This is a genomic window from Desnuesiella massiliensis (assembly GCF_001403615.1).
Taxonomy (GTDB): Bacteria; Bacillota; Clostridia; order Clostridiales; family Clostridiaceae; genus Desnuesiella; species Desnuesiella massiliensis.
Genome location: NZ_LN879452.1, coordinates 57672 through 115342 on the forward strand (window position 1 = coordinate 57672; position 57671 = coordinate 115342).

The 57671-nt window shown below is 31.5% G+C and carries 51 protein-coding genes, 2 tRNA genes and 1 pseudogene (1 of these 54 only partly in view); 38 read left to right on the plus strand and 16 right to left on the minus strand.

The window, feature by feature from the left end; translation table 11 throughout:
• The 4 genes from BN2665_RS01925 to BN2665_RS01940 form a co-directional block, all read left to right on the plus strand.
• Positions 1–373, plus strand: the 3' portion of a protein-coding gene (locus BN2665_RS01925; RefSeq protein ID WP_055665431.1) for a hypothetical protein. The gene continues 266 nt to the left of window position 1, outside the view; 373 of the gene's 639 nt are visible here — the last part of the coding sequence; its start codon lies beyond the left edge, outside the window; the stop codon is at positions 371–373.
• 917 nt (positions 374–1290) lie between these two features.
• Entirely contained in the window at positions 1291–1659 is a 369-nt protein-coding gene (locus BN2665_RS01930) for an ArsR/SmtB family transcription factor (RefSeq protein ID WP_055665432.1), read from the plus strand.
• Positions 1660–1682: 23 nt separating this feature from the next.
• Positions 1683–4187 carry a heavy metal translocating P-type ATPase gene (locus tag BN2665_RS01935; RefSeq protein ID WP_055665433.1) on the plus strand — a complete coding sequence of 835 codons (2505 nt, stop codon included), beginning with the start codon at positions 1683–1685 and terminating at the stop codon, positions 4185–4187.
• 146 nt (positions 4188–4333) lie between these two features.
• On the plus strand, positions 4334–4795 hold the full coding sequence (locus tag BN2665_RS01940; RefSeq protein WP_055665434.1) for a hypothetical protein: 462 nt from the start codon (positions 4334–4336) through the stop codon (positions 4793–4795).
• A gap of 80 nt (positions 4796–4875) precedes the next feature.
• Here the strand turns inward: BN2665_RS01940 and BN2665_RS01945 are convergent, their stop codons facing one another.
• The 6 genes from BN2665_RS01945 to nagZ all read right to left on the minus strand — a co-directional run bounded on the left by BN2665_RS01945 (position 4876) and on the right by nagZ (position 9982).
• Positions 4876–5811, minus strand: coding sequence for a sensor domain-containing diguanylate cyclase (locus tag BN2665_RS01945; protein WP_055665435.1), 936 nt, complete (start codon positions 5809–5811; stop codon positions 4876–4878).
• Entirely contained in the window at positions 5804–6439 is a 636-nt protein-coding gene (locus BN2665_RS01950; protein ID WP_055665556.1) for a chemotaxis protein CheC, read from the minus strand. Before BN2665_RS01950 ends, BN2665_RS01945 begins: the two co-directional genes overlap by 8 nt.
• Complete coding sequence (locus BN2665_RS01955) at positions 6432–6806, minus strand: response regulator (RefSeq protein ID WP_055665436.1); 375 nt, start codon at positions 6804–6806, stop codon at positions 6432–6434. Before BN2665_RS01955 ends, BN2665_RS01950 begins: the two co-directional genes overlap by 8 nt.
• A 317-nt stretch (positions 6807–7123) precedes the next feature.
• Entirely contained in the window at positions 7124–8080 is a 957-nt protein-coding gene (locus BN2665_RS01960) for an anti sigma factor C-terminal domain-containing protein (protein WP_055665437.1), read from the minus strand.
• The gene (locus tag BN2665_RS01965; RefSeq protein ID WP_055665438.1) at positions 8067–8579 is read right to left on the minus strand and encodes an RNA polymerase sigma factor; all 513 of its coding nucleotides are present in this window, start codon (positions 8577–8579) and stop codon (positions 8067–8069) included. Before BN2665_RS01965 ends, BN2665_RS01960 begins: the two co-directional genes overlap by 14 nt.
• A gap of 161 nt (positions 8580–8740) precedes the next feature.
• Positions 8741–9982 carry a beta-N-acetylhexosaminidase gene (gene nagZ, locus BN2665_RS01970; protein WP_242865883.1) on the minus strand — a complete coding sequence of 414 codons (1242 nt, stop codon included), beginning with the start codon at positions 9980–9982 and terminating at the stop codon, positions 8741–8743.
• 231 nt (positions 9983–10213) lie between these two features.
• Here nagZ and BN2665_RS01975 point away from each other — a divergent pair, with 231 nt between their 5' ends.
• From BN2665_RS01975 to BN2665_RS01995, 5 genes are read left to right on the plus strand one after another with little or no spacing between them, the layout of a single operon-like run.
• Positions 10214–11158 (plus strand): CobW family GTP-binding protein, encoded by a 945-nt coding sequence (locus BN2665_RS01975; RefSeq protein WP_055665439.1) that lies wholly within the window; start codon positions 10214–10216, stop codon positions 11156–11158.
• 14 nt (positions 11159–11172) lie between these two features.
• Positions 11173–11793 (plus strand): GTP-binding protein, encoded by a 621-nt coding sequence (locus tag BN2665_RS26820; protein ID WP_055665440.1) that lies wholly within the window; start codon positions 11173–11175, stop codon positions 11791–11793.
• Between the two features lie 2 nt (positions 11794–11795).
• Entirely contained in the window at positions 11796–12716 is a 921-nt protein-coding gene (locus BN2665_RS01985; protein ID WP_055665441.1) for a permease, read from the plus strand.
• The gene (locus tag BN2665_RS01990) at positions 12713–13450 is read left to right on the plus strand and encodes a TIGR03943 family putative permease subunit (protein WP_055665442.1); all 738 of its coding nucleotides are present in this window, start codon (positions 12713–12715) and stop codon (positions 13448–13450) included. The genes BN2665_RS01985 and BN2665_RS01990 overlap by 4 nt, the downstream gene beginning before the upstream one ends.
• Before the next feature lie 42 nt (positions 13451–13492).
• Positions 13493–13870: a zinc-ribbon domain-containing protein gene (locus tag BN2665_RS01995; protein WP_055665443.1), complete on the plus strand. Its 378-nt coding sequence runs from the start codon at positions 13493–13495 to the stop codon at positions 13868–13870.
• A 62-nt stretch (positions 13871–13932) separates the two neighbouring features.
• Here the strand turns inward: BN2665_RS01995 and BN2665_RS02000 are convergent, their stop codons facing one another.
• Positions 13933–15273: a metallophosphoesterase gene (locus BN2665_RS02000; RefSeq protein WP_055665444.1), complete on the minus strand. Its 1341-nt coding sequence runs from the start codon at positions 15271–15273 to the stop codon at positions 13933–13935.
• Positions 15274–15302: 29 nt separating this feature from the next.
• Complete coding sequence (locus BN2665_RS02005) at positions 15303–16190, minus strand: phosphatidylserine decarboxylase (RefSeq protein ID WP_055665445.1); 888 nt, start codon at positions 16188–16190, stop codon at positions 15303–15305.
• A 235-nt stretch (positions 16191–16425) separates the two neighbouring features.
• Here BN2665_RS02005 and BN2665_RS02010 point away from each other — a divergent pair, with 235 nt between their 5' ends.
• A complete protein-coding gene (locus BN2665_RS02010; RefSeq protein WP_055665446.1) occupies positions 16426–16995 on the plus strand; it encodes a TetR/AcrR family transcriptional regulator in 570 nt (189 codons plus the stop codon).
• 25 nt (positions 16996–17020) lie between these two features.
• Here the strand turns inward: BN2665_RS02010 and BN2665_RS02015 are convergent, their stop codons facing one another.
• On the minus strand, positions 17021–17734 hold the full coding sequence (locus BN2665_RS02015; RefSeq protein ID WP_055665447.1) for a lysophospholipid acyltransferase family protein: 714 nt from the start codon (positions 17732–17734) through the stop codon (positions 17021–17023).
• A gap of 210 nt (positions 17735–17944) precedes the next feature.
• On the opposite strand from BN2665_RS02015, the gene BN2665_RS02020 reads away from it, so the two are divergent.
• The gene (locus tag BN2665_RS02020; protein ID WP_055665448.1) at positions 17945–20992 is read left to right on the plus strand and encodes a YhgE/Pip family protein; all 3048 of its coding nucleotides are present in this window, start codon (positions 17945–17947) and stop codon (positions 20990–20992) included.
• A gap of 541 nt (positions 20993–21533) precedes the next feature.
• Entirely contained in the window at positions 21534–22553 is a 1020-nt protein-coding gene (locus BN2665_RS02025) for a LacI family DNA-binding transcriptional regulator (protein WP_055665449.1), read from the plus strand.
• Positions 22554–22881: 328 nt separating this feature from the next.
• Here BN2665_RS02025 and BN2665_RS02030 read toward each other — a convergent pair.
• Positions 22882–24165 (minus strand): annotated as a pseudogene (locus tag BN2665_RS02030) (IS110 family RNA-guided transposase).
• A gap of 452 nt (positions 24166–24617) precedes the next feature.
• Between BN2665_RS02030 and deoC the strand changes: the two are divergent.
• From deoC to BN2665_RS02075, 9 genes are all read left to right on the plus strand, one after another.
• Positions 24618–25286, plus strand: a complete 669-nt coding sequence (gene deoC / locus BN2665_RS02035) for a deoxyribose-phosphate aldolase (protein ID WP_055665450.1) — start codon at positions 24618–24620, stop codon at positions 25284–25286.
• A gap of 27 nt (positions 25287–25313) precedes the next feature.
• Positions 25314–26486 (plus strand): phosphopentomutase, encoded by a 1173-nt coding sequence (locus BN2665_RS02040; RefSeq protein WP_055665451.1) that lies wholly within the window; start codon positions 25314–25316, stop codon positions 26484–26486.
• Between the two features lie 25 nt (positions 26487–26511).
• Positions 26512–27330 carry a purine-nucleoside phosphorylase gene (locus BN2665_RS02045; RefSeq protein WP_055665452.1) on the plus strand — a complete coding sequence of 273 codons (819 nt, stop codon included), beginning with the start codon at positions 26512–26514 and terminating at the stop codon, positions 27328–27330.
• An 11-nt stretch (positions 27331–27341) separates the two neighbouring features.
• Positions 27342–28667, plus strand: a complete 1326-nt coding sequence (locus BN2665_RS02050) for a pyrimidine-nucleoside phosphorylase (RefSeq protein ID WP_055665453.1) — start codon at positions 27342–27344, stop codon at positions 28665–28667.
• A gap of 27 nt (positions 28668–28694) precedes the next feature.
• Positions 28695–29789: a BMP family lipoprotein gene (locus BN2665_RS02055; RefSeq protein ID WP_055665454.1), complete on the plus strand. Its 1095-nt coding sequence runs from the start codon at positions 28695–28697 to the stop codon at positions 29787–29789.
• Positions 29790–29924: 135 nt separating this feature from the next.
• Entirely contained in the window at positions 29925–31466 is a 1542-nt protein-coding gene (locus tag BN2665_RS02060; protein WP_055665455.1) for an ABC transporter ATP-binding protein, read from the plus strand.
• A complete protein-coding gene (locus BN2665_RS02065; protein ID WP_055665456.1) occupies positions 31459–32544 on the plus strand; it encodes an ABC transporter permease in 1086 nt (361 codons plus the stop codon). Before BN2665_RS02060 ends, BN2665_RS02065 begins: the two co-directional genes overlap by 8 nt.
• Positions 32537–33466 (plus strand): ABC transporter permease, encoded by a 930-nt coding sequence (locus BN2665_RS02070; protein WP_055665457.1) that lies wholly within the window; start codon positions 32537–32539, stop codon positions 33464–33466. Before BN2665_RS02065 ends, BN2665_RS02070 begins: the two co-directional genes overlap by 8 nt.
• Before the next feature lie 218 nt (positions 33467–33684).
• Positions 33685–34182, plus strand: a complete 498-nt coding sequence (locus tag BN2665_RS02075; protein WP_055665458.1) for a DUF1097 domain-containing protein — start codon at positions 33685–33687, stop codon at positions 34180–34182.
• Positions 34183–34243: 61 nt separating this feature from the next.
• On the opposite strand, the gene BN2665_RS02080 is transcribed toward BN2665_RS02075, so the two are convergent.
• Complete coding sequence (locus tag BN2665_RS02080) at positions 34244–35839, minus strand: ABC1 kinase family protein (RefSeq protein ID WP_055665459.1); 1596 nt, start codon at positions 35837–35839, stop codon at positions 34244–34246.
• Between the two features lie 59 nt (positions 35840–35898).
• Positions 35899–36219, minus strand: coding sequence for a phasin family protein (locus BN2665_RS02085; protein ID WP_055665460.1), 321 nt, complete (start codon positions 36217–36219; stop codon positions 35899–35901).
• Positions 36220–36481: 262 nt separating this feature from the next.
• On the opposite strand from BN2665_RS02085, the gene BN2665_RS02090 reads away from it, so the two are divergent.
• Complete coding sequence (locus BN2665_RS02090) at positions 36482–37339, plus strand: MurR/RpiR family transcriptional regulator (protein ID WP_055665461.1); 858 nt, start codon at positions 36482–36484, stop codon at positions 37337–37339.
• 65 nt (positions 37340–37404) lie between these two features.
• Here BN2665_RS02090 and BN2665_RS02095 read toward each other — a convergent pair whose 3' ends face one another.
• From BN2665_RS02095 to BN2665_RS02110, 4 genes are all read right to left on the minus strand, one after another.
• Positions 37405–39183: an aminopeptidase P family protein gene (locus BN2665_RS02095; protein WP_055665462.1), complete on the minus strand. Its 1779-nt coding sequence runs from the start codon at positions 39181–39183 to the stop codon at positions 37405–37407.
• Positions 39184–39271: 88 nt separating this feature from the next.
• Entirely contained in the window at positions 39272–40660 is a 1389-nt protein-coding gene (locus BN2665_RS02100; RefSeq protein WP_055665463.1) for a pyruvate carboxylase subunit B, read from the minus strand.
• Positions 40661–40787: 127 nt separating this feature from the next.
• On the minus strand, positions 40788–41180 hold the full coding sequence (locus BN2665_RS02105) for a DUF2721 domain-containing protein (RefSeq protein ID WP_055665464.1): 393 nt from the start codon (positions 41178–41180) through the stop codon (positions 40788–40790).
• Between the two features lie 102 nt (positions 41181–41282).
• Positions 41283–41474, minus strand: a complete 192-nt coding sequence (locus BN2665_RS02110; protein ID WP_055665465.1) for a hypothetical protein — start codon at positions 41472–41474, stop codon at positions 41283–41285.
• A 337-nt stretch (positions 41475–41811) separates the two neighbouring features.
• Here BN2665_RS02110 and BN2665_RS02115 point away from each other — a divergent pair, with 337 nt between their 5' ends.
• The 16 genes from BN2665_RS02115 to BN2665_RS02195 all read left to right on the plus strand — a co-directional run bounded on the left by BN2665_RS02115 (position 41812) and on the right by BN2665_RS02195 (position 57292).
• Positions 41812–42996: a pyridoxal phosphate-dependent aminotransferase gene (locus tag BN2665_RS02115; protein WP_055665466.1), complete on the plus strand. Its 1185-nt coding sequence runs from the start codon at positions 41812–41814 to the stop codon at positions 42994–42996.
• 267 nt (positions 42997–43263) lie between these two features.
• Positions 43264–43338, plus strand: a tRNA-Arg gene (locus tag BN2665_RS02120).
• A gap of 240 nt (positions 43339–43578) precedes the next feature.
• Complete coding sequence (locus BN2665_RS02125) at positions 43579–43857, plus strand: ArsR/SmtB family transcription factor (protein WP_055665558.1); 279 nt, start codon at positions 43579–43581, stop codon at positions 43855–43857.
• A 375-nt stretch (positions 43858–44232) separates the two neighbouring features.
• Complete coding sequence (locus BN2665_RS02130) at positions 44233–44817, plus strand: NAD(P)H oxidoreductase (RefSeq protein ID WP_055665467.1); 585 nt, start codon at positions 44233–44235, stop codon at positions 44815–44817.
• Positions 44818–45280: 463 nt separating this feature from the next.
• Positions 45281–46129: a hypothetical protein gene (locus BN2665_RS02140; RefSeq protein WP_055665468.1), complete on the plus strand. Its 849-nt coding sequence runs from the start codon at positions 45281–45283 to the stop codon at positions 46127–46129.
• A gap of 37 nt (positions 46130–46166) precedes the next feature.
• The gene (locus BN2665_RS02145; protein ID WP_055665469.1) at positions 46167–47246 is read left to right on the plus strand and encodes an ArsR/SmtB family transcription factor; all 1080 of its coding nucleotides are present in this window, start codon (positions 46167–46169) and stop codon (positions 47244–47246) included.
• Positions 47247–47420: 174 nt separating this feature from the next.
• On the plus strand, positions 47421–49133 hold the full coding sequence (locus BN2665_RS02150) for an ABC transporter ATP-binding protein (RefSeq protein WP_055665470.1): 1713 nt from the start codon (positions 47421–47423) through the stop codon (positions 49131–49133).
• A gap of 212 nt (positions 49134–49345) precedes the next feature.
• Positions 49346–50359 carry a phosphodiester glycosidase family protein gene (locus tag BN2665_RS02155; protein ID WP_074042200.1) on the plus strand — a complete coding sequence of 338 codons (1014 nt, stop codon included), beginning with the start codon at positions 49346–49348 and terminating at the stop codon, positions 50357–50359.
• A 180-nt stretch (positions 50360–50539) separates the two neighbouring features.
• Positions 50540–51784, plus strand: coding sequence for an HlyC/CorC family transporter (locus BN2665_RS02160; protein ID WP_055665471.1), 1245 nt, complete (start codon positions 50540–50542; stop codon positions 51782–51784).
• An 88-nt stretch (positions 51785–51872) separates the two neighbouring features.
• Complete coding sequence (locus tag BN2665_RS02165) at positions 51873–52310, plus strand: nucleoside deaminase (protein ID WP_055665472.1); 438 nt, start codon at positions 51873–51875, stop codon at positions 52308–52310.
• A gap of 56 nt (positions 52311–52366) precedes the next feature.
• A tRNA-Ser gene (locus BN2665_RS02170) sits at positions 52367–52459 on the plus strand.
• Between the two features lie 59 nt (positions 52460–52518).
• A complete protein-coding gene (locus tag BN2665_RS02175) occupies positions 52519–53133 on the plus strand; it encodes a class I SAM-dependent methyltransferase (RefSeq protein WP_055665473.1) in 615 nt (204 codons plus the stop codon).
• A 195-nt stretch (positions 53134–53328) separates the two neighbouring features.
• On the plus strand, positions 53329–54687 hold the full coding sequence (locus BN2665_RS02180) for a hypothetical protein (protein WP_055665474.1): 1359 nt from the start codon (positions 53329–53331) through the stop codon (positions 54685–54687).
• Positions 54688–54763: 76 nt separating this feature from the next.
• The gene (locus BN2665_RS02185) at positions 54764–55447 is read left to right on the plus strand and encodes a response regulator transcription factor (protein WP_055665475.1); all 684 of its coding nucleotides are present in this window, start codon (positions 54764–54766) and stop codon (positions 55445–55447) included.
• A 4-nt stretch (positions 55448–55451) separates the two neighbouring features.
• A complete protein-coding gene (locus BN2665_RS02190; protein ID WP_055665476.1) occupies positions 55452–56903 on the plus strand; it encodes a sensor histidine kinase in 1452 nt (483 codons plus the stop codon).
• 134 nt (positions 56904–57037) lie between these two features.
• Positions 57038–57292 carry a hypothetical protein gene (locus BN2665_RS02195; protein ID WP_055665477.1) on the plus strand — a complete coding sequence of 85 codons (255 nt, stop codon included), beginning with the start codon at positions 57038–57040 and terminating at the stop codon, positions 57290–57292.
• Positions 57293–57671 lie beyond the last annotated feature (379 nt).

Below are 57671 nucleotides of genomic sequence, written 5' to 3' on the forward strand. Positions count from 1 at the left end.
TTTAACTGGAGTAATTGAAACTAAAGGAAAAAAGGAATATAAGCAATATTGCAGAGAAAAAAATAAACCTAATAATATTAATACAATGAAACTTTACATAGAAGAATATTCTAATATTAAATTTAATACCAAGATTTTCAGTGAAATTTTAGCATTAAAGACTATTAGAAATACATTTATTCACAATGGTAATGAACTTGATAAATATTATTATAAGTATTTAAGTCAAATTAAGAAGTTTTCGATTATAGATGATAGTTTGGAAGTAGTTATATATTTAACATCTGATCTAACTTATATTGATAAGATTCTTGCATTAATAAGATTATTTTTTGATGATATTATGAAACAAGGTTTAGTTATTAAAAATTAGTAAATCAATCATATTGTTTACGAAAAATCATAAAAATATTTTTGCAAGAAATGAAGCGTAATGAAATAATAGAATTAACTTATACCTGGCTTAAGAAATTTAATTATATGAAAGAGCAAATAAAATGGACATTATGGACAGGTATGGACATATCAGTTTTTATTTGTCCATATTTTTATACGCATTGATATTACTAGCTTTGGACTTTATGGACATACTGGATATATATTTTCGCAAAAACTCATGTTGCTATTATTTTTTATATTGCACACTTGCACGTTGCATAAAATCTTTTACACCGTTGTTCATCAAAAATTTATTATGAATTATTCTTATAAATATGAGAAATACTAATTTTGATATATCTTATATAGGTATGTTTTCAAAGTTATTTTACACCGTTTTTTACACCGTATAGCCTAAAATAAATAGGTGTGGACAGGTATAATTTAAAAAGTGAAACAAGTGTTTAAGCGGCTTTGAGGATGATATAAAATTATTTAAAAGCGTATATTGCGACCCAGTTGGTCGGGGGTTCGAATCCTCTCCGCCGCACCAGAAAACCTAGAAGTTATAAGGCTTCTAGGTTTTTTATTTTTTGATGAATATCACGTATAAAATTAAGCAAGCTAAATTTATTTTAATAGATTTACCTATATAAGTGAATTAAAGTCCCTAATACTTTTTAGGTATAGAAAATTCTAATAATTACATACTAAATTATGAAGTTCTTTTAAACATTACATGATATATGCAATATTTTAAAAGGCATAAAGATTGATAATTTTCACATGCTTGAAGGAGTATAAGGGTTTTTTCTAGGAAAAATTTCATATTTTATTGACAAAACAAATAGGTTTGCATATAATGAACATATGAACAAATATTCAAATATTCAGATGAAAAGGAATGATACTATGGGAGAAAGAACAAACATTGAAAGTTGTAGTTGCTCAATTATACATGAAGATGTAGTTAATAAAGTCAAAGAAAATATACCAAAGGAAGAAACACTTTATGATTTAGCTGACTTATTCAAAGTGCTTGGAGATTCAACCAGGATAAAGATACTTTGTGCTTTGTTTCAGGCTGAAATGTGCGTATGCGATATAGCGGCACTTTTAGGTATGACTCAATCAGCCATTTCACATCAATTAAGAGTATTGAAACAAGCAAGAATTGTAAAGTACAGAAAAGATGGAAAAGTAGTTTATTATTCACTAGATGATGAACATGTTAAAGGTATATTTGACCAAGGCTTAACTCATATATCTGAAAAACAATAAATTTTGTCAGGGGGGAGATTTTTATGAGTAAAGAAATTAAGAAGCCTACTAAAAGTGATTTTAAATTATCAGCTAAAAATATTCACAAACATGATGTTAGTGAAAAAAATCAGAAATTTATCAGCAATACTATAAAAAAAGAACTTATCTTAGATGGGTTAGATTGCGCTAACTGTGCAGCTAAAATTGAAGATAAGGTTTCTAAGATTGATGGAATTAATGGAGCTAATGTAAACTTTATAACTAAGACTCTAACTGTTGAAATAGGAGAAATAAATAGAACAAAAGAATTAATAGCAGCAACCACTGAGATGGTTCAAAAAATAGAGTCTCATGTAAAAGTGAGAGAAAAGAATGCAGAAAAGTTACTAAAGAAAGAAATATTATTAGAAGGTCTATGCTGTGGCAACTGTGCTGCAAAAATTGAAAGAGAAGCTAATAATATAGATGGTGTTAAATCTGCTGTTGTAGATTTTGTAGCAACAAAACTTATTATGGAGATAGACAATCCCTCTAAGATCAATACAATTGTAGAAAAAGTAAAAGAAATAGTTAGCAGAATTGAACCAGATGTGAAAGTTATTGAAATTGAAAATAAAAATAAGGTATCAAAATATAAAGATCATGACCACGACCATGAACATGAAGATGAGCATGAACACGATCATGAACATGGAGAAGGCAGTAAAAAAGAAATAATCAGATTTGCTGTTGGTGCAGCGATTTTTGGATTAGCAACTGCTATGAAGTTTTCTAATATTGTAGAATTAATACTTTATATAATAAGTTATGTGATTGTAGGTGGAGAAGTAGTCTTAAGAGCATTGAAAAATATAAGAAGAGGTCAAGTTTTTGATGAAAACTTCCTTATGAGTATAGCAACTATTGGTGCATTTACTATAGGTAATTATCCTGAAGGTGTTGCAGTTATGCTCTTCTATCAGGTAGGAGAGATATTTCAAGGGATAGCTGTTAATCGTTCAAGAAAGTCTATTACAGCTCTTATGGATATAAGACCTGATTTTGCTAATTTAAAGATAGGTGATGAAATTAGGAAAGTTGATCCAGAAGAAGTTAGTATAGGAGATATTATAGTAGTAAAACCAGGAGAGAAAGTTCCGCTAGATGGTAAGGTAATTGAAGGCAGCTCTATGATAGATACTTCTGCATTAACTGGAGAGTCAGTTCCTAGAGAAGTAGCTGCAGGAGACAATGTTTTAAGTGGAGTAATTAACAAGAATGGTCTTCTAACAATTGAGGTAGAAAAGGAATTTGGGGATTCTACTGTTGCTAAGATACTTGATTTGGTTCAAAATGCCAGCAGCAAGAAAGCTCCTACAGAGAACTTTATAACTAAGTTTGCAAGATACTATACTCCAATTGTTGTTTTCTCAGCATTAGCTATGGCTGTTATACCGCCCTTTGTTATAGAAGGGGCTACTTTTTCAGAATGGTTGTATAGAGCGTTATCATTTTTAGTAGTATCTTGTCCTTGTGCTTTAGTAGTATCTATACCACTTGGATTCTTTGGAGGCATAGGTGGGGCTTCAAAGAACGGAATACTTGTTAAAGGAGGTAACTATCTCGAAGCTTTAAACAATGTAGAGGTGGTTGTATTTGATAAAACAGGAACGCTTACAAAAGGGGTATTTAAGGTAACAGAAGTAAAACCACAAAATAATATTACAAATGACGAACTTATTGCTTATGCTGCTTATGCTGAAAGCTACTCAAACCATCCAATAGCTATTTCTATATTAAATGCCTATGGTAAAGAGATAATAAAAGAAACTATTGAAAACTATGAAGAAATATCAGGCCATGGTGTTAAAGTAATTGTTGAAGGCAGAGAAGTGTTAGCAGGTAACTATAAATTAATGGATAAGGAAAAAATAGCTTATGAACAGATTGAAGCTATAGGCACAGTAGTTCATGTTGCAGTAGATAAACAATATGCTGGATATATAGTAATATCTGATGAGGTTAAAGAGGATTCAGCAAAGGCCATAAAAGCTTTAAAGGCTATCGGTATTAAGAAAACTGTTATGCTAACTGGTGACAATAAAGCAGTTGGTACCAAGGTTGCTAAGGAGCTAGGGCTTGATGAAGTTCATGCTGAACTTCTACCAGACCAAAAGGTTGAAAAGGTAGAGCTTCTTGATAAAGAGAAATCTTCTAAAGGCAAGCTGATATTTGTGGGTGATGGAATAAATGATGCGCCAGTGCTAGCAAGAGCAGATATTGGTATAGCAATGGGCGGCGTTGGTTCGGATGCTGCAATAGAGGCTGCGGATGTTGTTATTATGACTGATGAACCTTCAAAGATTGCTACTGCAATAAAGATAGCAAAGAAAACAAGAACTATTGTGATGCAAAATATAATTTTTGCTTTGGGAGTTAAGGCTGTTTTATTAGTACTTGTAGCCTTAGGCCTAGGTACTATGTGGGAAGCTGTGTTTGGTGATGTTGGAGTAACGCTTCTAGCAGTTTTAAATTCAATGAGAGCTATGAAAACAGAAAATATATAATTATTATCATCTTTAGTGCAGTCATTTTCATTCTGACTGCACTTTTTGTTATCTAAAATTAATGATATTGGATACCACAAAATCATTGCAACTTAATTAGAAATCATTTACAATTATTTTAAATATTTGTTGTGGATGGTGAATAAATGAATAAAGATGTCTTTAGATACGAAGTTATAAACTTAACATATAGCAAAATAAGTGAGGAGAGTATCGTCAGAAAAAGTGCAATATTCTATAAGATTCATTCGTTAATTTTAGCGTCATTTGCCATATTAATATGTATAAAATATATATATATAAGGTCAGAGTTAATGGCTATTCCGTATATAAGTGTTCTATTAATTGGTTCAATTGTATATTTTTATAAAAGTAAACTACTTAAGTCTTGTATATGCATAGACAAATATGGTTTTAGATTTTTATTTTCTAAATTAAAATGGTCTGATATAACTAAAATTGAATTAACTGATGATTCAATAGCTTTTCAAACTAAACTTGAATATTATATTTTTAAGTTTGTATATGAAAGTGATAAAGAAAAATTGGAGAAAATACTAAGGTCTAATTTATTTGATTTGGAAAAAAATATTTCAATAAAAATTTAAACGAAGCTCAAATTAAATAAAGATATCTCAAAATCCATATATATGCATTTTGAGATATCTTTTTTAGTTTAGCTATAAATTTAATCATCACAACGATAGACATTATTTCCGCCTTTATTTTTTGCCACATACATTGCTTTATCAGCTTTAAATATAATTTCATCAATAGTTTCACCATCATTAGGGTAGAAGCTGACTCCTATACTTAAGGAGAGTTTTATTTGAATACCATCAAAATTTAAAATTTTGTTATCCTCCTTAGCTAGTCTTAAGGCAACGGCTTTATAATCTTCTAAGCTTTTTAAGTGTGGTAGTAATATTAAAAATTCATCGCCACCAAATCTAGCTACTAAATCACTTTTTCTTGTGCATTTAGTAAGGATTTTAGCAACCTCAACTAAAACCTTATCTCCGATTTTATGGCCATAGGTATCGTTTATACATTTAAATTTATCAACATCAATAAATAACAAGCCTAATAGAGAGTTGTTCCGCTTTGCGTTATCTAGGAATTTTTCTGAAAACTTATAAAACAAAGTTCTGTTGGCAAGTCCTGTTAAGCTGTCATAGTAGGCTAAATTTTTAATAGTTTTTTCTTTTTCCTTAAGTTCTTCATTTAGTACATGCAGCTTATTAACATGGTCCTTTAGCTGTTCAATCCTAGCAAATTGATTTGTAACATCTATAAATTCTAATAATAAATAAGGCTCGTTATTATTATTTATTTTGCTTATTTTTAGATTTAATTGATGTTTACTATTAATTAGTCCCCTATGCATCGCGGCAGAGAAAAACATTTTAAATCCATTTAGAAGTACATTATTTAAGGAACTTTTGAAATACTCTTTATTTAAACCAGGTAAAACCTCATAGATACTTTTATTTATTGCTTCAGACGAAGAGATTTCAGTTAACTGTTCCATATAGGTGTTCCATATTAAAATTTCCAGTTTTTCATTAAGGATGACAATACCTTCATTAACATTATTTAATATATCATATAAAAAATTATTCATATAAACCATCTTCTATCTTATCTATTTTTTTTAGCAGCTCATTTAGTGATGTTAAGGTTAAGCTTATTATTATAGCTCCTTCTATTTCTGTGTCGTCAATATTAAAAGTTATATATAATAATAGTATGTGCAAATAATCTCTATTTGTAACATCATTTTTAAAATCAATTTTGTCAAAGACCTTTACCTCAGGTAAAGAATAATCTAAATTGATATCAAGATAATTACTAATTTCACCAATGAGAGAATTTAAAATAATATTTCCGATCTCTTTAACAATATCAAAATCTATATCAGTAAAATTAACATCCTGATAGCTATCTTCTCCTTCTTGATTTGAGCATAGATTTATAAAAGTTCTCATTTTTTCAGCAGGAAAAATTAAATTTGCTTCACCAGTTAAATTTTCTTTAAAAGAAATGCTAGATACCATTAAAGCACCATCTAACACTTTAGGGAGATAATTATCTAATTTAAAGTCTCCTTCCTTGGAATCTGCAATTTCGATGTTGGGTACATCTAATAATATTTTTTTATTGATTATTTCAGAGAGCATACTGGCGGCTTTTCCTACACTTATATTAAATAATTCCTTTAGAATATCATATCTTAATAACTTATTATTCATTTCTATCAATCCTTATCACTCCGCAAATGAATATTGCTTTTTCGTCATTAAAGGGTTTATTTAAAAAATATAGTACGCCTAATTGCTCTACTTCTTCTCTTACACTCTTTTGTACATCTGCGGAAACCACAACTATTTTTGCCTCACTATGGTACTCCTTAACTAAACTTATCATCTCTTTTCCATTTAAATTTGGCATTAATAAGTCAACAAATAAGTAATCTGGATTAATTTCCTTGTACTTTTCATAACCCTCTTGTCCATTATTTGCAAAGTAAAGCTCTAAGTCTGGTATATATTTCTTCAATAGGTTGGCGGTTATCTTCTGTGAAAAATTAGAGTCATCAACAATTAGAATTTTAATCATAATAAATCCTCCTAATTATTACAAAATTTTTTGTAATAATACATTATAAAAAATAGATGTGGGCATAAAATATGCTCTTAATGAAGTCATTTCCCTATATATTTACAAATTATATTAATTTATTATAACATATTACATATAATTACTAAATGTTTTAAAAGAACTTATTAAAAATTATATATATATATTTTGACAATATATGATTGACTATTTTTGCAGCTGTCTCATAGCCTTGGAGAGCATTAAAAAAGTGGAGCTATAATTACTACAGTTCCACAGAATTATTAGACTTATTATATTAAAGATTAGAAGGTTTTCTAGTATTTATTTGTAACTACACCTAGAGATGAAGTTCTAATATGAGGATTATCTATGAGTGATTTAAGTTCTTCTTTAGTACCATACACAATAACTCCTAAAATAGGCACTTTTTCTGGATCTGTATAACCTTTATCCATAAGCTCTTTGTACACATCAGCATACATCTTAAGATGGGTGTTTTTTAAATTATCTAAGAGTTCATTATAGCCAAATTTTACTTCATGTTCCGATAAATATCCTCCAGGAGTATTTATACCTAATGCCTCTCTTTCACTTATATATGGATTGTCATAAAGATTATCTCTAAGCTGTAGTTTTTTTGTTTCCTCTTTAAAGGCGTCTATCCAAAGCCAAGACACTTTTACGTTAGGAATTATTTTACTAATTTCCATATAGTTATAAGGCTTATCAAAGGATAAGGCCATTTCTATAATTTTATCATTTGAAATATTGTTTAGCTCTTTTAAATCGTTTTTTAATTTTTTGAAGGATTTACTTGGAGGAGCAAATTCCATCTTTCTATAGCCATTAGACCAATAGTTAACATGAATAGTAGTATTATCATCTAAAGTTCCTCCGGAGCCGCCCCTAACTATGGCATACATAGGGATTTTAAAATATCCAAAGGCAGTAGTTCCTTCTTCCAAGATAATCGGTTTATTACCTATACTTCTAGCCAATACATAATTATTTATTCCACCTAGGACACCAAGGATATCATTAGATTTAGAAATATAACCATTAGGAACCGTTAGTTTTATAAAATTTTCCTGAAACTCATAATTTTTTTTGCCTAATTTCATGAATACCTTAAAGTTTATAATAATACAGCCTATTATAATTAAAAGTGATATAGATATTATTTTTATAAAGGTTTTAGTTTTGCTTTTTTTAATAGCTTTTTTTAATTTATTATCATCAAAAATATCCTCTAGTGATTTATTGTTCTCCATATTTATCCCTCCAAATCTCCTTAAACATATTTCTAGCTCTATATAGATAGGTTTTAATCATGTCTTCAGAAAGCCCCAGTAATCTGCTTATTTCTTTATAGCTGAGTTCTAGTTCATATTTTAGAATTAATAGGGTTCTAGATTCTTCCTTTAAGCTGTTTAAACATTGAGTTATAGCCTCAGACTTTTCTTTTGATAGCAGGCCTTGCTCCAAATTTTCCTCTAATATTAAATTTGCATATAATACTTCCTCAGAAATATTTAAATCTAACACATAAGACCTTTTCTTAATTTTATTTTTATAGTTATTAATAGATACCTTAAACAGCCAGGAGGACAGATTGTTAATAGAAACTCCCTCCATATACTCTAGAGCTTTTATAAAACTATCTTGAACTATGTCTTCTGCATCTTCTTTTGGGCACCCACATTTTATAAGATATTTATATATGATTTTTGATTGACTTTTGTATAGCTCTAGCAATAAATCCTTGTTCATATTTAATTCCTTTCAAAACCTATTAAAACCCTATATATTAATAAGACAATTTAAAATGAGAAATGTAAACAAATATTATAAAAATATTTTTAATGCTCAAAATTGTAGGCTGCCCCTTAGCTTTTGATAATGCTGAGGAGCAGCCTAAAAAGGAGATAATTTTATTTAATATTTAATGTGCTTTTAATCTTTTGATTTATTGAGGGTATATCTATAGATTGAACAATATCATCTTTTAAATTATATTTATTCTTAAGTTTTAAAATTCTATAGAGCTTTTCATCAATTTCCTCCATAGGAAGGTTGCCATTTTCTATGGATTTTTTTATATTATCAATAACCTTTATTTGATTATTATAATCATGGCATACGAGAATAATATCAGTTCCGGCCTTTAAGGACGTTACAGCGGCCTCTTCTATTTTAAAATTCTTCATTACAGCTCCCATAGTCATATCATCTGTTATAACCACTCCATTAAAGTTTAAATCCTTCCTTAGAATATCTGTAATAACAGTCTTAGAAAAGGATGCGGGGCTCTTATCATCAATTTTAGGTAATAGAATATGAGCAACCATTATCATATCAGCTCCATTATCTATGGCTTCTTTAAAGGGAACTAGTTCGAAGCTTTTTAAACGGCTTAGTGTGTTATTTACCACTGGAAGACCGATATGAGAATCTACAGAGGTATCTCCATGACCAGGAAAATGTTTTATTACAGGTATAACTTTCTCCTTTTGAATTCCCTTCATGGTTTCTAAGCCTAATTTACTAACCAGCTTTTCATTAGCGCCGAAAGCTCTATCTCCAATTACAGGATTTTTAGCATTGCTGTTTATATCTAATACCGGAGCAAAATCCATGTTTAAGCCAAAGCTTTTTAGCTCTTTACCTAATATAGTACCTATATCATAAGATAATTGAGAATTATTAAACTGTCCAATATATTTGCTGCTAGGGAGCTTAACGAACTCCTTAGGCATCCTTGTGACCCTTCCCCCTTCTTCATCTATGCTTAAGAATAGAGGAGCTTTATTGATTAAATTAGATTGCTTTAAAGAATTAATTAGAGAAAGCATCTGCTTTGCATCCTTTATATTTTTTTCAAATAATATAAAGCCGCCTACCTTATACTTCTCAACCATTTCCTTTGAGTGAGCATTATTTGTGTATTCATCTAGTCCAACCATTACTAATTGACCTGCTTTTTCCTCTAGGGTCATAGTTTTAATTTTCTCTTTTAATTCATCTACTTTGGGTTCTTCTACTACCTTTTCTTCGGGAGTAGTGGGCTTATTATCAATTGGGCTATTTTTATTATCCTTTTTAAAATCAGTACAGGCTGATAAATGAAGCATAGTAAATAGGGATATGGAAAGTAATAATATTTTTTTGAGCAAGGTAACACCAGCTTTCTATTAGTTTATATATCTAATATTTTATACCTAATACAAACAAAAAATTTACAAAATAATTACAAATAGCTTAATAATAGAACATTAATTTTATATCTGAAAATCAGAGTTCCTTAGTAATAAAAATGGATATTTTCAAATATAAATTTAAGGAATAAAGGTGTGTATTTTAATGTAATAGTATATGAACCTTTAAAGTATTAAGGAGGTAATTTTGTGATAAAGGTGGATATTGTCTCTGGTTTTTTAGGTGCAGGAAAAACTACCCTTATAAAAAAGCTTATAAAAGAGGCATTACATAAGGAAAAAATAGCAATTATAGAAAATGAGTTCGGAGAGATCGGCATAGATGGTTCTATACTTAAACAATACAATTTAGATGTAAAAGAAATAAATGCAGGCTGTATATGTTGTAGTATACAAGGGGATTTTAAGAAGGCTTTAATAGAGATTATTGATAGATATAAACCTGAAAGAATTGTTATAGAACCTTCAGGAGTAGCCAAGCTTTCTGAGGTAATAGAGGTAGTTAAAGCTAAAGAGCTAATAAATATGTTAAAGCTAAATATGGTCATTACCGTAGTAGATGTGTTAAAGTATAGGGCTTACATTAATAATTTTTTGGAGTTCTATAAGGATCAAGTAATTAGTGCGAAAACCATAGTTTTAAGCAGAACACAGAATTTAGATAATAAAAAGATTACGGATATATATGAGGAAATAAGAAGGTTAAATAGTAAAGGGAATATCATAACTACGCCTTGGTCAAGTATTGGTTCTGATAAAATAATTGAAATTAGTGAAGGTAAGGATGAAGGCATAGTAAATAAAAAAATAAATATATTAAAGGGAAGTTTAGCCTTTAAAAGTATGACTCATAGAACTTCAGAGGTTTTTGAAAACTGGTCTGTAGAAACGCCAAAAAAATTTACTAAGGAAGCGCTTATAGATATACTCTATAAATTAAAGAATGAAAAGTCCTTTGGTGTAGTTTTAAGAGCAAAAGGAATAGTTCAGCTAAAGGATGATAATTGGGTTCAATTTGATTATGTTCCTGATGAAATGGGTCTTCAAACCATTGAGGCTGATTACTCAGGAAGACTTTGCGTTATAGGTAGCCGTTTAAATAGAGATAATATTAAAAATTTATTTTTAAGCTAGAAAGAGTGGAGGATATGAGAACAGAAATTGAAATTGTTACAGGGTTTTTAGGAGCAGGAAAGACAGGATTTATAGTGGAGTTCTTAAAGATATCTAAACTTCCAAAAGAAAAAGTCTTAGTGATACAAATGGAGCAGGGAGAAAAACTTTTAAATTTTAGAAATAAAAGCTTTGGCTTAATTGTAAAGTCTTATAATATAGAAGAATTAACAGAAAGCAAGTTGAATTTTTTAATTACATTACACAAACCTCATAGAATTATCTTCGAGTTTAATGGTACAGCAAATTTGGAAGTTTTATTTAAGCTTATTAATTCAAAGGAGTTAAAAGCAAAGACTTTTGTAGGCGGCATATATAATGTGATAGAAGCTTCAACTTTTGATATATTCATAAGGAATATACCTCATTTGCTAATACCCTTCATAATTAAGAGCAACTTAATTTTATTAACTAATTTTAAAGGCATTAAAGAGGAGGATATTGAAAGGATTCAGCTTAAGATAAAAGAAATCAATAACAGAGCTTTTATATTAGTATTAGAGGATTATTGCAATTTAGAAACGGGTATGAAAAAACTAAACATTTTAGATAAAGGAATATTGAAGAATTTAAAAGTAATGATTAGTGAGGGATAGAATTGAGCTTAAATTTAAGCAATTTTTTTACTATATTTATAAGTATTGTTTTAGAGGCACTGCCCTTTATAATATTGGGGTCTTTCTTGTCGGCTCTTATTCAAATATTTGTTTCAGAGGAAACCATAGCTAAAATAGTGCCTAAGAATAAAGTTCTTGGATGTGTTATAGCGGCTATGACAGGATTGATATTTCCAGTATGTGAATGTGCCATAGTTCCCATTGCAAGAAGACTAATTAAAAAAGGAGTGCCCATAGGTATAGCTACTACCTTTATGATATCAGTACCTATTGTTAATCCGGTGGTATTATTATCTACTTATTATGCTTTTAATTATAATATTAATATGGTAATTATAAGGGGGATAGGAGGATTCCTAGGGGCTGTAGCAGTGGGTATTTTGATTGAAGCTTTCACCTGCAATGGTAATATTATAAAGAATAATAACGTATATACTCATGACTACGATTGTAGTTGTGGATGTAATATTTCCTACGATAATTCAAAGTTTGCGCAGATATTATCCCATGCCAGCAGAGAGCTTTATGATATAGGAAAGCTTTTAATATTAGGGGCCGGTATTTCGGCAGCTTTTCAAATTTTTATACCAAGAAGCTTTATCAATACTTTTGGACAAGATAGAATAATATCCGTATTAATTATGATGTTATTTGCTTTTGTAATCTCTTTATGTTCTGAAGCAGATGCATTTATAGCAGCTAGTTTTACTAATATGTTTTCCTTAGGTGCTATTTCATCCTTTTTAATTTTAGGTCCTATGATAGACATTAAAAATACATTGATTTTATCCTACTCTTTTAAAAAGAGTTATATTATAAAGCTACTGATTTTCGTGTTTATTTTATGTTTTATAATTGGAGAAATAGTAAATGTACTTAATGGATTGGGGATGATAACATGAAGAGATTTAATATAAACGAATTTATATGGTTTTTAATCTTATTTAGCTTTACATTGTTTCTAAGTTATATCCTTTATACTGGAAAATTGAGCATTTTTATTCATCCTAAAATGCATAAAAATATAATTTATACTATTTTAGCTCTAAGCTTGATTACTGTATTTCAATTCACTAAAGTATTTACAATAAAGAGAAATGAGCCATTAAAGAGCGGATATTTACTATTTATTATATTTTTATTAGGAGGAATTGCAGTTTCTTATTCCGGAGGGTTGAATTCTGGAGTTGCTAAAAACAGAGAAATATCCTTAAATTTTTCAAATCTTAATAATAGAAATATGAAAAATTTTAGGATGAATGAAGATAAGATAGTACTTAAAGAAGAAAATTATGTGGATACTATACTTTCTATAAATAATGACCTTGAGAAATTTAAGGGAAAGCATATTGTTATGGAAGGTTTTGTGTATAGAGATAATAATATAAAAGAGAATCATTTTATTACGGGGCGGTTTACTGTAGCTTGTTGTGCAGCGGATGCTCAGGTTATAGGAATGATATGCAGTTGGAATAAAACTAATACTCTCAATAATGATATTTGGGTTAGGGTGGAAGGAGTAATTGATTCTGGTATATACTATAATAGTATTAGTAAAACTACAGAGGAGAAACCTGTTATACTAATAAATAAGGTAGAGGAGATAAGCAAGCCGGAAAATCCTTATATTTATTAGTTTGAGATTTTTAAAGGTTTAACTAAAGAAAGGAGAACAGCCGTGTTTTTTATTGGTATTTTTGGTGTAGAAGATAAGCAAAAGATTATAAAAAACTTAGGACAAGTACAATGTAAAAATTGTAATATAAATAATATTAAGCTCATAAAAAGCTATAGATTTTTTCATTTCTTTTTCCTACCTTTATTTAGATGGAATGAACGGTATTATGCTATTTGTGAAAGCTGCGGCATGATTTATGATATTCCAAAGGAAAAGGGGCTAGCGGTAGAACGCGGGGAAAACATTGATATAACCTATTGGGATTTAAGAGCCAATGAAGATATAAGCTATGAGGTTTATAATATCTGTGAAAGCTGCAGAAATAAGGTAGATAATAGTTATCAGTATTGTCCCCATTGTGGCCATAAGATGAGATAAGGTGAACTTTTATAACAAAAGGATTTATTACACCATTATAATAGTGTAATAAATCCTTTAATCTAATTCTTAAACTGTAATTTATTATTGCTTATATCCATCTGGTCGAGTATACCTGTTATATAGCTTTTCATAAAGCTATCAGGTGCATTTTGCCATAATTTAAAACCCTGTGAATTTATAAATTCTTCTTTGTTTTCATTTGCAGTACCCTCAAAGTATTTTAAATTAACTAATTTCATAGTTTCTGCCATTAGAGCTTTTTCGGAATCTGTATAACCATCCATTTTTGATAAATTTTTATTAGCTCTATTATTAGCTCTATTTTCAAAGAAGTCTTTAGAGTAGGTTTTAAAGCTGGTGATATTCTTATCTTTTATTCCTTCTTGTTTTGCCCAAGCTTCTACATCCACTTTTGAGGTAAAATAGTCATAACCCTTATTGTTAGAATATTTAATTACTCCATATTGCTGAGGATAGACCCCGAGAGAGCTTGTTGCAATATCATAAATTGATTTGTTATCTTTTTTGTAAAGAGCTATGTCTTGTATATGGATATGACCGCTTAGGACTAAATCTACGCCACAGTTTTGAAGTACTTCTATGGCATCTTCATTATTATCTAAAGTATAATTTTCTTTTAATAAATTATTATGATCTAATAAATTATGATGCATTACTGTAATAAGTTTCGCTTGATGCTCCTTAGCTAAATCGCTACATTTTTTTATCCATTGAAGGGTTTCTTCGCTAATCATGCCATATACTTGAGGAAAACCTAAAGCTTCGTTATTTCCATATTGAGCTGTATCAAGCATCAATAGCCAAATATCCTCTGAAGGGGATACTAGGTAGCTTAAAGTATTTTCATCTCTAGAAATAGCTTCGCTATAACCAAAGTCCTCGTAAATTTTAGCGAAATCTTTATTGCTTATAGTATCTGTTTTATATTGATTACTATTTTTAAAACTTCTGGCATGAGGATTTTGAACATCATGATTTCCCGGAATAACATAAACAGAGGTTCCTAATTTCTCTATGTTCTTTAATTTTTTCGATAATTCCAAGTGGCTTTTAGCTTCTCCGTTGCTTGTCAAATCTCCACTTATAATCAGTATATCTGGTTTTTTATTCTTAATATCTCTGGTAAAAGCATTTACTATTTCATCTATATAATTTAATTGTTTTCCATCTCCGCTATTAATAAACTCTTGAAAAGCTTCTCCTCCATCTGTTAAATCCTTAGCTAAATAATGAACATCATTTGTAACAAAAAAAGTGATTTCTTTACCGGATTTAATTTTAGAAATTGAATTAAAGGTTTGGCTACTGCGGCTATGCCATAATAAGCTTAAAATAATAAGAATGAATAAGGGTATTATCAATTTTGGCCTAATCTTCATAAATAAATTTACCTTTCTAGTAGTAAGATTTAATACTTTGCTCCCATAGATTCCCCCATTAGGACTTTAGTTTCATAGCCTAATTTAGTTTGTTCTAATATATCCTTATCCATGCTTATAGTGTTTTTTTCGAAGAATAACACTACAGTAGAACCACCAAATTTAAAATAACCTTTTTCATCGCCTTTTAATATTTTTTTATTTGGTTCATAGGTCTGTATTATAGTTCCTACACAGGTAGCTCCTACCTCCACATAAAGTACCTCTCCAAAATTTTCTGATTTCAGTATGCTCCACTCTCTTTTGTTTTGGCAGAATAATTTAGGAACCTTGTCAAAAGCTATGGGGTTCACTGAATAGTAATGTCCTTGTATTTTTTTTGTTTCTGTACAGATACCATCATCTAAAAAGTGAAATCTGTGATAATCTGTAGGGCAGAGTCTCAATATTAGACAGACACCATCTTGATATTGAGAGGCTACCTTATCATCGTCAATTAATTCCTTTAAGCTATAAGTAATTCCTTTTACTCTAACCAAATTTTCCATGTCTATATGGTCATAGGCTAATAATCTTCCATCTCCAGGGGAGATCAATACATCTTTATCTCTATTTATGGGTCTACCTTTTTCGTTAAGTCTTCTTATGAAGAAGTCATTGAAGCATTTAAAATCTTCTAATGAATCTTTACAGATAGACATGTCAATATCGAAATCCCTTATAAAATTTTTAACTTTTTTCTTACTTAAACTGCTGTCACAATAAGCGCCATATAACTTTGAAAAGAATTTTTTCTTTATAAAAAGCTCCAATAAACTCATACCCATAGGGGAAGAGTAGTTCCATTTAAGATATTTTTCACCTGCTACTTTTTCAATTTCATAATCCTTAGTATTTCTATCATAAACTTTTATCATTTTAATCCTCCTATAATGAATAGGCCGCTTACTTTTGCCTTAATTAACAACAATAATTATATCATGTATAAAGCTTTTTAATAAGATATTATTTAGCGCTTTATCTATTTCATGTATAATCAAAGTACAGAAAATTAAGTAAAATTGTACTTGCTAGTATTGTATGCTATTATAAGTTAGTGTATTATATTATAGGTGAAAAGGATTAAACGATAAATTACATGGAGTGATAAAAATGAATAAAACTAAAAAAGCTATATTTCAAGCTGCTATTAAGGTTTTTTCTATGGCAGGCTATAATGGTGCTACCATGGATGATATAGCTTTAAATGCAGGGGTTGCTAAAGGAACATTATACTATCATTTTAAGAGTAAGGAAGAGATTTTCAATTACATAATAACTGAAGGCATGACTGTAATGACTGAAGAGGTTGATTCAGCTGCAAGCAAGGAACAAGATGTGCTCATGAAGCTTAAAACTATGTGCAGGGTGCAATTGAAGCTTGTATATGAAAACAAAGACTTCTTTAAAGTAATTATGAGTCAATTGTGGGGACAAGAGCTTAGACAACTGGAGTTACGAAAGGTTATAGGCAATTATATCTGTGCCATAGAGAAATATTTAAAGGAAGCCATGGAACACGGTATAGTTAGAAAAGGGGATACTTCCTTCATGGCGTACACTCTGTTTGGCACACTATGCTCTGCAGCAGTTTATGAGTTAATAAATAGCGAAAATACAGATGTAGATCAGCTTATAGATAATTTAATGAGTTATGTTTTAAATGGCATTAGCGAGAAATAAAGAAAAGGCGAAGATTCGCCTTTTTTTATAGTTTACTTTTAATAATCTCTGTAACCTTTGCAGGAAGTTCTTCAGTTTCTTCCTTTGAAAGACTGGCCGTTTCAATTAACGGATGAATATACATCTCCACCTCAGCAGGTTTAATTCTATTACCATTAGCCTCCATTAATTTATAAGAACCTTTAATAGTTACAGGGATAATTGGAACCTTAGCCTTAGTAGCTAACTTAAAGCTTCCCGCCTTTAATTCGCCTATATTATCGCTCTTACTTCTTGTACCTTCAGGAAATATAACTAATGAATAACCATTTTTTAAAATTTTCACACCTTCTGCAATGGATTCAGCAGCTTTTCTTATATTACTCCTATCCATGAATACACAATTCATATATTCCATCCAATCGCGAAGAAGCGGTATCTTTTTCATTTCTATCTTTGCGATATATCCTTTAGGCTTATCTATATAGCTCATAAATAATGCAATATCAAAATTACTTTGGTGATTGCTTACAAAGAGCACAGCTCCATCCTTTGGTATATTTTCTTCACCATATATCTTAACCCTTGCTCCACTCATTTTAACATGAGATAGTGCCCATTTAGAGGTGGTTTTATGTACATATTCTTCCTTTTCTTTTAAATTTCCTTTCTTTTCTAAGGACTTAACCTTGTACATTTTTGGAATAGTAGCAACTAAGCTTATAGCAAAGTTTGAATACCAAGCAATTGTTCTTAACATATTAGCCTCCCAGTAAATTTCAATATTTTTCATATGGTTAAATTATATTATATTTTCAGAGCTTTATAAATTTTTTTGTCACTAGTAATTAAAGTTAACAATTTGTACTTATTTTTTATATTGACAGGAGAAGCAAAAAGAGTTATAAATATAACTGACCAGTCAGTATAAAATGACCAGTCAGTATAAAAAATGAGGAGAGGTGAAGTTATGAATTTTTTAAAGATCGCTTGGCAGGACATTTCTAGTATTTTTAAGAACAAATTTATAAGAATATCAGTAACAGCAATTATAGTAGTTCCTCTTTTGTACAGCTTATTGTATCTTGCAGCTTTCTGGGATCCTTATAACAGACTTTCCGATTTACCTGTAGCAGTGGTAAATATGGATAAAGGTTCTATGATGGATGGAGAAAGCGTAAACTATGGAAAAGATATTGCAGACAAGCTGAAAGAGAATAACAAAATTGGCTGGAGATTTGTGTCCTATGAGGATGCTAAAAAAGGTGTAGAAGGAAAAGACTATTATGCTATGTTCGTGATTCCAGAAGACTTTTCAGCCAAAGTTATGAGTGCTAAGGATGGAGCGCCAAAGCAACCAGAGATATTATATACAGCTAATGAAAAAAGAAATTTTTTAGCGGCTCAAATAAATGGAAAAGTGCTAGTAGAACTTAAAGCAGAAATAACAAAAAATATATCTAAGGAATACACAAAAGTAGCTTTTGATAAGCTTCATGAAATAAAAGACGGTATGAATAAGGCATCGGATGGAAGCAGTGAGCTTGCTGATGGTATAAATACCCTAAAAGATAAGGTTCCAGATATGAAGGATGGAGTAGGTAAGCTTTATGATGGTTCCAATCAGCTAAAAGAAGGCATAGGACAATTAAAGGATAATACTCCGGCTTTAGCAGGAGGAGTTTCTAAACTATATGAAGGCTCTTCAGTTATGACTTCTGGCATAGGAGAACTAAAAGGTAAAACTGATGAAATAACAAAACTTATAGTTCAAAACCCACAAATAAAAGCTTTGCTTTCACCAAGTACTATTCAGAAGGTGAATAAATTAGCTAAAGATGGAGCTTATATAGCTTCTCTTGATACTTCCGTTTTAGATAATATAAATCCTAATACTGTTAATACTATTTCTAAAACTGTGGTAGACGTTAATTCTTTAGTTAATTCTAAAGAGCTAAAGGAGATTTTAAGCACACCATCTATTCAATTAGTTATATCACAAATGGATTTTAGTAAGCCGCAAAATGCAGCAGCCCTTAAAGAAAGGGTTGATAACTTAAATGCATTAATGAGTGACGTTCAATTACTAAAAGGCACAATTTCAAAGGTAGATTCAAATAAACTAAATAATATGCTTATGCCTTTAAAGGATTTAGCAGTACTTGCAAATCAAAATCCTGCAGCCTTTGCTGCTAAGGTAAATGATTTGCATAATACTTTAGCAGGGGCAGCTGCTTTGGCTAAGGATAAGCAAACTATAGACTCAATGAATCTATTATTGAGCAATATGGATAATGTAAAAGCTTTATTGGGTACAGCAACTAACTCTATGGCAAAGATAAATATATCTGATAAAGATAAGGCTGAATTAGCAGCCTTAAGTGACAAGGATTTAGCAGCTATAAGCGCCAATAAAGATGCTATGGTATCTGCTATAACTAATTTAACAGCCAAGGGCATGTTAAGTCCGGAACAAGCAAGACCTATGATAGCAGCAATAAAAATTGGAGCGGATATGAGTCCAGCCTTGAAAGATTTAATGAATGTGCAGCAGGCGCTAAACAATCCTAGTACAAAAGTATTGATGAGCAGCTTACAAGGATTAGATTCAAATAAATTAAAAGCTAGTGCTGCAATGCTATCACAATTACAAGCTAATGGTCCATTCATAGAAGGAATGGCAAATAATATAACTTTAGATAATATAAAAGCATTGATGCCTTTGATGGAAGTTACTCAAAATCTAGATAAGCTTAAGAACGATTTATCTAAAAATGAAGAGAACTTAAAGCTTTTAGATGAAATAATGCAAAAGTCTCAAGATGGAAGTCTTCAAAAGCTAATGCCTTTAGTATCAAAAGTAAAAACAGATATGGATAGTTCAAAGCCATTAATAGATTCTTTAATGAAGGATCCAACTTTACCACAAAAATTAGCTAATTCTTCTGAGTTGGTAGCTAAGTTAAAAGCTATGCAAGGTGATGTAAAGGATAGTTCAGATTTAATAGCTATGGCTCAAAGAGCTTTAAATGAAGGAAATATAGAAAAAGCACAAGGTTTTATCAATGCTATACCAAAGCTTACAGAAGGAGTTAACAGCCTATATGATGGAAGTAAGCAAATTAATTCTGGATTAGCTCAATTAAATGAAAAAGTGCCAGCTTTAGCTTCAGGAGCTAATAAATTGTATGATGGTTCATCACAATTACAACAGGGACTAAAACAGCTTAATGACAATATGCCTGAGCTACAGGATGGAGCTCAAAAATTAGCTGATGGATCAAAGGAGTTAAAGGATAAGTTATCAGAAGGAGCAAGTGAACTAAATAAAAACTTAGTAAATGATAGCGAAACCATGAGCAAATTTGTTTCTGAGCCTGTAACTATGGATGAAAAGCCTGTTTATTCAGTGAAGGATTACGGTACAGGATTTACACCTTACTTTATTCCATTATCTTTATGGGTAGGAGCTTTGATGATGTTCTTCGTTATAACAGATAAGGTAGACGAAAATATTAATGCAAGTCCTGCTTCTGTAGTAATTGGTAAGTTCTTATCCTATGGATATATAGGAATACTTCAAGCAGTATTAGCTAGTGTGGTAGTTTTATTCTTAGGATTAAAGCCAGCCAATGTTCCTCTCTATATATTGTTTAATATATTTATGTCCTTTGTATTTATAGCTATAATACAAAGTTTGATATTCTTACTTGGAGAGGCTGGAAGGTTGTTATCAATAGTATTATTAATACTTCAATTAACCTCTTGCGCAGGAACCTTCCCATTAGAGGTAGTACCTACTTTCTTTAAGGTGTTAAATCCATTTATGCCGTTCACATATTGTGTTTCTGGCTTAAGAGAATTAATATCTGGAGTAGATTATAGTGTACTTGCTCATGATACAGCTGTGTTAGCTGGGGTTATGATTACTTTCTTAGTAGTTTCAATACTCATGAAAGGAAGAGCCGACAAGCTTCAGCAGAAGATAAGAGAAAGAAAAGAGTCTGTAGTAGCATAATTATTTATTTAGAACCTCTTTGAGTTTTATAACTAATAAAATTCAAAGAGGTTTTATTGTTATTAAAACAGAAAATTTTACTAACAAAAAGAAGAATAAAAAATATTGACATTAAAATAATGAAATTGTATACTGAATATGTAAACGCTAACACAATGAAATGAATATAACATTCTCTGCTATTGTTAATTATTAAATATATTTACATAAAACGTTTAAATTTTCTTAAATATATTTTATAATAGTTAAGGAGTAATCACTTTTAGGCTTTCAATTTATAATTATTATTTACTTAGCAATGAAAAATTCATGAAAATGAGCAGTTCATTGTTTAGTTTATTTACATGAAAATTTGATTTTATAGGAGACTGCGAAAAAAGGTGTTCTATAGGTTTTCCTACACCGCGCGTGGAGCCCCACGAGCGGCCCGTGAAAAAGAACACCTATGTTTTTTCACATTCTCCTATAGGTAAAGATTTTAATTAAGGGAAAGTTAGTTTGCTGATAAAGTGATTTGTTATGATTATAGGAGGAAACAACAATGTCAATCACTATAAATGATATAGCGGAGAGAGCGGGAGTATCTTTGGCAACAGTATCTAGAGTTATGAATAATTCTGGATATGTAAAAGAAGAAACCAGGAAAAAAGTCATGGATATAATAGAAGAATTAAATTATGTTCCTAATGCCATAGCTAGAAGCCTATCAACCAGTAAGTCTAATTCTATAGGAGTTATTGTACCAGATATAAACAACCCTTTCTTTGGGGAGGTTATAAAAGGAATAACAGATGTGGCAGATCAAAATGACTTGAATATAATATTATTTGATGCAGATGAAAGCATAAAAAAGGAAATAAAGTCTTTAAAAGTTCTAAAGGAGCAAAGAATTCAAGGAGTGTTAATAGCTCCAACCTCATCTGAAGATGACTTAAATAGTGAGTATATAAAAACTATTGAAAGTTTAAATGTTCCTATAGTATGGATAGATAGCAATGTAAAGTATACTAATTTTAGTGGTGTATTTGTAAATAGTTTAAAAGGGACTTATGATGGGATAGAAGCTTTTATAAAGGAAGGCCATAGAGATATTGCCATAATTACTGGAAGAATGAACTCTTGGTCAGCGCAGGAAAGACTTCTTGGCTACAAAAAAGCTTTAGCCATGAACAACATACCTTTAAAAGATGAGTACATGCTTTACGGAAATTATAAGCAAGAATCGGGCTATCGTTTAACAAAAGAAATATTAAAAATGGAAAAAAGACCTACAGCTATTTTTGTTTGCAGTAACATGATGACCTTGGGGTGTATAAAGGCTCTAAAAGAAGAAAATATAAAAATACCAGATGAAATGGCTATAATAGGTTTTGATAATATAGATATTCTTAATGTAGTAGGAATGAATATAAGCTTTGTAGTAGGTCCTTCTATAGAACTTGGAAGGGCTAGTATGAAGGTTTTATTGGATATATTAAATCAAAAGGATAGTAATGAAATAAAGAAAATAACTTTAATGACGGACTTACAATTAAATGGATCAGAAAGATATTTAAGATAGCAAGGTGAATTTAAGATAAACAATTTCAATAAATAATGTTTTAACTTTATATAGAGTAAGAAACAATATGAGAGATTGTTTATCTATAAAAAATTCACTTTATTAAATAATCAAAATGTAAGCGCTTATATAAAATTCATATTTTATATAAGAAGTATAATTATTTTCTAGTAAAACAAACTATAATTATGATAAAATTAATATAGATGAAATTATAAAGCAATTTGGTAATATGTCAAGAACAAAATGAAAAGAAAAAGAAATGATTTTTAGAAAAAAGGGTAACCTTAATAGACATACAGTCAAAACAGAATGTATGTTCGTAAAATTATATGGATTTATCTACTCTATTTGAAGAGTAGAGCTGATTTTTAGCCAGCAATCCAAAAATCATACGAATTAATTTACGAGATGTTAGTGCGAGTGCTCGTTTGTGCTGATGAGTAGTTACTTCAGCAAATTTTCTTTGATAGAACTCTTGATATTCAGGAATGTGTCTTATGACGCTTCCGGCAGCTTCTATCAGATAATAACGCAAATATCGGTTGCCTGCTTTGTTCATTGGGGTGTTTTCAACCTAGACGCCACCAGGATAACTATAATGCCACACTAACACTGACTGTTTAGCAAAAGCAACAGTCTTAGGAAATGGCTGTGCACTACCTAGTTCTGCAAGGATACCACTGGAATAAACAGGACCAAAGCCAGGGATTGACATGAGAATTTGATATTCCACAGGATTCATTCCCATAACAGCTTTTTCAATAGCCTTATTAATAGCTTTAAGCTCCTTCTCAAAAGCCTGAATACAGTTGAAGGAACAAGCTATAGATGTCGTTAAAGGCTCATATAGGCATTTATCAAGGCGATATGAATTACGTGCAGCTTGTTGCAGCACCTCAGCAGTCATTTGAGGATCAGAAATTCTCTTTCGACTCTTTGTATTGACGAAATCAACAAGTTCTTCTATTGAAGCATTTGCAATGTCTTCAGAAGATAAAAAATCAGTCAGAATAGAGGAAGCGGTAGCTCCATATTTATCAGAAAAAGGATGTTCAACACCCTGTAACAAAGCAAATTCGCTGAACTTGAGAAATACATTGGATAACATGTATGTTTTCTCTCTAGTTAAGCATTCAACTATATGAAGCCTGTGTCTTGTAAGCCTTTGTAGAGCAAGGTATTGAGAACCCCGCCAGGGTTCTGTATGGATTCTTCCAACTCTTGCAAAGTCAGCAATAACAAAAGAATCAATGCCATCATTTTTGTCCAGAGCATTAAAGGAATCTTTGTAGTTCGCAATTTCCTTAGGATTCAAGCAATAAACAAAAGGCTTGAAGGCCATAAGCTTTTCACTTGCAGATAAGAAGTTGGCTATATGTACTCCATAAAATGAAGTGGATTCTAAGCCAATTATGACAGTTTTAAAGGTATTAATGCTAAGTATATCCACAAGCATAGCTTCTAATTGTTCTGCACCAGATTGCGTGTTAGGAACAGGCTTCATTTTAATTAAAAACTCCTGTTCAAAGTTAATTGCAGAGACAACGTTTTGTCTCGCACCAATATCAATACCAACAAATAGAGTTGATAAGTAATCTACTTTCTTCATGAAATCACCACCTTTCGAGAGTAATGAAGAACTTAGAAAGGAATTATCCTAATCCAGAGCACTGACTGCACCCTCGCGTAATCAGCATTCATCCATGCGAAATACCTTGCTGGTGGCTACGAATGGAGATGCAACATTTGTGTAAGCAGAATGTGATACTCTGGTCAGGCTGCAAGCTTTACAGGCAATAACACAATGTGTTTTGCAGGAGTGATCAGCAGTAACCTTTACTAAAGTTCCGTTAGAACTATTTTAGCATTAGGAAATTCCTTTATAAATAGTTAATGAAATCTGTATAGATAGGAATGTAGAACAGACAGCAATTACGGAATTGGGAGAATACCCACAGAAAACACAGATACGTTCTTATCTATACTAAAATATAAAAAATAAATAAGTTTATAGCAGTCATTTAACTGGTTATAAACTTATTATACGAGGAGTGTATAAGGATGAAATTAAATAGTTACATTGATCATACTTTATTAAAGGCGGACGCAACGAAAGAACAAATATTAAAGGTTTGTAAAGAAGCAAAGGAATATAATTTTGCTTCTGTATGTGTAAACGCTTCCCGAGTTTCATTGGTAAAAGAGCAGTTAGAAGGTAGTAATGTTAAGGTTTGCGTTGTAGTAGGATTCCCTTTAGGGGCTACCACAAAGGAAGTTAAGGCTTTCGAAACTAAGCATTGTATTGAAAATGGTGCTCAAGAAGTAGATATGGTAATTAACGTAGGAGCTCTAAAAGATAAAGATTATGATTTAGTAAGAGAAGATATAAAAGCTGTAGTAGATGCGGCAGATAAAAAGGCTCTTGTAAAAGTTATATTAGAGACCTGTCTTTTAACTGATGAGGAAATAGTTAAAGCTTGTGAATTATCAAAGAAAGCAGGAGCAGATTATGTTAAGACTTCTACTGGATTCAGCACTGCAGGAGCAAAAGTAGAGCATATAAAACTTATGAGACAAACTGTAGGAGAAACTATGGGAGTAAAAGCTTCAGGTGGAGTTAGAACTAAAGAAGACGCTGAAGCTATGATAAATGCAGGAGCAAGTAGAATAGGTGCTAGTTCTTCTGTGGAAATGGTAGAAGGAAAAAAAGCAGAAAACAGCGGATATTAATTTTTAGAGTATCTGGAGGTAGAAAGCATGATAGATAGAGTAATATGGATGGTACTAGATAGCGCGGGTATAGGTGAATTACCGGATGCAGCTGAATATGGAGATGAAGGAAGTAACACTATAGGGAACATAGCTAAGGCTGTGGGTGGACTAAATCTACCTAATATGGAGAAATTAGGGTTAGGACATATAGATGGTGTAGAGGAAATTAAGAAAAGCTCATTGATTGACGGATGTTATGGAAGATTTGCAGAGCTTTCAAAGGGGAAAGATACTACTACTGGTCACTGGGAGATGTCAGGTATAGTTTTAGAACAGGCTTTTCCAACTTACCCTAAAGGATTTCCACAGGATGTAATTAAAGCCTATGAAGAATTAATCGGAACTAAAGTGATAGGAAATAAGCCAGCTTCCGGTACAGCTATATTAGATGAACTTGGAGAAGAACATATGGAAACTGGTTATCCTATAGTCTATACTTCAGCGGATAGTGTTTTTCAGATAGCTGCTCATGAGGAAATTATACCTCTAGAAAAATTATATGAAATATGTGAAAAGGCTAGAGAGCTTTTAAAGGGAGAACATGCTGTAGCTAGAGTGATTGCCAGACCGTTCCTGGGTAGTTTAGGAAGCTTTACAAGAACTCCTAATAGAAGAGACTTTTCATTAATGCCTATATATGAAACAGTATTAGATAAGCTAAAGGAAAAAGCTATAAATGTAATGGCAGTAGGTAAAATTGAAGATATATTCTGTGGCCAAGGTATAACAGAGGCAGTTCATACAAAAGATAACATGGATGGAGTTGATAAAACTCTAGAATATATAAAAAGCGATAAAAAAGGACTTATCTTTACTAATCTTGTAGATTTTGACATGAAGTGGGGACATCGAAATGATTATAAAGCTTATGGAGAAGGGTTAGAAGCTTTTGATAAAAGATTAGGTGAGATACTAGAGCAAATGAAGGATAGTGACATACTTTTCATAACTGCAGACCATGGATGTGACCCAACTACTCCAAGTACAGACCATTCAAGAGAATATGTTCCATTTTTAGCCTATGGAAGCAGCTTAAAGAAAAATGTAAATTTAGGAACAAGAAAAACTTTTGCAGACATGGGTCAGACTATAGCAGAAATATTTGAGCTAGAGCCAATAAGAAACGGTGAAAGCTTCTTAGAAGAGATAATAGGTTAATAGAAAGAAAGGCAGGGATTTTATAATGGAATTGCAAGAAAAAATAAAAAAGGCTACGGAATTTATTTTAAGTAAAACAACAAAAAAGCCGCAAATAGGTATAATTCTTGGATCCGGTCTAGGAGATATAGCAGATCAAATAGAAAATGCAGAATACTACTCATATAATGATATCCCAGGATTCCCTGTTTCAACAGTGGAAGGACATAAAGGCCGTCTAGTTATAGGAACCCTAGAGGGAAAGACAGTATTAGCAATGCAAGGAAGATTTCACTATTATGAAGGATATTCTATGCAAGAAGTTACCTTCCCTGTTAGAGTAATGAAGCTTTTGGGAGTAGAGATTTTAATAGTAACAAATGCTGCGGGAGCAGTTAATACTTCCTATACACCAGGAGATTTAATGCTTATAAAAGATCATATTAATATGGCTGGTAACAATCCTCTAATGGGAAGAAATCTTGAAGAGTTTGGACCAAGATTCCCAGATATGTCAGACGCATATAATAAAGAATTAAGAAATAAGGTAAAGACCATAGCAAGCAATTTAAATATTCATATTCAAGAAGGCTGTTATGTAGCTATGAGCGGTCCTTATTATGAAACTCCAGCAGAAATCCGTATGATTCGTACTCTTGGAGGAGATGCTGTAGGAATGTCTACAGTACCAGAGGTAATTGTAGCATCACATTGCTCTATGAAAGTAATTGGAATCTCTTGCATGACAAATATGGCAGCTGGTATATTAGAACAACCTTTAAACCATGAAGAAGTAATAGAAACCTCTGCAAGAGTAAAAGAAAAATTCATAACCTTGGTAAAGAACATTATTAAAGAGATATAGAGGTGCTTACTATGAGAATGTATGATTTAATAATGAAAAAAAGAAATGGTAGTGAATTAACCACTGAGGAAATAAATTTTTTCGTTGATGGATATACTAAGGGTACCATTCCAGATTATCAAGTATCTGCCCTAATGATGGCAATATATTTCCAGAAAATGAATAAGAGAGAAACAGCGGATCTAACCATGGCCATGGTTAACAGTGGAAATACTATTGATTTATCAGCTATAGAAGGTATTAAGGTTGATAAACATAGCACCGGAGGTGTCGGGGATACTACTACATTAATACTTGCCCCCATAGTTGCAGCTGCTGGTATTCCTGTAGCAAAAATGTCTGGAAGAGGTTTAGGCCATACTGGAGGAACCTTAGATAAATTAGAGTCTTTTGAAGGATTTTCGGTAGAAATGCCTATTGAAAAATTTATTGAAGACGTTAATACAAGAAAAATAGCTATAGCAGGTCAATCAGGAGATTTAGCTCCCGCAGATAAAAAGCTATATGCCTTAAGAGACGTAACTGCTACTGTAGATAATATGTCTTTAATAGCTAGCAGCATTATGAGCAAGAAAATAGCATCTGGAGCAGATGCCATTGTGCTTGATGTTAAAACTGGAAGCGGAGCTTTTATGAAGGAAGAGGATAAATCCTTTGAGTTAGCTCAAGAAATGGTAGACATAGGAAACTCTGTAGGTAGGAATACTATAGGTGTAGTAACAGATATGGATCAGCCATTAGGATTTGCGGTAGGAAACATTCTTGAGGTTAAAGAAGCTATAGATACTTTAAAAGGACAGGGTCCAGAGGATTTAACAGAGCTTTGTTATACATTAGGTTCTTACATGATAATGCTAGCAGGAAAGGCTAAATCTGCAGAAGAAGCTAGAGAAGTTCTTAAACATATTATTGAAAGTGGAAGTGGATTAAATAAGTTAAAAGAGCTTGTAGAAATACAAGGTGGAAATCCTGAAGTTGTAGATAATCCAGAACTATTTAAAAAAGCTCCTATAGTAGAAGAAGTTTTAGCTCCTAAAGATGGTTATGTAAAGTCTATAAAAGCTGATGATATAGGTCTTGCAGCTCTTGTATTAGGAGCAGGACGTGAAACCAAGGAAAGTGAAATTGATTTAGCTGTAGGTGTGGTATTGCGTAAAAAGATTGGTGATTATGTAAAAGCTGGAGAATCCATTGCAACTATTCATGCTAATGATATGGATAAGAAAAAGTCTTCAGAAGAAATAATTTTAAAAGCTTATGGTTTTAGTGATGAAGAGATTAAAGCACCTAAATTAATTAAAGGAATTGTGACAAAAGAAGGTATTAAAAAATTCTAATAATAAAAATACTAGGGGGTATTTAAAATGAATAAAAAAAGATTAATAGCTACTATAGCTTCAGTAGCCTTAGTAGCTACAATATTTACAGGATGTACTAAAAAAGAAACACCAGAAACAGGTAAACCAGCTGCTACAGCAAAGTTAAAAGTTGGTTTAGTTACCGACCAAGGTGGAGTTAATGATGCTTCCTTTAACCAATCAGCTAATGAAGGAATTAAGAAAGCAGTTACAGATTTAGGAATTCAACAAATAAACTCAATAGAGTCAAAAACTCAAGACGTTTATGAGCCAAACTTAAAGACTATGGCTACTACAGCGGACTTAGTTGTAGGTTGTGGATTCATGATGGAAACAAGTATGAAGAATGTTTCAGCTCAAACTCCAGACAAGAAATTCTTAATAGTAGATGGCGTTGTTCCTAATAAAAATACATTATCTGTACTATTTAAAGAGCATGAAGGTTCTTTCTTAGCAGGAGTTATTGCTGGTAAGATGACTAAAACTAATAAGATTGGTTTCGTAGGCGGAAAAGAAGGAGAAGTTATAAACAGATTTGAATCTGGTTTTGTAGCTGGAGTTATGTCTGTTAATCCAGAAGCAGGAAAGCTTTTAATGCCAAAGGATGCTAAAACACCAGGAGTAAATGCTAAATATGTAGACTCTTTTGATGACTCAGGAAAAGGTTATGAAGCAGCAAAGGCTTTATACAACAGCGGAGTTGATATAATATATCATGCAGCTGGCGGAGCAGGACTTGGAGTATTCAAGGCAGCAAAAGACATGAACAAATTTGCTATAGGTGTTGACTCAGACCAAGCAGCTACTGAAAACGGAAAAGCTTACAAAGACCAAATCCTTTTCTCTATGGAAAAGAAGGTTGGAGTTGCTGTTTATGATGTTATAAAAGGATTAAAAGACGGAAAATTTGAAGGTGGAGCAACTAAAAACCTTGGAGTTAAAGAAGGCGCTGTTGGTATAGCACCAACTATTCACTCATCTGTAGATAAAGCATTTATAGATTTAAGCAAAAAAGCTGAGACTGACATAAAAGATGGTAAGATAGTAGTTCCAGGAACTCGTGATGAATTATTAAAATTTAAAGCACCTGAATTAAAATAATTTAGATTTAAGACTAATATGTAGAATCAACCTTTGAAATATTTCTGTGGGAAAACATCCATAAACCAAGGATTTTTCCCACAAAAAATCATATATAATATCTAGTCTTTTTAAACAAATGTGAGGAGGATACAGATGGGAAAGGTTGTAGAAATGAAGGGAATAAAAAAGATTTTCCCTGGCGTTATAGCTAATGATGATGTAAACTTCGATCTAGAAGAAGGAGAAATACACGTACTACTAGGTGAAAATGGAGCAGGAAAAACTACATTAATGAATATTTTATACGGATTGTATCAGCAAGAGGCTGGAGATATTTTCGTTCATGGACAAAAGGCCATGATAAAGAACCCAAAAGAAGCTATAAAATTAGGAATAGGAATGGTGCATCAGCACTTTATGCTTGTGCATAATTTTTCAGTAGCTCAAAATATGATTCTTGGACAAGAACCTAAAAAAGGTATGAATCTTGACATAGGTAAAGCTATAAAGGATACAGAAGAGCTTTCAAAAAAGTACGGTTTTAATATAGACGCTAAAGCTATAATAGAAGATATGACAGTAGGACAACAGCAAAAGGTTGAGATATTAAAAGCTCTATATAGAGGAGCAGATATATTAATATTGGATGAGCCTACTGCAGTATTAACTCCTCAAGAGATTGATGAATTAGGAGTAATCCTAAGAAACCTAGTTAAAGAAGGAAAATCTATAATTCTAATAACTCATAAATTAAAAGAAGTTATGAAAATGAGTGATAGAGTAACCATTATAAGAAGAGGTAAGGTTATAGATATAGTTAAAACTAAAGAAACCAATATAGATGAATTAGCAGAGATGATGGTAGGTAGAAAAGTTAATCTTAAAGTAGAGAAGAAACCTACAGAGCTAGGAAAAGCTATGTTAACCATAGAAAATTTACAGGTATTAGATCACCGTAAACTGCCAGCGGTAAAGGGAGTAAGTTTAGAGGTGAAGGCTGGAGAGATATTAGCTATAGCGGGAGTAGATGGTAATGGTCAAACAGAGCTGGTAGAAGCTATAGCAGGTCTTAGAAAACCAATAGGTGGAAAAATAGAACTTAATGGTCATGATATAACAGGAAGAACTCCTAGAGAGGCCATAGAGTCAGGACTAGGACATATTCCAGAGGATAGACATAAGAGAGGACTAGTATTAAAGTACTCCTTAGCAGAAAATGCAATCCTTGGCTATCACTATAAAGCTCCTTTTGCTAAAGGTATAATGATGAACTATGGTGAAGTTAAGGAATATGCTAAAAAGCTAATAAAAAGCTATGACGTAAGAACTCCTAATGAAGAAGTAGCTGCATCTGCATTATCTGGAGGAAATCAGCAAAAGATGATAATAGCAAGGGAAATAGAAAAGAATCCAGAGCTTATTATAGCAGCTCAACCTACAAGAGGGCTTGACGTTGGAGCTATAGAGTATATCCATAGAAGATTAGTAGAAGAAAGAGATAATAATAGAGCAGTGCTTCTAGTTTCTCTAGAGCTAGATGAAGTTTTATCTTTAGCAGATAGAATAGCTGTAATATATGATGGACAAATAGTTGATGTATTAGATGCTAAGGATGCTACAGAGCAAAAGCTTGGAATACTAATGGCTGGTGGAAAGTTGAAAAAAGAGACGCAGGGAGGAAATACCAATGAGTAAAGCAAAAGCCATGGATAAAAAGTATATAAATACTATAAAAGAATTTTCTATGTCCATATTATCAATTGTAGTAGCACTTTTTATATCCATATTCTTTGTTATGTGGGCATTAGATAGTGGATTTATCTCTTCTGCTGAAACACTTTTCTCTTCCATATGGCAAGGAAGTTTTGGCAGCAGCAGACAATTAATAGAAACCTTTGTATTTGCAACTCCTCTTATATTTACAGGATTAGCTCATGCCGTAGCCTTTAAAACAGGATTGTTTAATATAGGGGTAGAAGGACAGTTTATAATAGGAATGCTTTCCGCTGAATTATTAGGACTTATACCAGGAATACCAAAACCATTGCATATAATTATAATAATGGCAGGTGGAACCCTTGGAGGAGCCTTATGGGCAGCAATACCAGGATATTTAAAAGCTAAACTAGGTACTAACGAAGTTGTTAACACCATAATGATGAACTTTATTGCTATGAGTTTATCAAACTACTTTACTATGGGACCCTTCCACAAACCAAGTTCAGCTAGTACTTATCCAATACAAGAAAGCGCAATGCTTACAAGATTTTTAGGAGAGACCAATAGACTTAATACAGGAATATTTGTAGCAATAATATTAGTTATATTAGTTTATATATTACTTTGGAAAACCACTATAGGATATGAGATTCGTGCAGTAGGTATAAACCCAAGTGCAGCAGAATATGGCGGAATAGACATAAAGAAAAACATAATTTTAGCCATGGCTATATCAGGAGCTATAGCAGGTCTTGGTGGAGCTATTCATATAGCAGGAGTTCAACATCAAAACATGCAGTTATTTGGATTCCCTAACTACGGAATGGATGGAATATCTGTAGCCTTAGTGGCAAAGAGCAATCCAATTGGAGTAATATTCTCAGCTATATTATTTGGAGCATTAAACCTAAGCTCAGGAACCTTGATGCTTTTCGGAATACCAAAAACTATATCCTACATCATTCAAGGTATAGTAATACTATTTATAGCAGCAGGATATATATTTAAGCTAATTGGAGAAAAAAGAAAAAAGGAGGCTACAGTAAATGAGTAGTTCAGTATTGATTTTAGGATTAGTCACAGCTACATTAAGACTAGCAACTCCTCTTATATTTGCATCCTTAGGTGGAGTTTTCTCTGAAAAATCTGGAGTTGTTAACATAGCCTTAGAAGGTATAATGATTGCAGGAGCTTTCTTTGCAGTATTAGGATCTCATGTAACTGGAAACCCATGGATGGGTGTGATATTTGCTATGGCTGGAGGAGCAGCTTTCGCAGCCCTTCACGCATACTTGAGTATACACCTACAAGCGGATCAAGTAGTATCAGGGGTAGCTATCAATGTATTCTCAGCAGCTTTTATAAGCTACCTAGTATTCAAGGTTTTTGGAACACCTTCACAAACAAATACAGTAACAGCATTACCTTATCCAGTAGAATTCTTTAGCAAGATACCGGTAATAGGAAAATTCTTAGCAGAGTTAAACTGGTTTGTATGGATAGCCCTAATATTGGTATTTGTATCTCACTATTTACTATATAAAACACCATTAGGCTTAAGAATAAGAGCTGTAGGAGAACATCCAAAGGCAGCAGATACCTTAGGAATAAGCGTATATGGTATAAGATATTTATCTGTAATAATATCAGGAGTTTTAGGTGGACTAGGTGGAGCTACTCTATCCATAGGTATAATGAATCTTTATAGAGAAAACATGGTAAGTGGTAGAGGTTTTATAGCCCTAGCAGCTATGATCTTCGGTAACTGGAAGCCTAAGAATGCAATGCTTGCATGTATGCTATTTGGATTTGCAGAATCCTTACAGCTATATGCAAAGGGCTTTGGCTGGAGAATACCAGGAGAGTTCTATGAAGCATTCCCTTATCTTTTAACAATGCTTGTACTTGCAGGTTTTGTTGGAAAAACTCAAGCACCAGCAGCAGATGGTGTACCATATAGAAAAGGCGAAAGATAAAAAAGCGAAGGCTTAATTAATGCACAATTCACAATGCACAATGCACAATTGAGGATGCTTTTCTTAGCGAAGCTAAGAAAAAGCTGTAATTTAAATTATTTTTTCTAAGAGAAAAAATAGTTACCTTAATTGTGAATTGTGAACTGTGTATTGTGAATTGACAAAACCTTCGCATTTTTAGACCCAAAAATACAGAAATTAGTTGAAGGATGATATGTATGAGTTTAATATTTGTAGGTATTAGTAGTGGTATAATTGCAGCAATATGGGCAGCAGGAAGCATGACTCTAAAGCTTGGAACCTTTGCAGGCTTTTTAGCTTGGTCTACCTATTTTGCAGCAGGCAGAGGAAAAAAAGCCTTAAAAATAGGATTAATAACTAATTTAAGTGGTATATTGTGGGGATTTCTTGAGGTGCAAATGAGCATATTAATAGCACCATATATTGGAGATATACCAGCTATAGCTATTGCAACTGGGTTAGGCTCGGCTCTAATATGCTTAAAAGCTAAGATTCCAGTATTCTCCTTCATACCAGGAACCTTCATAGGATGTTCTGCATATTTTGCAGCAGGGCAAGATTTAAAAGTAGCTATGATTTCTATGATATGTGGATCTTTACTAGGATATGCTTCAGACAGGTTTGCTGATGTTTTATCAAAGATCACTATAGTAGATAAAAAGAAATATATTAATATAGAAAATAAATCTCTATAACTCTTAGAAGCGATGCAGTTGAATAAAAAATAACCTGATAAAAAGTACATCAGGTTATTTTTTACATCATACCAGATTTAAGTATGGATATAAGCAGCCATAAGCCCATGATTCCAGCAGCAAAGAATCCAAAAACTCCTATGATAGATAATCCATAGACCCTAGGTCCTATATCTGAATTTAAAATAAGAGAAGAGCCTATAATAAGGGAAGATACTACTAGTCCAAATACCATTCTATTTACCATCTTGTTAAGGGAAATAAGGGGCTTATCTAAATTTTTGTGCTCTAATTGCACCTTAGCCCTTCCGCTTAATATACTATCAGCTAACTCAACCATTTTACTTGGTAATTTGTAAGCATTTTTCCCCCAAGTATAAGATTTTAATAAGGCATCTTGTAAATTAAAGTCTAAATCCATTTTATTATTTGCTTGTACAAAAGGTATGGCAATATCGATTATCTTTATGCCAGGATTTAATTTTGTTATAACTCCTTCTATGATTACGAAGCTTCTAATTACTAAGGTTAAATCCTTGGGAAACTGTATATTATTGCGTTTAGCCGTTTCAAAAACCTCTTGAAGCATAAGAGAAATCTTTAGATTTTCTAAAGATGTATATAGATAGTTAGCAAAAAGATAATCAATATCTTCATAGAGCTGATTTCTATCTATATAGCCTTTTTTAATTCCTATGGACATAAATACCCCAATGAGTTTGTTGATATCCTGAGAAGCCACAGCTATCAATGCATCGTTTAAAGCATCTCTTATACCCTTTGTTAGATTTCCCATGATACCAAAGTCAATAAAACATATTTTACCGTCCCTTATTAGAATATTCCCAGGATGAGGATCACCGTGAAAAAAACCATCATTAAAAACTTGTTTTAAAAAGCCAAGAGTAAGCTTTTTAGATAGGTCCTCTAAATCATAGGAGCCTTCTTCAAGTTTGTTAAGATTATCTATCTTAAAGCCCTCTATTCTTTCGAGGACTATAACCTTAGCACTGCTTAATTCATCAACAATATAAGGAGCATATAAAAAGGCCACTTCCTTATTTATCTCACTAAATTTATTTATATTCTTTGCCTCATTTTTAAAATCCAATTCAAGCTTAGTGGAAAAGGCTATTTCATTTAAAGCTTCAATAGGATCTATAAGGGCACCATCAAACCTCGCTTTGGTGAGCTTTGCAATTTTATATAGTATGGATATATCTAAGTGCATCTTTTGAGCTATATCTGGTCTTTGAACTTTAACAATGACCTTCCTGCCATCTTTTAAAACTGCTTTATGCACCTGAGCAATAGAAGCAGATGCTAGAGGCTTTTTATCGAAGTAAAGAAAGCTTTCTTCGATTTCTCTGTTAAATTCCCCTGAAAATACTTTATTTATGCTTTCAAAGGATTCAGGAATTACATTATCTTGCAGCTTAGTCAACTCAAATATATACTCTTGAGGAAGAATATCTGGTCTAGTACTTAGGATTTGACCTATTTTTACGAAGGTTGGCCCTAGTTCCTCAAAGGCTTTTCTAAGATTTTGAGGAAAGGTTTCTTGCTTTTTAATTTTACTATCTATCAAAAAACCAAAACCGTAATAAGCAAGTACCTTTACAATTTCTCTAAATCTTTGAGAAGAGTTTTTATACATATATTACCTCTTTCCTTATGAATAGTTTAAAAGCCCTAAATAGGGCTTTGGTGGTATAGTTATTGAGCTTCATTAGAAGCTAGTTTTTCTTCTAATATAGTAATTCTTTGCTTTAATTCTTCTACGTCTTCTTTTGTAGCTAAGTTCATCTCTACTAATAGTGCTTTTATATCATTCTTTGATAAGGGCATTACCTTTTCAGATAGTTTTTCCCCAGTATCCTTAAGGTTTCTCTTTAGTTCTTGGGTTAACTCCTTACCCTCATCCATAGTAAGTTTACCTTTTTCAACCATTTCATCTATTACAACTGATGCTTTTTCATAAGTGTAAGCCACAGAACCAATACCAGCTAAAAATATTTTTTTTAGTTCATCCATCATAAAATATCCCTCCAAAAATCTTTTCTATATAGCATTTACATTCTATGACTAAATTATACTACAATGAGACAATATATAAAGTAAATAATGTGAATATTTACATAAAATTTCTCTGTATACGTTTTCTTTATGTGTTCACTTAACCTGATTTTTATGTTATTATTGATGTAATGCATCTTCAAAAGAGTACCCAGCGTACTGTATATTTGGCTAGTTATTTTTTGCAGATGCCTAACAATTCGTTTATAGAAAGGGAATTTATATGGCTGGAAGTTTAATAAAGATCAAGGGGATTATTGATAAATTAAGTACTGCAGAAAGAAAAATAGCTACCTATATTTTAGCCCACCCCACAGAAATATCCAAACTGTCCATTGGAGAGTTGGCCCAAAAGAGCGGAGCTAGCGAAGCCACTGTAGTGAGATTTTGCAGAATACTTGATTATGATGGTTATAAGGATTTTAAAATAGATATAACTAGAGACATTGCTTACATGGAAAAAGATACTGCTCACGAAAAGTACTCAGATATAGAGCTTGGAGATAACATAGAGGCCATTATAAGAAATGTGAGCTATAACAACAGGAAAGCTATAGAAAACACTTTAGAAATCTTATCAATTCCTCAGATAGAAAAAGCTATAGAAGTTTTAGATAGAGCTGAAAGAATTGAATTTTATGGAGTTGGGGCTTCATACATAATAGCCTTAGATGCTTTCCAAAAGTTTTGCAGGATAAATAAAATAGTTAATGCTCATTCAGATAGTCATATGCAGGTAATGTCAGCTACCAATCTTAAGAAGGGGGATGTGGCTGTAGCCATATCTTATTCTGGAGAGACTAAGGAAACTTATGATGCAATAAAGATTGCTAAGGGGTCAAAAGCTACTACTATAAGCATAACTAAGTATGGTCAAAGCTCTATAAGCGATTTATGTGACATAAATCTATTTGTAGCATCACCAGAAATAGCGGTAAGAAGTGGTGCTATGTCTTCAAGAATAGCTCAATTAAACATAATAGACATCCTTTTTGCAGGGGTAGCAAGCAAGAATTTTGACGATATACAAAGATATTTAGAAAGTACTAGAGAGGTAGTTAAGCTTAAAAAGTTAAAATAAGAGCTCTTAAGAAAAATAACCAATATCCCTATATAAAGCGGTCAGGGATATTGGTTATTTTAATTTTATAAAGATTTAGTTGCTTCTTTTAACCATTGAGCTTCCTCTTTATTTAGGAAAGGAGACAGCTTTTCATAAACTTGTTTATGATATTCATTTAACCATTGAATTTCTTCAGGGCTTAAAAGCTCTATAACTATACCTTCTAAATCAATAGGACAGAAGGATATGGTTTCAAAGCTTAAGAATTCTCCAAATTCAGTAGTTTCATTTTCTGCTACAAGAAGAGTGTTCTCAATTCTTATACCATGTTTTCCTTCTTTATATATTCCAGGCTCATTGGTGATGATCATGCCTTTTTCTAATGTAAAGGTATTAGTAACTTGATGGAATCTTTGAGGTTCCTCATGGACAGTGGAGAAGAATCCCACTCCATGACCAGTACCGCATTTATAGTCCAATCCTAAATCCCAAAGAGGTTTTCTTGCTATAATATCTAAGTTAGAGCCCGTAGCTCCATATAAGAATTTTAATCTTGAAAGACTTATCATGGCTTTTAGAACTAGAGTAAAGTCTCTCTTTTCCTCCTCAGTTAATGCTCCTAAAGCAATAGTTCTTGTAATGTCAGTGGTTCCATTTAAATATTGTCCGCCAGAATCTACAAGAAAATATCCCTGATTTTTTAAGCTATAGGTAATTTCAGGAGTGGCTTTATAATGCATCATGGCAGCATGATCTTTATAACCAGCTATAGTATCAAAGCTAGTACCTACAAAGAGTTCTCTTTCTTTCCTATAGTTTAGTAGTTTATTTTCTGCATCTATTTCAGTTAAGGAAGAACCTTTTTTAACCTCTTCCTTTATCCATTTAATAAACCTAACCATGGCTACGGAATCATTAATATGACATTTTCTTAAATTCTCTATTTCAACTTCATTTTTTATTGCTTTTATAAGAGTGGTTAAGTTCTTTTCTTCTACTTTTTCTATTTCTTTGTGTAGTGAGTTAAACAAGCTTGCATTTAGTTTATTAGGATCATATATTGACTTATTATCCTTATGAAGCTTACTTAAGAATTCATTTATAGATTCATAGCTGCAAAGATTAATTTTATCCTTCATTAGAATCTCAGATATTTCATTGCTAACTTTATATAGATCTATAAATAGCCAAGCTTCTTCAAGACCCACTATAGCATAGGAAGTAACAAAAGGATTATTCTTTACATCGCAGCCTCTAATATTAAATAACCATGCTATATCATCTAAAGAGGCTATTATATAATAATCTACTTCTTTTTCTTTCATTATTTCCCTAACTTCGCTTAGCTTTTGTACTCTAGACTTACCAGCATATATAACCTCATGAATAAAGATAGGATCCTTAGGTATAGCAGGTCTGTCAGCCCACAAATCTTTAATTAAATCTATAAAATTTAGGTTTATATTTTTTAATTTGAATTTTTGCTCCATCTCTTTTAGTGTAGAAATAGATATAACTCTTCCATCAAAGCCTACAGTAGCCCCTTTATTTAGAACCTTTTTTAACCAATCTATATGACTAGGAGTAGAAGGTAAACCCATTTTGAATAATTTAATGCCTGTATTCTCTAATTGTTTTTCTGCTTGGATATAGTATCTTCCATCAGTCCAAAGACCAGCTTCTTCTTTAGTAACTACTAAAGTTCCTGCGGAACCAGTAAAGCCAGATAACCATTGTCTACTTTTCCAATGCTCTGCTACATATTCACTCTGGTGAGCATCTGCACTTGGAATTATATAGGCATCCAGGTTATTCTTAGCCATGAGCTTTCTTAGCGCTTCTATTTTTTCACGAATTTCCAAATTAATTCCCCCTTGCTTTTTATTTATATATAGATATAGGAAACAACTGCAACAAATTTTAACACTTATTGCAGTTGTCTTATTAATTTTATATTACGTCAGCTTTAATATCTTCTCTTAATTGATCTACAGAAGGATTTTTCTTTTTGTTTTTAATAAAGTCCTCAGCTATTTGAGGGAAAAGTATATAGGAAAGTACATCCTCATCGCTGCTTGTTAAATCCTTTAGCTCCTCTTTAGTTTTTTCAAAGATAGGCTCTAAATTATCAGCGAATCTTCCTTCAATTGGAGTTTCTTCTCCCAAAGCTTTCTTAGATAATTCAGCGTTAATTTCGCCAGGAGCCTTACCATATTCACCCTTACAGTAAGCTTTTACCTCTTTCAATATCATTTTATATCTTTCACCAGTAAGTATATTTACAGTAGCTTGAGTTCCTACCATTTGACTCATAGGAGTTACTAGTGGAGGATAACCTAAATCTTCTCTAACTCTTGGCACCTCATTCAATACTTCATCCAGCTTATCTATAGCATTTTGAGCCTTTAGCTGAGATATCATGTTTGAAAGCATACCACCAGGAATTTGATAGGTTAAAGCTTCTGGCTGTGGAGTGAGCACTTTAGCATCTAATTCCCCGGTTTTAATAAAATGATCTCTTACAGGTTTAAAGAAATCATTGATTCTTTTTAATGAATCTGCCTTAAGCCCAGTGTCAAAGCCAGCACTCTGTAAAGCAAAATGAAGACTTTCTGTTGGAGGCTGAGCTGTACCGCTAGAAAAAGCAGAGATAGAGCAATCTATACCATCTACCCCAGCTTCAGCTGCTTTTAAGTAAGCCATTTCTGCCAAACCATTAGTAGAATGAGAGTGAAGATAAACAGGAATATTAGTAGCCTCTTTAATGTTTTTTACTATATCGTAAGCAGTTTGAGGCATTATAAGCCCAGCCATGTCTTTTAGACATATAGAATCAGCTCCCATATTTTCTAGCTGTTTTGCAAGCTTTGTATAGCTCTCAATATCATGTATAGGACTCACTGTATAAACTATGGTACCTTGAGCGTGAGCTCCTTGCTTTTTCGTTTCATCCATAGCTACTTCTATATTTCTAAAGTCATTTAAAGCGTCAAATATTCTTAGTATATCCATACCATGATATACTGACATCTTTATAAAATTACGAACAACATCATCAGGATAATGCTTGTAGCCTAATATATTTTGGCCTCTTAAAAGCATTTGTAGTGGTGTGTTTTTAGCAACCATTTTAATTTTTCTTAATCTTTCCCATGGATCTTCATTAAGATATCGTATACAAGAGTCGAAGGTTGCTCCACCCCAGCATTCTAATGAATGATATCCTGCATTGTCTAATTCATGTAGTATAGGAGCAAATTGATCAAAAGATAGTCTGGTAGCTATAAGAGATTGATTGGCATCTCTTAACACTGTTTCAGTCATATGTATTTTTTTCATAAATATCACCTCTAGAAAAAGATTTTACAATCTTATATTTCATTTTACCATAAAAAAGAATAAAAATCTGCAATAATTCAATTATTTTTCAGAAAAAAAGAACTATTACAGATTTAGTTAGACTCAATTATTTTAATATATTATCATCTATCTCTAAGGTTAAAGCTTTTATAGATATTTGAACCTCATATATAGATAAGGCTAAGGAAGTCATTAAAAATATTAAACTTAATCCAAAGCTGGCCTCGCCTAAAAATAGTTTTCTTCTAAATATAGAAAACATACTCAAAACACATAAAAAGAAAGCACTTACTCCAAAAATCTGCATATTTCTTATGATTTTTATCCTCTTTCTTAAGTTTATAATCTGAGCTAATATTATAGGATCATGTTTTTCTTTATACTTTTCGTTTAAATCTCTAATTAAAGCTGCTAAAGCTAAAAATCTATTGGTATAAGCAAGAAGCAATAAAGATATAGCGGGAAAAAGTAAAGCAGGTGTTGTTAAAGTTAACTCCATAACCGTCTCTCCTTTTGTTAATAGATATTATTAATAAATAGTACTTAATATATTATATAACAGAATGATATCCATTAAAATATTTCATTGCTAATACGTATTTTAAGCAAAGTTTTCAGGCTTATCTGCGTATATCTCTACAATACCGCATTTTGGGCACACATAAAAGCTAATAGAGCTGCCTTTGTTATCTAATAATTTGCTTGATTTTTCAGCTATTTTTATAGAAGCACCAAAGCTCATTATTTTTGCAGGCTTCATTTTTAAATTGCATTTAGTACATGTTTTTTCCATAATATTCTCCTTTTTATCATGATGTTAATATATACTATGGCTAAAGAGACAGTATTACATATTTAATTTTTTATTTTGGACTTATTGTTTTACAGAGATAAGCCTTATACGCAAAGAATACTTAAATTTACTTACTGTATTATAAAAATAGATTTTTACCAGCTCTATAAAGGTTCATTGTTGATACGCTTAGTGGATTAATAGTTCCATATCTTCACAGGAAGCATCTCCTATGTTATAGTAATAGTGAGATTATAAAATTTGTATGAGAAATCAATATCTTACAGCTATTAAAGATAACGATTTCAAATTATATTTTATCTGGGGGGTACTAAAAATGATTTCAAATGATATGATTAAACTTGGAAAAAAGCGCTCTATTATACGTGACATCTTTGAATACGGAAAAATTAGAACAAAAGAAATAGGTGCAGAAAATGTATTTGATTTTAGCATAGGAAATCCTAGCATTCCAGCACCGGATTGCGTGAAACAAGCAATTTTGAACTTGATAGAAAAAGAAGATTCTGTGTTAATACACAGTTATACTTCTGCTCAAGGAGATCTTAATGTTAGAAAGACCATTGCAGATTTTATTAATAATAAATTTACTACAAATTTGTGTGCCGACAACATATATATGACCGTTGGAGCAGCAGCTTCTCTTACTATATCTCTAAAAGCACTGGCAGTTCCAGAAGATGAATTTATTATCTTCACTCCGTTTTTTCCTGAATATCGTGTTTTTATTGAAAGTGTTGGTGGAAAGGTTGTTGTAGTTCCTTCTAATGATGGAGATTTCCAAATTGATATAAGGAAATTTAGCCAAGCAATAACACCTAAAACTAAAGCTGTTATTATTAATTCCCCTAATAATCCTTCTGGAGTGATTATGTCTGAGGAAAGTATTAAGTCACTTTGTAAGGTGCTTAAAGAAAAATCAGAGGAATATGGTCATCCTATCTACTTGATTTCAGATGAGCCTTACCGTGAATTAGTATATGATGATATTGAAGTTCCATACCTAACTAAATACTATGAAAACACATTAGTTTGTTATTCCTTTAGTAAATCTCTTTCCTTACCAGGAGAGAGAATAGGTTATATTGTAGTATCTAATGAAATGGAGGAGTCAAAAGATGTATATGCTGCAGTATGCGGTGCAGCAAGGTCAATGGGATATGTATGTGCTCCAAGCTTATTTCAACGAGTTATTGCAGAGTGTATTGGAAAAACTTCTGATATTTCTATTTACAAGAAAAATAGGGATTTGCTTTATGATGGATTAACTAAATTAGGTTTCCAATGTGTAAGACCTGACGGTGCTTTTTATCTATTTGTTAAATCCATGGAGCCGGATGCTACTGCTTTCTGCGAAAAAGCAAAGAAATATGAACTATTACTAGTTCCTGCTGATGATTTTGGATGTCCAGGCTACGTAAGGATTTCTTATTGTGTTAAGCCTGAACAGATAATTAATGCTATGCCGGCTTTTGAAAAACTTTCTAAAGAGTATAAATAACAAGTAGTTAATATATAGGAGGATGTGAAAAACATAGGTGTTCTTTTTCACGGGACGCTCGTGGAGTTCCACGAGCGGTGGAGGGAAACCTATAGAACACCTTTTTTCACAGCCTCCTATAAGAAAACTGCCCACTAACTAACGAAGGTAGCTGGGCGGTTTTTATAAATTTTTTACTAGAATTTTAATGTTATATATTTGATAAGTTGCAATAAAATTTGACTTTTTAATTTATTTGATATAAAATTTTATAGTAAACTATATTTTGCTCTCATAGTTCAATGGATAGAACAGCCCCCTCCTAAGGGGCAGATACAGGTTCGATTCCTGTTGGGAGTACCACTAAAAAAGCTAGAGCTTTGATTTGTCAGAGTTCTAGCTTTTTGATTTATATCAGCTCCTGTTGTTTTGTTTGATGAATTTTATTTTCTGGTACTAATTTAAGCTTTTCAAATTCTTTATGAATAATACGGTTCTCACAAGGGCACTAAGTTTTTTGACATTGCAAAATGCTTGTGGTAATATAAATCATAGAACTATATTTCTAGATTTATAGAAATAAAAAGAGGTAAGGTGAAGAAAATGATAAACGATCAAGAAATAAATCGCGCTGTAAATATCTATAAAGCGCTCGGCGAACCAAATAGGATGAATATCACAAAGTTACTCTTATCTGAAGATAATTTATGTTGTTTAGAGATAGAAAAAAAGTTAGAGTCCATTGCTGGTTCAACTTTATCACATCATTTAAAACTATTGACTGATTGTGGTATTTTGCGTATATATAAAAAAGGAACATACAGATACTATGAAGTAAACCAGGAGTTACTTGAATATTATGCTCCATATGTATTGAAGTAATTTTTTTATCCTTTAATTCGATGTTTATCGAAGTAAGAAGTTAAAAATTTAAACCTCAATGGTTAGATGTCATTTTATTTTTAGTTAAACTTGTTAAGTTTGTCACATCCTATACCGCTCTATATTTCGATATAATTAGAAATATAGAAATATGAAAAGGAGATGATTTTGATTTAAATAAACCGTGATTTACTTTTTAGTAGGAACAGATGATTATATAATTGTTGTTGGAATTTTAGATAAGATAGCTGAAACAAATAATATATCTGTTTCTTCTGTTTTAACATTGCAGTTTGCTTATATTTATTTTAAAAGAGAGAAGAAATTATTTAAAAAATTTAACAAGCAAAAATTTTTATAGAAGGAGAAAGAAATATGAAAACATTAGTTGTAATTAGTCATCCTCGTCAAGATTCACTGACTTTTTCAGCTGCAAATGAAGTGATAAAAGGACTTAAAGAACAAAATCATGAAGTTGAAATTCTTGATTTATATCGCCATGATTTTAACCCACTCGTTTTTGAAGAAGATGAACCAGATTATAGTAATGCAGAAAAAGTTTATTCTAAAAAGGTTGAAGATGAAATGGAGAGAATTAGGAATGTTGATAGCATTGTTTTCATTTTTCCAATCTGGTGGCATAGTATTCCCGCAATGCTAAAAGGTTATATAGATCGAGTTTTTAATTATGGGTTTGCTTATGGTCCAAACAAATTACCTGTTGATAAAATCAGATGGCTAGGATTTGCTGGAGATACAAGAGAGTCATTTAAGAAAAGAGGTTATCATTTAACAATTGAACACCATTTAAACGTTGGTATTTCTGGTTTTGTTGGTGTGGATGACTCAGAGGTTGAAATCCTATATAACACAATAGGTAAAGGTATTGACCAAGAAAACACTGAAGCACATTATGAAGATTTCCTAAAAAAGGCATATTTGCTTGGTAAAAATATGTAATTGTGTTATGAATTAAAGATACTCTAAACAAAAGGGACGAAAATAATAAATTTTGCCTTTTCAGAAGTGAAGATTAGGAAGAAATCCAGGATAAAACAATATATCCTGGATTTTATTCTTATGTTTTCCGCAAAAATACTATGACTATAAAACCAAATTATGGTGTATAATAAAATTATAAATTAAGCAATATTGAGAGGTATTAGAATATAATATAGTTGAACCAAGTGGCTCCATAACTCAATATACTTTGGTTAATGGAACCTATGGAACCCCAAGAGTGTTTTACTCTAAAGATACTTATATAAGCTCAATTTATAAGGACTTAGAAATTAAGCTTGAAAATATATTTAATTAGAAATAGACTTAACACTGAAATGCACCTCAAACTTTAGACAGCATAGTTTACTGCAATTAAGGAAAGGGTGTATTTTTGTTTTGTAGAATATATGGGGGTTGAAATATGATTATAAGAGGTTATTCAGAAGAACAGTTAAAGGAAGCTTATTTATCATTAAATGATGAACAGAAGCAGGTATTAGATGAACATATTAAGCAAGGAATGAAGACCAAGTGGCTAAATATATTAGCTAAGAATAAGGGAACTGTGCTTACGGAAGAAGAGAGAGAAAAGCCAGAAATGGCTATGGAGAAGCTGCTTGATTGGATACTTTTAGACTATGAAGACAGTTTAACTATAAATCCAAATACAAGGTGTGAGTGCGGAAGAGCTCTGAGATATAGGTACACAGTTTTACATAAAAGCACAGGCAAAGTTTATAAATTAGGTTCTGTACATTTTGAACATCATACTGGCTTTAGTCCTGAATTAGTTAGATTAATAACCAACGGAATAAAGGAGATAAATCTTGAACGGGATGAGATACTTTCTAAAGTTATTAGAAGATGGACTTTTCCAGGCAATATCCCACCTACCATAGCAATACCTAAAGATATGGTAGAACAATTAAGGGTTAATTTGCCCTTATTAGACAGGCAAGTTACAAGACTTATAGATATAATCAATACCTACAATGCATTAACTCAAACCAGCTTAACCTCAAAGAAGATAGAATTACCACCTATAGATTTATCCTATGTAGATCCAATAGCCCTATATAATAAACTAAAGTCTACTAATATATCAGCTTATGAAGCAAAGGAGTTATTCTATTTTATAAAGTATCATACTGATGAGCTTCCAGAGCTTGATTTAGATTTAGATGAAATTAAGAAAGATTCCACAAGGGCGTTGGGGAAGATAGGGAATACTAGTATTCGTAAGTGGTTAGTGGAAATAGAATATTTGTGATAAAATTAATAATTATACATAAAGAGGTGATTAAACAGTGGACATAACCATTGATGAAAAATTAGGTTATATAAGAGATATATTCGATTCATTATATATATATGAAAATAGAAATTTATTAGAAAAAACTATGAAGGATGTGGATATTAGTTTAAATATACCTAAAGAACTAAATCAATGTATTAACTTTATAGAAAAAAATAAAAGTCTAGATAAAGATAAGTTATCCTTCTTTTTTCATGAATTTAATGGCATAGAAGAAGGCTTTGATTTAGCCAATGTCTTTTGTAGCAGCAAAGATTTAGATAATAAGGATTTTGAAGAGGCAATTGAGATAATAAAAGCTCGTAGTAGTGAAGAAATTATAAGAAGAGCAGCAAAGCTACTACATATGAATGAGACAAATGAATATGCAGATAATGAACAAGAGGAAATTTTAAAAGGTAAAGATAGTATTTATAAGTTTGTTAATAATCTAGAATTTAAAGAGGAAGAAAAATGGAGATTGTATGTATTTTTAAGAGAACCAGAAAAATATAGAGAAGAGTTTGTTGGCTTTTTAAGAGATTATAAACCTGAATTTGATAAAATATATGAAAAGATAGCAAAAGAAAGAGAAAAGTTTATTTTAGGCATAAAAGATTCTGTGAATAAAAGTGGAGAAGAGTTTTTAACTAAGTATAGCTATTTTATTAACTTTAAAGGAGTAGAAAGAGTAATTATATTTCCTATGATGTACAACTGCTATAGTATTAATTTTGGTTTCTATGATGAGAATACGGTTTATCTAGGACTTGGTTATAGATTTGATAAAGATATTATCCCTATAAAGAATAATAAGGATAATGAAGAATTTATACTTTCTATAATGAAGAATTTATCCGATAGCAGTAGATATAAAATTTTAAAAATATTAAGCAAAGAAGAAGGCTATGGTATGGATTTAGCAAGAAAATTAAATCTCACTACCGCAACCATATCACATCATATGAGTAACTTACATTTAAGTAATATGGTTACTATAGAGAAGCAAGAGAATAAAGTATTTTATAAATTAAATAAAGCTGTTATAAAAACAGCATTACAACAGATAAGTAAAGATTTGGGATTAGACTAATATTGATAAAGAACTACATTAGAAGCTTTTATAAAGAAGGCTTCTAAAATTTTAAAATATAATTAGATGTGCAGCTAATATTACTATTGACATGTATCTAATATATGCATACAATAATATTAGATAAACATAAAATGTAGTTTTATATAGATATCTAAATTAAGGAGAGGTTTTATGAAGAGGTATTTATTAAAATTTAAAGGAAGTCTTTTATTAGGATTTTTGATGGTCAGTATGGCTTCAGTTCTAAATGTTTATATTGCTTATGTTATGAAAAAGTTAATTGATGTAGCAACTACAAATAGTACTGAGGAATTCATCCCTGTAGTCTTATTTACGGCAGGTTATCTTATGCTGAGTGCTATAGCTGGATTTATGTTAAAATTAGTGGTAGCTAACTATATGAAGAGGACTATGAGCTATATGAAAAATGATATTTTTAGTAATATATTAAAAAAGAATATAAAAGATTTGAATGGGGAGAATAGTGGGAAATATATATCCGTAATTGCAAATGATATAGCTATAATTGAAGCAGATTATTTTAATAATATATTCAGTATCTTAAATGCAGCAATTTCTTTTGTATTGTCCATTATCTATATGTTTAGTTTAAGTTATAAAATCGCATTATGGCTTATAACTATGACCTTACTTAGCATGATACTTCCACAGATATTTGGAGAAAAATTAAGCAAGTACAAAGGCAACTATTCCAATAAGCTAGAGACGTTTACTTCCAAGGTCAAGGATATGCTTACAGGCTTTGAGGTGATAAAAAGTTTTAATATAGAAAAGAAAATTGAAAATGAGTATGGAAAGTATAATAATGAGGTAGAAAAGTCTAAGTTTAAGTTAAATGTATATACAGGCATAGTGAATAGCTTAGCAGAGCTTTTGGGAAGTCTTTTATTCGTAGTTGTTTTTGTAATAGGAATATATCTTGTGCTAAAAGGAGAGATAACCCTAGGTATTATGATTGCATGTATACAATTAACTAATAACATAGCTAACCCTGTAGCTATGAGTATACAATATTTGAACAAAATTAAATCTATAAAGGATATAGGAAATAAAATATTAGATTTAACTAAGGATAATGAAATCAAAGCAGAAGGTACCTTGAAAAAAGTTTTTGAAGAAGTTATAGAATTTAAAACTGTAAGCTTTGGTTATAAGGAAAACAGCTACAATATAAAAAATATAAATTTAGTATTAGAAAAAGGTAAGAAGTATGCATTAGTAGGAGGCAGCGGAGGAGGAAAATCCACCATATTAAGATTAATGCTAAGGTATTACGATAATTACCAAGGAAATATATTAATGGACGGAGTAGATATAAGAGACATAAGTATGGATAGTTTATATAAGCTGCAATCTGTAATTCATCAAAATGTATTTATGTTTGATGGTACTATTAAGGATAATATAACTTTATATAATGAATACTCTGAGGAAGAAATATATAGGGCTATAAATCTTTCGGGACTGCAAACTTTAATAAGTAAATTACCTAAAGGTATTTATAATGAAGTAGGGGAAATGGGTAACCTGCTTTCAGGAGGAGAGAAACAGAGAGTAGCTATAGCCAGAGCTATAATTAAGAATACTCCTATAATGATATTAGATGAGGCCACATCAGCTCTAGATAACGAAACAGCTTATATGCTTGAAAACACCTTGCTAAGTATGAAGGATATAACCTCCATAGTGGTTACTCATAAATTATGGGAAGAAGTATTGAACAAGTATGATGAAATAATAGTTTTAAAGGATGGCTATATTATTGAAAAGGGAAGTTTTAACGAATTATTAAATAGTAAAGGATATTTTTATAGCATGTATTATTTAGAAAATGCCAAGGAAGAAAACAGAGAGAGTGCATAAAAAATCTGTAGAGAGGTTTCTCTACAGATTTTTTCTATAAATATAAGACCATAAAATTTCAATAAGAAACAGTAATATCTATTAAATTACTAAATACTATATTACATAAGGATATGTATAGTTATATTTATTTAAGGTATAATTAATTGTAGCTTTCTATTGAAATAAACGTATATTTAATAGAAAATGAATTAATTTTAGAGAGGTATTTTATGAAGAAAAGGACTGAAAGGAACAAGAAAGGAAGCACCAAATTAAAGACTGTATTTATAAATATAGGATTTTTCTTTTTAGCTCAAATAATAGTGGCAATAACCTTTTCTTTTCCTATGGTGTATTATGGACCTTTCGTTAATATAAGGGAGACCTTAGTTACTTCAGCTATGACTACTTTAAGTCACCAGTATTTAGTGACTACCTTTATAAGTGATAAGGAAATTAATAGAATAAGAGAGAAGAATAAGATTGATGATAACAAAAACTCAGATGAAAAGGCTATAGAGGTGATTTCGCAAAAGGAAGAGGAAAAATACAAGGATCCAAGAGAGGGAATAACCTATATAGATATAAGTACTGATAAATTTAAGGGATATTTACTCATAATAGATGACCCAAAAAGAGTTAGAGTAGGTACTACTGATAAATTAGGAAAGTCAGGTATGAAGGTTGATGAAATAGTAAAAAGATATGGAGCTATAGTAGGGATAAACAGTGGAGGCTTTGAGGATGAAAACGGACAAGGTACAGGAGGGGTGCCCCTAGGAGTATTAGTAGAAGATGGACAAATACTTTATGGAAAGCCAGGCGTAGTGCATTCTATAATTGGATTTAATAAAGAAGGAGTACTTATATTAGGAAAGTTTACTCTAGATCAAATAAAAGAAAAGAATATTCAGCATGCAATATCCTTCAATCCCTTCTTAATTGTAAATGGAGAACCTACCATAAAACAAGGAGATGGAGGATGGGGGATTGCACCTAGAACCGCTATTGGTCAAAGAAAGGACGGAGCTGTGGTTATGTTGGTTATAGATGGAAGACAGATAAGCAGCATAGGGGCTACCTTAAAAGAAGTACAAGACATACTATTAAAATATGAAGTGTATAATGCTGCAAATCTAGATGGAGGATCTTCTACTACCATGGTTTATGAAGGAAAAATTATAAATAAACCTTCCAGCCAATATGGACCTAGGTATATTCCTTCAGCTTTCATAGTAAAATAGAGTATGGAAGCGTAAGCGTATAAATACCCGTTCTATTTTAAACAGACAAGCAATCTTTAACCTAAAATACAAAAATAAGTAACATTTATTATTAAAGAAATAGAGATAATTATGATATAATTAAAATATCATGCTAATTGTATGATATTTCAGAATAATTTTTATAGGAGTGTGGTACTTTTGGACCCTAGCACGTGGCAAAGTATATTATTAATTGTATTATTATCATTATCATCATTTTTCTCAGCTTCAGAGACTGCCCTTATGACCCTAAGCAAAATAAGGATACGTCATATGGTAGAAGAAAAAGTTAAGGGAGCAGACAAAATAGAGAAGCTTATTGAGAATCCTAATAGGTTATTAGGAACCATACTAGTGGGAAATAATATTGCAAATATAGCAGCTTCAGCATTAGCTACCTCTGTAGCTCTTAAAATGTTTGGAGATAGCGGTGTTGGCATAGCTACTGCTGTAGTGACAGTGCTTGTGCTTATTTTTGGAGAAATAACTCCAAAATCTTTAGCGGCTCAAAATTCAGAAAGTGTTTCTTTAAAGGTGTATAAGCCTATTTCTCTTGTGGTGTTTTTACTAAAACCTATAGTTAATATATTTACATTTATTTCTTCAGGATTTATAAGATTATTTGGGGGAAATCCAAATAAAAATCAGCCCTTTATAACTCAAGAAGAGCTAAAAACTATGGTGGATGTGAGTGAAGAAGAAGGGGTTTTAGAAGAAGAAGAAAAAGAGATGATATACAATGTGTTCGAGTTTGGGGATCTTCAAGTAAAGGATGTTATGGTTCAAAGAGTGGACATAGTAGCTATAAACACAGAGTCCACTTACGATGAGATATTAGAAGTGATAAAAAGAGAGCAGTTTTCTAGAATACCTGTATACAAGGAAACTATAGATGATATAGTTGGCATATTAAACGTTAAGGATTTATTGTTTACCAAGAATATTGATGAGGCCTTTAGTATAGAAAAATATATGAGAGAGCCTTTTTATACCTTTGAATTTAAAAAAATAACAGATTTATTTAGAGAAATGAAAAAGGAAAGAAATCATATGGCAGTAGTGCTAGATGAATATGGTGGAACAGTAGGTATTGCCACTATAGAAGATTTAGTGGAGGAAATTGTAGGGGAAATAGAAGACGAGTACGATGATGAAGAAGACAAAGAAATAGATGTTATAAAAGAAGATGAATATGTAGTAGCAGGAAGCTTAAGAATAGATGAAATCAATGATCTTATAGGTACCTCTATAGAATCCGAAGAGTTTGATTCTGTGGGAGGTTTTATAATAGGACAACTAGGCAGATTCCCTGACGCTGGGGAAGATGTAGAATATAATAATATAAAGTTTGTCATAGAGGATATAGATAAAAATAGAATTAAAAAGGTGAGAATTTTTACTTAAATCCTTATATTAAGAAAAGACTATATGTGATTAAAGACATATAGTCTTTTATGTTAATTTACTTTGCATAGATTAATTGGAGGAATTTATGGATTATATAAAAGTAGCCATTGAGGAAGCAAAAAAGGCCTTATATCTGAAAGAAGTACCTGTAGGAGCTGTAATAGTTAAAAATGATAAAATAATATCTACTGCATATAATTTAAGAGAAACTTTAAATAGATCTACAGCTCATGCGGAGATACTGGCTATTGAAAGGGCCTGTGAAGTTGTTAATAATTGGAGGCTGACGGATTGCAGCATGTATGTAACCTTAGAGCCTTGTGCTATGTGTGCAGGGGCTATAGTTAATGCTAGAATAAAGAATTTATATATAGGAACTTTTGATCCAAGAGCAGGGGCTTGTGGTTCCGCAGTAAATCTAGTACAAAATGAAAGGTTGGGTCATTTTGTCAATGTTCATTGGTTATATGATGAGGAGTGCAGTAATTTATTAAAAGACTTTTTTAAAGGATTAAGAGCATAATTAGAATTGTTGATTTATAATAATAAAAAGATTATAATTTTTATTATAATTCATTTGGAGAGATGTCCGAGTGGCTTATGGTGGCGGTCTCGAAAACCGTTGTGCGGTGTTAAGCCGCACCGAGGGTTCAAATCCCTCTCTCTCCGCCAAGGTTTAGTCTGCATAATATATGCGGGCTTTTTTATTATATATTTTGGGGGATGATAAAATGAATTTTGATAGTGAAGCAGCAAATTGGGATAGTGAAAAAAGGGTTAAACGAGCTAAGGTTATCGCAGAGGAAATAAGCAAGGCACTTGATGAAAAGAAGCCTTGTAGCGCTATGGAATTTGGCTGTGGAACAGGATTGATTAGCTTTAATCTTTATGATGGTTTTGATAACATAGCTCTTGTTGATACCTCTCAAGGAATGATAGATGCCTTAAATTCAAAAATTAAGACACAGAAAATTAAGAATATGGTGGCTTACAAGTTAGACATAAATGAAGAGCAAAAAGATTTAGAAAAGTTTGATGTAATCTATACCTCCATGGTATTGCACCATATTTTAGATACTGAAAGAACCTTAAAAAGCCTCTACTCTTTATTAAAGGAAGATGGCTGTTTATGCATTGTTGACTTAGATGAGGAGGACGGAAGCTTTCATAGCAATTATGAAAATTACGATGGTCATAATGGCTTTAATCAACAGGAGCTTGGGAACATGATGAAGCACATTGGATTTAAAGAAGTTAGTTCAAAGATTATATATAGAGATATAAAAGAAATAGATGATAAAAAGATAGATTATTCTTTGTTTTTAATGAAAGGAATACGAGAGTAAGATAATAAAATTGCCATAACAACATTTAGCTATTAATAAATAAATCGAGAAAGGAAGAGTGGAATGCTCTTCCTTTAATAATTTTTACAAACATATTATAAAATTATTTTATTAGTTAACAACTTTGTAACAAGTTAATTAAATTTTGAAATAAGTCTTTGGTAGTATATAGGTAAATAGTTAGGGGGTATTGAGATGAACAAGTATAGATTGAAAGCTATAACTGGGTTATTGACCATAGTGATCTCTGCGGGAATTCTTCAGGGGTGTTCTAAAAATAAAACCGTAGTATTAAATAAGGATACAAGAGTAGAACAGCTTGAGGCAAAAATCTCTAATATCACAGTAGAAGAGAAACGAGTGGATTTAAATTTTAAAGCTGTTTCTAATTATGAGGGAGATGAATTTCTACCAAGTTTTTGGTATGGTGACAGAGTTTTAGGAACTATTTATAGTCATGGATTTGAGTATAGGAACTTTAGAGAGTATCCATTTAAGTCTATAGCTAAAGAGAATTTCTATAGTTTAGGTGAAGATGGAGTGTTCAAGAAAACAGAAAAGAATATTCGAGATCTTAATCATAGAAATATTAAAGATATAATGTGGATAAATAGCAATGAAGATATAGGAATGATATACTATTACGATTTTACAAAGAACGAGGACTATGTACCCTTAATAAAAGGTGCGGAATTATTTGATGGATTACCAATTAAGGCAGATAGAAGCAAGGAAATAGTAAAAGGAAAAGATTCATATGCATATAGTGTTGTAAGCAATAAGGACTGTGAGTTGGTAGCTGGAAATGAGGAGTATTTAGCGGCTTGGGGCATAGATGATACTACAAACAAAAGTGTTATTAGACTTTTAGACATAGGAAGCAATAAATTATATAAAAGTGACACTTTAGATGGTATAGATGTAAGAAAAGTACTATATATTAAAGAATTAGAAAAATTTATTGCTATAGATAAAAATGGCCAATGCTATAAGCTTACTATAAAAGGTGATAGAATTGAAGTCGAAAATTTTTCTAAGATTGATTTAGGTGATTTACAAACTATTAATTATAAAAGACAAATAACCTTAATCAATGGCAGCCAAATAGCTATATCAAATATAGTAAAAAAATTAAGAAATATTTTAATAAGATATGATTTTAAAAATAATGAAGTGAATTTTCTATTTAATACATCCGGTGATGAATGGATTAGTGTAGTAGAGTATTACCCTGAGCAAAATATTATAGTATTATGTAAAGAAAAAGATATTGAAGATATGAAGTTAAAAAACCCCAATAGGCAGTTTGGCTATAAGGTAATAAAAAGTTCAATAGAATCTATATATTTAGCTCAAATAGTAGATAATAAACTTGAAATTTTTTATGAGAGTAAGCTTAATATGAAGTCTGAAGAGATAAGTGAGTTTATTCGTTGCTCAATTAATGAAAAAGGGGATAAAATATTCCTATACCAACCAATAACTACCGTGAAGGATGATACCTACATAAAGGAGAATGTTGTATACACATTCTATAATATAGTGAAAAAATAAAAGATGGTAAAATCCATCTTTTATTTTTATAATTTGGTAAAATGGTAATATATTATAAAACATTAGGGGGATTAAGGTGAACAAGTATAAGATTTTAATTGTAGAAGATGAATTCTCTATAAATGATATATTGACTATAGCTTTATCAAAGGAAGGATATAGGGTTAGAAATGTATTTAATGGTAAGGATGCTTTAGAGGTTATAGAGGATTTTAATCCAGATTTAGTTTTATTAGATTTAATGCTTCCAGACATAGATGGTTTTGATATATGTAAAAGAATATCCCATAAGTATTTGGTGATAATGCTTACTGCAAGAAATGAGATTATAGATAGAGTATTAGGCTTAGAGCTAGGAGCAGATGATTATATAGCTAAGCCTTTTGATATTAGAGAGGTGTGTGCTAGGATAAAAGCTTTATTCAGAAGATTAAATAATGAAGAAAGAAGCTGTAACTATGATGAGTTTAAAGATATCAATAGCTCTATTAAAATAAATATAAAGAGTAGAATACTTCTAAAAGATGAAACAGAGATTTTTTTGAAGAGAAAAGAATTTGATTTGCTGCTATTTCTTTATGAAAATAGAAATAGAGTATTTTCTAGAGAAGAACTTTTGGACAAGGTATGGGGCTATGAATATGAAGGTGATACAAGAACTGTAGATGTTCATATAAGAAGGATTAGAGCTAAGTTAGATAGTGAAAATAAAGAGTCTATTATAGAAACTGTATTTGGCATAGGATATGTGATGAGGTGAAGCTATGGTTAGAACCCTTAAAGGAAAAGTTATAGTGAGAGCTATTATAATCATAACCCTTTTAGCTATAGCTTTGGATATGGCCATAAACAAGATACTTATTAAAAATTTAGAAGATACTATTGTTAAAGAGATGAATTACGCTAGGACTGTGACTGTAGACAATATAAATAATTATAATAAACTAAAAGAGCTATCAAAAGCTGAAGAAGATAGCTGGAAAGTACTTAATAGTACAAGCAATCTTTTCAAGATGTATACTGCATTAGCCAGTAAAGAAGAGCTAATAAACTATAGCGGTAAAATTGTTAATCTTGAAGAGATATATAAAATAATAAAAAGCAGCCAGGGAATTAAGTCTATTTTAAACTTAAATTATAATAGGGGCGCTTTGGAAGTTACCTATTGTTATCCTGTGTACATAGACGAGTATTTATATGGAGTATTGATATTTCAAAGAGATTATAACGAATTATATAAAAATAACAGAAGTCTTATGGTTATGATCACACTTATTGAAATAGTCATGTTTATATCATTAATAATACTCATATATATTGTTGTAGGTAGGGCTACAAAGCCTTTGAGCTATTTATCACAAGCTATGAAAGAGGTAGCAGAAGGAAATTATGATGTAGAAATTTCATTAAGCACTGGGGATGAGATCGAAGCCCTTGGTAAAAGCTTTAATTTTATGAAGTCTAAAATAGAGGATCAATTTAATTATATAAATGCTGAGAAGCATAAGGTAGAAAAATTAGAGAAATCTACTAGGGAGTTTTTTAATAATGCTACTCATGAAATGAAGACCCCCATAACAGCAATTTCGGGTTATGTTCAATTGCTAAGAGAAAAGGGGTTAGAAGAAGCGGTAAGTAATAGAGCTATGGACAGAATAGCAATAGAAAGTCATAGGATGGATAAGCTTGTATGTAATTTGTTAGATCTATCTAGAGGGAGACTTCAAATAAAGAAAGAGAGAGAATATTTTAGTTTGTCAGAAGTCCTAGATAAAGCTATAGATGAATTGAGTATAAAAGCATATAAGAAAGGAATAAAATTTAAGAAACAGATCTCAACTTTAAATGCTTATGGAGTGAAGGAGGAAATAAAACAAGTTATAAATAATATGCTGGATAATGCTATTAAATATTCTGCTGGAGATTATATAAAAGTTACAGGTTATGAAGATAAAGATTTTTCTATTTTAGAATTTTCAAATCCATGTAAAGCACTGCCAGAAGACATAAAACATAAGCTGCTAGAGCCTTTTGTAAAATATAACTACAATGATGCTAGTATAAGCAGCTCTGGCTTAGGACTTTATATATGCAGAAATATCATAGAAGAAAATTTTGGGGAAATTACTTATGTAGTAGAAAAGGAATGTATAACTTTTACCATAAAATTTTCCCAAAATCACCCTTTTTATAAAGAAACTCGTATTAACCTATAGGAGGATGTGAAAAACATAGGTATTCTTTTTCACGGGCCGCTCGTGGGGCTCCACGCGCGGTGTAGGGAAACCTATAGAATACCTTTTTTCACAGCCTCCTATAAGTAAATAATATTTATTACGAGGTGGATCTTATGAAAAGAAAGCTTATACCTTTAATTATCCTTCTAGCAGTAGCCTTATCAGGTTGTATTTCCCCGGAAATTGAAGATAAGGAAGGGAAGAAAGAATCAGTAGAAGTAGCGGAAAATAAAGAAAAGGAAGAGATTAAGGAAGAACCTAAGGTAGAAGTTCCTTTAATCCATTCTCAAGTAGATAAAAATAAAAATGGAGTTGCTGACCCTATGGATTTAGTTATAGCTGCTAGGAGAGAAGGAGCAACTAAATAGTTGTGAAAAATATAGGCAAAAGTGATCAAGCATAGACAATGGTATATATTTTTTAATAACAAAAGCTCCCTACATTCGTAAAGAGTGTAGAGTGGTGATTAATAAATCACCCAAAACTCCTTTAATTGCTGGAAGTCCCTAAAGCTAACTAAACCACAACATGACCATGAAATAAGGGTGAGTGTGAAGGTTACGAAAGTAGAAAAAATTAGTTAGATGGAACAAGGTTAAAGCCTAAATTCTGAAATAATGGGTAATCAGCAGGGAAGTCCCGAAGAGGGAAACCTTCAACGACTAGAGCAAATGCTCGTACCTACAAGCGTAGGGAAATGGGGAGCATCCTTAATGGATGGTGATATAGTCTGTGCTCATATGAAAA

Bases quoted from the DNA above. Each gene is read 5' to 3' on its own strand.
- BN2665_RS01930 (WP_055665432.1), top strand. From the start codon at position 1,291: ATGGGAGAAAGAACAAACATTGAAAGTTGTAGTTGCTCAATTATACAT.
- BN2665_RS01935 (WP_055665433.1), top strand. From the start codon at position 1,683: ATGAGTAAAGAAATTAAGAAGCCTACTAAAAGTGATTTTAAATTATCA.
- BN2665_RS01940 (WP_055665434.1), top strand. From the start codon at position 4,334: ATGAATAAAGATGTCTTTAGATACGAAGTTATAAACTTAACATATAGC.
- BN2665_RS01945 (WP_055665435.1), bottom strand. From the start codon at position 5,811: ATGAATAATTTTTTATATGATATATTAAATAATGTTAATGAAGGTATT.
- BN2665_RS01950 (WP_055665556.1), bottom strand. From the start codon at position 6,439: ATGAATAATAAGTTATTAAGATATGATATTCTAAAGGAATTATTTAAT.
- BN2665_RS01955 (WP_055665436.1), bottom strand. From the start codon at position 6,806: ATGATTAAAATTCTAATTGTTGATGACTCTAATTTTTCACAGAAGATA.
- BN2665_RS01960 (WP_055665437.1), bottom strand. From the start codon at position 8,080: ATGGAGAACAATAAATCACTAGAGGATATTTTTGATGATAATAAATTA.
- BN2665_RS01965 (WP_055665438.1), bottom strand. From the start codon at position 8,579: ATGAACAAGGATTTATTGCTAGAGCTATACAAAAGTCAATCAAAAATC.
- BN2665_RS26820 (WP_055665440.1), top strand. From the start codon at position 11,173: ATGAGAACAGAAATTGAAATTGTTACAGGGTTTTTAGGAGCAGGAAAG.
- BN2665_RS01990 (WP_055665442.1), top strand. From the start codon at position 12,713: ATGAAGAGATTTAATATAAACGAATTTATATGGTTTTTAATCTTATTT.
- BN2665_RS02000 (WP_055665444.1), bottom strand. From the start codon at position 15,273: ATGAAGATTAGGCCAAAATTGATAATACCCTTATTCATTCTTATTATT.
- BN2665_RS02005 (WP_055665445.1), bottom strand. From the start codon at position 16,190: ATGATAAAAGTTTATGATAGAAATACTAAGGATTATGAAATTGAAAAA.
- BN2665_RS02010 (WP_055665446.1), top strand. From the start codon at position 16,426: ATGAATAAAACTAAAAAAGCTATATTTCAAGCTGCTATTAAGGTTTTT.
- BN2665_RS02015 (WP_055665447.1), bottom strand. From the start codon at position 17,734: ATGTTAAGAACAATTGCTTGGTATTCAAACTTTGCTATAAGCTTAGTT.
- BN2665_RS02020 (WP_055665448.1), top strand. From the start codon at position 17,945: ATGAATTTTTTAAAGATCGCTTGGCAGGACATTTCTAGTATTTTTAAG.
- BN2665_RS02025 (WP_055665449.1), top strand. From the start codon at position 21,534: ATGTCAATCACTATAAATGATATAGCGGAGAGAGCGGGAGTATCTTTG.
- deoC (WP_055665450.1), top strand. From the start codon at position 24,618: ATGAAATTAAATAGTTACATTGATCATACTTTATTAAAGGCGGACGCA.
- BN2665_RS02040 (WP_055665451.1), top strand. From the start codon at position 25,314: ATGATAGATAGAGTAATATGGATGGTACTAGATAGCGCGGGTATAGGT.
- BN2665_RS02045 (WP_055665452.1), top strand. From the start codon at position 26,512: ATGGAATTGCAAGAAAAAATAAAAAAGGCTACGGAATTTATTTTAAGT.
- BN2665_RS02050 (WP_055665453.1), top strand. From the start codon at position 27,342: ATGAGAATGTATGATTTAATAATGAAAAAAAGAAATGGTAGTGAATTA.
- BN2665_RS02055 (WP_055665454.1), top strand. From the start codon at position 28,695: ATGAATAAAAAAAGATTAATAGCTACTATAGCTTCAGTAGCCTTAGTA.
- BN2665_RS02060 (WP_055665455.1), top strand. From the start codon at position 29,925: ATGGGAAAGGTTGTAGAAATGAAGGGAATAAAAAAGATTTTCCCTGGC.
- BN2665_RS02065 (WP_055665456.1), top strand. From the start codon at position 31,459: ATGAGTAAAGCAAAAGCCATGGATAAAAAGTATATAAATACTATAAAA.
- BN2665_RS02070 (WP_055665457.1), top strand. From the start codon at position 32,537: ATGAGTAGTTCAGTATTGATTTTAGGATTAGTCACAGCTACATTAAGA.
- BN2665_RS02075 (WP_055665458.1), top strand. From the start codon at position 33,685: ATGAGTTTAATATTTGTAGGTATTAGTAGTGGTATAATTGCAGCAATA.
- BN2665_RS02080 (WP_055665459.1), bottom strand. From the start codon at position 35,839: ATGTATAAAAACTCTTCTCAAAGATTTAGAGAAATTGTAAAGGTACTT.
- BN2665_RS02085 (WP_055665460.1), bottom strand. From the start codon at position 36,219: ATGATGGATGAACTAAAAAAAATATTTTTAGCTGGTATTGGTTCTGTG.
- BN2665_RS02090 (WP_055665461.1), top strand. From the start codon at position 36,482: ATGGCTGGAAGTTTAATAAAGATCAAGGGGATTATTGATAAATTAAGT.
- BN2665_RS02100 (WP_055665463.1), bottom strand. From the start codon at position 40,660: ATGAAAAAAATACATATGACTGAAACAGTGTTAAGAGATGCCAATCAA.
- BN2665_RS02105 (WP_055665464.1), bottom strand. From the start codon at position 41,180: ATGGAGTTAACTTTAACAACACCTGCTTTACTTTTTCCCGCTATATCT.
- BN2665_RS02110 (WP_055665465.1), bottom strand. From the start codon at position 41,474: ATGGAAAAAACATGTACTAAATGCAATTTAAAAATGAAGCCTGCAAAA.
- BN2665_RS02115 (WP_055665466.1), top strand. From the start codon at position 41,812: ATGATTTCAAATGATATGATTAAACTTGGAAAAAAGCGCTCTATTATA.
- BN2665_RS02125 (WP_055665558.1), top strand. From the start codon at position 43,579: ATGATAAACGATCAAGAAATAAATCGCGCTGTAAATATCTATAAAGCG.
- BN2665_RS02130 (WP_055665467.1), top strand. From the start codon at position 44,233: ATGAAAACATTAGTTGTAATTAGTCATCCTCGTCAAGATTCACTGACT.
- BN2665_RS02140 (WP_055665468.1), top strand. From the start codon at position 45,281: ATGATTATAAGAGGTTATTCAGAAGAACAGTTAAAGGAAGCTTATTTA.
- BN2665_RS02150 (WP_055665470.1), top strand. From the start codon at position 47,421: ATGAAGAGGTATTTATTAAAATTTAAAGGAAGTCTTTTATTAGGATTT.
- BN2665_RS02155 (WP_074042200.1), top strand. From the start codon at position 49,346: ATGAAGAAAAGGACTGAAAGGAACAAGAAAGGAAGCACCAAATTAAAG.
- BN2665_RS02165 (WP_055665472.1), top strand. From the start codon at position 51,873: ATGGATTATATAAAAGTAGCCATTGAGGAAGCAAAAAAGGCCTTATAT.
- BN2665_RS02175 (WP_055665473.1), top strand. From the start codon at position 52,519: ATGAATTTTGATAGTGAAGCAGCAAATTGGGATAGTGAAAAAAGGGTT.
- BN2665_RS02180 (WP_055665474.1), top strand. From the start codon at position 53,329: ATGAACAAGTATAGATTGAAAGCTATAACTGGGTTATTGACCATAGTG.
- BN2665_RS02190 (WP_055665476.1), top strand. From the start codon at position 55,452: ATGGTTAGAACCCTTAAAGGAAAAGTTATAGTGAGAGCTATTATAATC.
- BN2665_RS02195 (WP_055665477.1), top strand. From the start codon at position 57,038: ATGAAAAGAAAGCTTATACCTTTAATTATCCTTCTAGCAGTAGCCTTA.